Here is a 56,597-nt window from a genome sequence, read left to right on the forward strand (position 1 = left end):
GTGGTCGCCCCCGCGGCCGGCGGCACGCTCGACCCCGACGCGCTCCTCGCAGCCCTGCGCAGCGCGCTGCCGGGCTTCATGGTCCCCGCCGAGATCGTCGTCCGCGACGCCGTGCCCCGGTCGCCGAACGGCAAGTACGACCGCCCCCGCGTCCGGGCGGAGTACGAGTCGTGACGGCCTCCACCACCGTGACCGCGTTCGGCGAGGTCGACGGCGTGCTGAGCGTGGGCGGGATCGGCGTCGACCGGCTGGCCCGGCGCGTCGGCTCGACGCCGTTCTTCGCCTACGACCGGCGCCTCGTCGAGGAGCGCGTGGCACTGCTGCGCTCGCTGCTCCCCGCGCGCCTCAGCCTGGGCTACGCCGTCAAGGCCAACCCCATGCCGGCCGTGGTGCACCTGCTCGCCTCGCTGGTCGACTCGCTCGACGTGGCCAGCGCGTACGAGATGCGGGTCGCCCTCGACACCGGGACGGACCCGACGCGCGTGAGCTTCGCAGGACCGGGCAAGACCGTGGCGGAGCTCGAGCAGGCCGTCGCGTCCGGCGTCACCATCGAGGTCGAGTCGAGCGGCGAGGGGCGGCGCGTGGTCGCGGCCGGCGAGGAGCTCGGCATCCGGCCGCGCGTCGCGGTGCGCGTCAACCCGGACTTCGCCGTCCGCGGGTCGGGCATGCGGATGGGCGGCGGCCCCCAGCAGTTCGGCGTCGACGCCGAGCAGGTGCCCGACCTGCTGCGCGAGCTGGACGCCGCGGGCGTCGACCTGCTCGGGTTCCACGTCTTCGCCGGCTCCCAGAACCTCTCGGCCGAGCTGCTGACCCAGGCCCAGGTGCGCACGGTCGACCTGGTGCTCGCACTGAGCGCCGACGCCCCGCAGCCGGTGCGGTACGTGAACCTGGGCGGGGGGTTCGGCGTCCCCTACTTCCCCCAGGACACGCCGCTCGACATCGCCGCGGTGGCCGCGAACCTCACGGAGCAGGTGGACGGCCGGCTCGCCCCGGCGCTCCCCGACGCCGACTTCGTCGTGGAGCTCGGCCGGTACCTCGTCGCCGAGGCGGGGGTCTACGTCACGCGCGTGGTCGACCGGAAGGTCTCCCGCGGGAGCACCTATCTGGTGGTCGACGGCGGGATGCACCACCAGCTCGCCGCGTCCGGCAACCTGGGCCAGGTGATCCGCCGCAACTACCCGCTCGCGATCGGGGAGCGGGTGTCCGCCGAGCCCGAGGAGACCGCGACCGTCGTCGGCTGCCTGTGCACCCCGCTCGACCTGCTGGGCGACCGCGTGGAGCTGCCGCGGGCCGACGTCGGCGACCTCGTCGTGGTCTTCCAGGCCGGGGCGTACGGCCTGACGGCCAGCCCCACGGCCTTCCTGGGGCACCCCGCCCCCGTCGAGATCCTCGTCTGACCCACCACCAAGGAGCCTCATGACCGACGCACTGATCGACGACGTCAAGGGCGTCGTCGTCACCACGCTGGGCATCCAGGACCGCGCGGACAGCCTGACGGCGTCCAGCGCGCTGTTCGGTGCCGTCCCGGAGCTCGACTCGCTGGGCGTGCTCGAGGTGGTCACCACCCTCGAGTCGCACTTCGGCATCACGATCGACGACGAGGAGTTCTCCGGCGAGATCTTCGAGACGCTCGGGTCGCTCACCCAGTTCGTCGAGGGCAAGCTCCCGCCGGCCTGATGCGTCCGCCCCGCGTCCTCATCATCGTCCAGAACCTGCCGGTCCCGCTGGACCGGCGGGTGTGGCTCGAGGCCCAGGCCCTGACGGCCGCGGGCTACGAGGTGAGTGTCATCTGCCCCAAGGGGCCAGGCGACCCCGCGCGGCAGGTGCTCGACGGCGTCGGGATCTACAAGTACCGGCCGGCCCCCGAGGCCAGCGGGCTGCTCGGGTTCGTCGTGGAGTTCGCGTACTCGTGGCTGCGGACGGCGGCGCTGTCGGTCGTCGTGCGGCGCGAGCGCGGGTTCGACGTGATCCAGGCGTGCAACCCGCCGGACACCTACTGGCTGCTCGCGCTGCTCTGGCGCGTGGCCGGGGTCCGCTTCGTGTTCGACCACCACGACCTCAACCCGGAGCTCTTCCGATCGAGGTTCGGCGAGCCGCGCACGGCCGGCGCTCGGGCGCAGTACGGCGGGCTGCTCTGGCTGGAGCGGCGCACGTTCCGGGCCGCGGACCGCGTGATCTCGACCAACGAGTCCTACCGACGTGTCGCGCTCGAGCGCGGCGGCGTGCCCCGCGAGCACACGGAGGTGGTGCGCAGCGGGCCCGACACCCGCCGGATGCGCCCCGTCGTGCCCGAGGGGGACCCGGCGCGCGGGGGGCACCTGCTGGTCTACCTGGGGATCATGGGCCCGCAGGACGACGTCCACGTGGTGCTCGAGGTCATGCACGAGCTGGTGCACGTGCGGGGGCGCACCGACGTCCGCGCGGCGCTGCTCGGGTTCGGCGACACGCTCGAGGACCTGCGCCGCCAGTGCACGTCGCTGCACCTGGACGACGTGGTCGAGTTCACCGGGCGGGTGGGTCCGCGGGAGATCGGCGAGTACCTCAGCGCCGCGAGCCTCGGGCTGGGGCCCGACCGCAACACCCCGCTGAACGACGCGTCCACCATGAACAAGACGATGGAGTACATGGCGTACGCGGTGCCCGCGGTGTCGTTCGACCTCACCGAGACGCGCTACTCGGCCGGCGACACCGGCGTGATCGTGCCGTCCGGGGACGTGGTGGCGTTCGCCGACGCCGTGGAGGCCCTGCTGGACGACGAGGACCGCCGGGTCGCCCTGTCGCTGGCCGCGCGCGAGCGGGTCGTCGCGGAGCTCGACTGGCGTCCCCAGCGGCGCCGGTACCTCGGCGTCTTCGACGGCCTGCTCCGGTTCCGGTCGCACGACCCGGCGGACGACCCCGCGCCCGACGCGGCGGACCCCTGGGGACGGCAGTACGTCGACCTGGACCGGCCGGGCGCGCTCGAGGCGTTCGTCCGGACGCGCGGCCCGGCCCGCTGAGCTGCGGGGCTACAACCATGCCCCGGCGAGTGGTCCCCGCAGCGCGAGCACCGGGGTGCCTGGTCCTCAGCTCAACAGCGCGCGCAGCATCAGCGCCCGTCGTGCCCCGACCGCTTCGTAGACGAACTCCGCCGCACCGGATCGTGCGGCTGCGGCCCATCGCCGGCGCCCCAGCGGATCGCCCGCGACGCGCATGATCGACGCTGCGAGCTGGTCGGAGGATCCGGGGTCGACGATGAACCCGTTCACGTCGTCGACGATCAGCCGGGCTGCCCCCATCGGTGTCGTGATGACAGGCAGACCACACCCGGCGGCCTCGTACGTCACCTGCGGACCGCCCTCCTCATGCGTGGGGAACACGAAGACGTCGGAGGCGGCGAAGGCCGCAGCCGGTCTCTCGACGTAGCCGGCCAGGCGGACCGTTCCCGATCGCGTGGCAGCCTGAACGAGCGAGGCGATCTCGGGGTCGACCTCGCCCACAAGGAGCAGCTCACCGTCGACGGCGGCGTCTGCCCACGCGTCAAGCAGCTCTGGTACGCCTTTGCGGACGCCGATACGCCCGACGAAGACTGCGCGGAACGGCACGTCGCGCACGACCGGCCCGGGATCGGCGAACCGATCGGGGGACCACCCGAAAGTGGTGGTGAGTATCTGGGCGGACGGTATCCCCACGGCCTGGAGCGAGCGCTCGACCTCAGGGTTGGACGCGAACACGTAGTCGTACAGCGCCAGCTCGAGGGTCTCGTCGGCGATGCCCTGTGCGGTCACCGTATGTGTCGGGGGCAGCCCCAGGCGCGCGTACGCGGCATCGAGGATCGGCCCGGAGGTTGCGAGTGCGGAGTTGATCATCTCGCGAACCGTCACGAAGCCGCGGTCGTTTGCCTCGCGAACCAGGGTCGCTGGTGTGCCCGGCCATACGTGGACGACGGTGGTCCGTGGATCGGCCGAGCTCAGCTCGGCGCGCGCGGCAGCCTCCCACAGGCGCAGCGCGGCCGGCTCGACGCGTCCCCACGGCAGGCGGCGGACGACCGGCGCCCAGGGGGCCCGCGTCTCGACGCCCTGCCCGAGCGGTGAGCGAACGCGACCGGCGACGACGCGCGTGCGCAGACCGGCGGCCACCATCGCTTGCGCGATCTGGGCACACGATTGCGCGGGCCCACGGCCGGAGAAGGAGTACGGCGCGAGCGTGAGGCACGAGGGCGCACCAGCCGTCTCCGTTGCGTCGGGTGTCATCCTCGCCCCTCCGCTACCGGTGACTGTGCGACGCACCCGTCGACCGGTGCGACAACCACCGTGGCGAACGCGCAACACGCCGCGAGCTTCGCCACGACCGACGCAGATAGCGGACGTTGTAGGGCATCTCTCGGTCCTCGTGGTGACGCAGGGACTGGATGACACGATCTGGTCCAAGTCGGACGCGCCGACATCGTGACGCTACCTGCGGATCGAGCCGTCGCGAGTCCGCCGTCGGCGACTCCACCAGCGGATTCACCCGCCCGCTGCTCGAGCTGGGGGCCCGATGAGCGATGCGCACGGCAGCGGGGGCAACGATGCGCGGCGCAGGGGTGCCTCACTGTCGCTCCGGTTGCGCGGACTGCACGCGTGGGGTGGGCCGCTCATCCGCGCGATTCGTCCGCGGCTCGAAGCGCGACTTCAGCTCGAGGAAGGGCTTCTCCACGAACCGGAACGAGAGTGCCGGAACGACGAAGGTCAGGACGAGGATGATGGGCAGGAGCGGCGCGGAGTGCGGAACAACCGTCGCGACGATCGTCGCGAGCACCGGTCCCCAGAGGTAGATCCCGTACGACCGGCGTCCGATCCACACGAGAGGCCCGATCGCGAGCGTGCGCGCAACGCGTGACTCGGGTTGATGCACCACCGCGGAGATGGCGACCGCTGCCGCCAGCGCGACCAGCGTGGACCCCCCGTCCCGGTAGAAGCGCGGCCCGATCATGGCCTCGACGAGCACGAATGCGGTGATGAGTGCGATCGCGACGATCGCCATGAAGGGACGGGCGACAGCCCGCCCGCGCGCGACCAGGACGGCGAGCGAGCAGCCGACGAGGAGCTGCGCGGCGCGCGTGTCGGGCGCGTAGTACACGCGGTCGACCGGCCACGACGTGAAGGTCCCGATCGCTGCCTGGTACAAGACGGCTGCGGCGGTGATGCTCAAGGTTCCGGCCAGGAGGCGGTGTGGCCACCAACGAGCGACGGCCAAGAGGAGCAGCGGCCACACCAGGTAGAAGTACTCCTCGACCGAGAGCGACCACGCGTGACCCAGCGAGCTGAGGTTGACGCCGGCAGCCTGGAGCGGCGATGACGTGTAGGTCACCGCCGCAACGAGTCCTCGGAACTCGTCGGCGCGGTCGCCGACGGGAATGACGGCGAAGGCGACTGCAGCGACGGCGACAAGAAGGACCAGAGCGGGAAAGAGTCGGATCGCTCTCCGCGCGTAGAAAGCCTTGAAGGAGATCGATCCGGTCCGCTCCACCTCGCGCATCAGGATTCCTGTGATGAGGAAGCCGCTGAGAACGAAGAACACGTCGACGCCGACATGCCCGCCGGGGAACAGCTCACCGAGGCTGTGGTAGGCGAGCACGGCGAGCACGGCGAGCGCCCGTAGTCCGTCCAGGGCGGGCGAGTACCCCCGCGTCGGGGGTCGCGCAGTGCCCGGCGCCGAGGACGTCATCACCGCACCACCGCCGGTGACCACGCCCCGGGGATCAGCACCGCGGGCACCGAGTCGGCGGAGGTGTCGACCTCCCACACGTCGGTCGTGCCGGGCTCGGCCTCCCGCGGCAGGCCGTACAGCAGCGTGTCGTCGTCGAGCCACGCCGCCTGGTCGTCGACACCCTTCGTCGCCGGCAGCAGCGTCTCCGTCCCGGAGGCGAGGTCGAGCACGGCGAGCGCCCAGACGGGCTGGCCGGCGGCGTGGTCCACCACCTTCTTGTACGCGACCTGCGTGCCGTCCGGCGAGATCGACGGGCACTCGGCGTCCTCGCGCACGGAGGTCAGCGTGCGGTCGGACACCGAGCCGCGGACCAGCCACGTCTTCCCCGCCGACTGGGAGGCGGCGGTGGCGTAGAACTCGTCGTCGTCGACGAACGTCACGCCCCAGATGTTCCGGTCGGACGCCGCGAACGGCTGGCCGTCGACCGTGAGGGCGAAGTCCTCGACGTTGCCCAGGTCCGTCCCGTCGCTGCGGTGGATCTCCGTGAGGGTGGAGAAGCCGACGGTGGCGTACGAGTGGCCGGTGACGAACGAGGTGGTCGCGACGAGCGAGCCGTCGTCGGAGAGCCGCGTCCGGCTGGGGATGCCGGGCAGCCCCCAGGTCTCGACGGGCCGCCAGTCGGCGTCGAGCAGCTCGGCCTCCCAGCGGGTCGCGATGCCGGCGATCGTGCGCAGGCACGAGGCGAGCGGCCCGGAGACGTCGACGCGGTCGCACGCGACGTCGGTGAACGCGCGCGGGCCGGCCGGGTCGTCGAGGGGGACGGCTCCCACGAGCCCGTACTCATCACCGGGCAGCGTCGAGCGGAACACGATGTGCGGCCCGGCGAGCACGGCGTCCAGGGCGGTCGACGCGACGGGCGGAGCGGACGCGACCGCGGCCCGGTGCCCCCGCCACGCGGCGACGGCGTAGCCGCCCACGCCGAGCACGACCACGACCGTGATGGCGACCAGGACGGCGACGCGCGAGGGCACGCGCGTCATCGCTCGTCACCGGCGACGGCGAGCGCGGGCTCCTCCTCGTCCGGCGACGGGGCGTCGAGCCCGCGGACGAAGAACCAGGCGACCGGGACCGCGCAGGCCAGCAGCACGGCGACCGACAGGATCGCGGGGCCCCGGCCGACGGTGTACCAGAGCAGGCCGAACAGCGCGGACGACGCCATCCGGGCGACGGCGACGACGGTCTGCGCGGTGCCGATCGCGGAGGCCCGGACGTTCGGGGCGGCCCGGCGCCCGACGAGCGCGGCGAGCACGCCGTCGGTCGCGGCGTAGAAGAGGCCGAGCAGGAGCAGCGCCCCGATCGTCGAGGCGGCCGACACGGCGGCGACGCCCGCGCACACGTAGGCGGCCACGAGGGCCACGTGGCCCCAGACGAAGACGCGGGCCCGGCCCACCCGGTCCGCCAGGCGCCCGACGGGCAGCGCGAGCGACATGTAGGCGATGTTGGTGCCGACGTACAGCAGCGGGAACCACTGGGTGGCGAAGCCGTCGCGCGACTGCAGCGACAGGTAGATGAAGCCGTCGCCGACCGTCAGCAGGGCGAGGACGCCGGCCGTCACGAAGAGCCGGCGCAGGCCGGGCTCGGTGAGGAAGCGCCAGCTGAACGGGCGGCCCGCGGGCTCGAGGCCCGCGATGTCGCAGCTGCAGCCCTTGCACTTGGGCAGCTTGCGGGCCTCGCGCGTGCGGTGCTGCGTGAGCCAGGCCGCGCGGCGGGGGCGCAGGTCGGGCACCAGCAGCACCAGCGCCGCGAGCCCGAGGACCGCGGCGCCGAACGAGACGACGAAGACCGTCTGGTAGCCGTCGGGGATGGCCCACAGGATGACGAACGCCAGCAGCGGGCCCAGCGCCGCGCCGATCGTGTCCAGGGTGCGGTGGACGCCGAACGACCGCCCGAGCGTGCGCGGGTCGCTGGACGCGGTGATCATCGCGTCGCGCGGCGCGGTCCGGATGCCCTTGCCGATCCGGTCGACCGCGACGATGGCGGTCACGGCGCCGAAGCTGCTGGCCACGAGCAGCACGCCGCGCGTCACGGCCGACAGGCCGTACCCGACCACCGCGACCCACTTCGGGTGATCGCCCCGGTCGGCGGCCCAGCCACCCGCGATCCGGACCAGGGCGCTGGCGCCCTGCATGAGCCCGTCGACGAACCCGTAGGCCAGCGTCGACAGGCCCAGCGCCGTGGTCAGGTACAGCGGCAGGACCGCGGCGACCGACTCCGACGAGATGTCCGTGAGCATGCTGACGACGCCGAGGGTGACCACGACCGACGAGACGCGGGTCCGCCGCGCCGCTCTGGCGGCCCGGGCCTCGTCCGCGGAGCCCGCGTCGGCTCGGCCGGGCCGGTCACGCAGGGACAGGTACACGGCGTCACCCGGCCGTCGTGAGCGTGCCGGAGACGGAGAGCTCGGTGCCGCCGCCGGTGCGGTCGCGGACCGTGAGCACCAGCGCGTCCGGCCCGCGCGTGAAGGCCGTGGCGGTGGAGCCGGGCAGCGCGGGCGAGTCGCCGACGGTGAAGCCCGCCGCGCCGAGGGTCGCGACGTAGGCGGCCTGGACGTCGGCCGGTGCCGCGTCGCTGCTGGCCTGGAGCCCCACCTGGAGGCGGTTGCCGGAGGCGGACACCGAGGTCGACACGACCGTGAGCCCGGCGGGGATCGGCACCACGTCGCTGGGGAAGCCCTTGACCACCGCGCCGTTGGCGGCGCCCGTCGCCGGGAGCGGGCCGGTCAGCGACGGCCCGGCGGGTGCCGCCGCGACGTCGGACAGGCTGCCCGGCGCAGGGGCCTGGGACGGCAGGATCTCGCTGGCCAGCGCGCCCGCCGCGCCGCCGTCCGACGAGGAGCCGGTCGCCGCGGGTGCGGGTGCGTCCGTCGGCGCGGCCGAGGCGCCGGCCCGGGGAGCCCGGTGCGGTGCGGCGCTCGCGGACGACGACGGCCCGTCCTCGGTGGTCGGGCGCGGCGCGGTGCAGCCGGCCGTCGCGCCGAGCACGAGCACCGTGGCGAGCACCAGGGCGCGGCCGCGGGCAGCGGCTGCGACGGGTGCCCGGGACGGGCGGTGCGGCGGGAGCATCGACGACCTCGAGGGGGCGGGATCCGGCGGGTCGACGAACGACCAAAAGGCCAGAAAGCGGACATCAGGAACGTGCTCACGGTACCTACGGGAATACCCGTCGGGACGGTCGGCAGACGTTTTCACCCGTGCCCGGGCGGCGCCGTCACACGTTCGGTCCAGGCACAGCCGCTCAGGCGACCGGCAGCTGCCCCGCCACGTGGTCGGCGATCTCCAGCGCGCAGGTCGCCGCGGGCGACGGGGCGTTGAGCACGTGCACCTGGCGTGCGGTGCGCTGCAGGAGGAAGTCGTCGACCAGCCGCCCGTCCCTGGCCACCGCCTGGGCGCGCACGCCCGCCGGGGAGGGCACCAGGTCGTCGGGCACGATCGCGGGGACCAGCGCGGCCAGCGAGTGCGCGAACGCGCGCCGGGACAGCGACCGGCCCACCTCGCGCGCACCCGGCACGACGTTGCGGGCGCCCATGCGCCACAGCCCGGGCCACGTCAGCGCGTCGGCCGCGTCGCGCAGGTTCACGTCGCGCCACGTGTACCCCTCGCGCGCGAGGGCCAGCACGGCGTTGGGCCCGGCGTGCACCCCGCCGGCGAGCATCCGGGTGAGGTGGACCCCGAGGAACGGGAACCGCGGGTCGGGCACCGGGTAGACCAGGCCGTTGACCAGCTCGGCCGCCGTCGCGGAGAGCTCGTAGTACTCGCCCCGGAAGGGCACGATCCGCGCGGTCGGCTCGAGCCCGCACGCCCGTGCGACGCGGTCGGCGTGCAGCCCGGCGCACGCCACGACGGCGTCCGCCCGCAGCTCGGTCGTCGTCCCCCCGCTCTCGACCTGCAGGTGCACCCGGTCCTCGGTCTCGGTCGCCCCGACCACCGACGTGCCGAGCCGCACCTCACCGCCCCCGTCCGACACCTCGGCCGCCAGGGCTCGGCACACGCCGGTGTAGTCGACGATCCCGGTGCTCTCGACCCACAGCGCGTCCACGCACGCCACGTGCGGCTCGCGCTCCCGGGCACCCGACCGCCCGACCAGCTGGGCCGGCACCCCGTTGGCGACGGCGCGCTCGGCCAGCCGGTGCAGCCCGGGCACCTGCTCGGGAGTGCTGGCGACGACCAGCTTGCCGGTGATCTCGACGTCGACCCCGTGCTCGCGGGCGTAGGCCGTCATGCTCCGCTGGCCGGCCACCGCCATCGTCGCCTTGAGGCTGCCGGGGGCGTAGTACAGGCCGGAGTGCATCACGCCCGAGTTGCGGCCGGTCTGGTGCACCGCGACGGCCCGCTCCTTCTCCAGGACCGTCACGTGGTGGCCGTCGCGGGTCAGGCGCGCCGCCACCGCGAGCCCGACGATCCCGGCCCCGACCACCACGACGTGCACGGCGCCTCCCGATCCTCGCTCCGGAGCCCTGCGTCTCCGGGCCTGCGCGCAGGCTAGCGGTCGCGTGTGGGTGGCGGCTCGTAGACTTGCGACGCACCCCGGGTCCGACGGATCCGGGGCGGTCGTGCTGTGCGCACGCCCCCGACCATGTGAAGGACTCCATGGACCTGACCGGCCTCCTGCCCGCCCTGCTCGCCGACCCGGCCGCCGCCGCCGCGGTCGAGAACGTCCGCGCCCGCGGCGAGCTCGACGTCGTCGGTCCCGCGGGCGTCCGGCCCCCGCTGCTGGCCGCGCTCGCGAGCGGGCGGCCCCTGGTCGTCGTCACCGCGACCGGCCGCGACGCCGACGAGCTCGCCGCCGCTGTGCGCTGCTACCTGCCGGCCGACGACGTCGCGGTGCTGCCCTCCTGGGAGACGCTGCCGCACGAGCGCCTCTCGCCGCGCAGCGACACCGTGGCGCGCCGGCTGGCCGTGTTCCGCCGGCTGGCCCACCCCGAGACGGAGGGCCACGCCGGCCCGGTCCGCGTCCTGGTGCTCCCGGTGCGCGCGCTGCTGCAGCCGGTGGTCGACGGCCTGGGCGAGCTCGAGCCCGTCGCGATCAGCACGGGCGACCGCGTCGACCTCGCGGAGCTGGCCGAGCGCCTGGTCGCGGCCGCCTACACGCGGGTCGACATGGTGGAGAAGCGCGGCGAGTTCGCCGTGCGCGGCGGGATCGTCGACGTCTTCCCGCCCACCGAGGACCACCCGCTGCGCGTGGAGCTGTGGGGCGAGGACGTCGAGGAGATCCGCTGGTTCTCCGTCGCCGACCAGCGCAGCCTCGAGGTGGCCGACCACGGCGTGTGGGCCCCGCCGTGCCGGGAGATCCTGCTGACGGACGCCGTGCGGGCCCGGGCCACCGAGCTGATCCCGCAGCTGCCCGGCGCGGTCGACATGCTCGACAAGCTGGCGCAGGGCATCGCGGTCGAGGGCATGGAGTCGTTGGCGCCCGCGCTGGTCGACCACATGGTCCCGGTGCTCGACCTGGTGGGGGACGACAGCCTCCTGGTGATGGTCGACCCCGAGCGCGTGCGCCGGCGCGCGCACGACCTGGTGGCCACGACGCAGGAGTTCCTCGAGGCGGCGTGGACGTCCGCGGCGGCGGGCGCGGCGACGCCCCTGGACCTGTCGGCGGCGAGCTTCGCCTCGTTCGCCGAGATCCGGGCGCTCGCGGCCGTGCGCGGCCTCGGCTGGTGGACGCTGTCGCCGTTCTCGCTCGACGTCGACGCGACGGAGGCCGCCAAGCCGGAGGACTTCTACGAGGGGTCGACGGGCACGGGGCACACCGCCGCGCGCAACCTCGCCCCGCACCTGGCCGCCATGGCGGACGACCTCGCCGCGACCGCGCAGACCCTGGTGATCGGGGCGCGGGACGTCGAGCGCTACCGCGGGGAGGTCGCGCGGGCGGTCGCCGACGTGCGCGTGCTGCAGCAGGCCGGCTGGCGCCTGGTGCTGGCGACCGAGGGTCACGGCCCGGCGCAGCGCATGGTCGAGCAGCTCCGGGCCGCCGAGGTGCCGGCGCGGCTCGTCGCCACCGTCACCGAGGAGCCCGAGGGCGGCGTGGTGCTGGTGGTGCCCGCGCCCGTCGGGCCCGGGTTCGTCGCCGAGCCCCTGCACCTCGCGGTGTTCTCCGAGTCGGACCTCACGGGCCGCGCGGGGACGAGCACGCGCGACATGCGCCGGATGCCGAGCCGGCGGCGCAACGTGGTCGACCCCCTGCAGCTGCGGCCGCACGACTACGTGGTGCACGAGCAGCACGGCGTCGGGCGGTTCGTCGAGCTGGTGCAGCGGACCATCGGCACGGGCGCCAACGCGGCGACGCGCGAGTACCTGGTCATCGAGTACGCGTCGAGCAAGCGCGGCCAGCCGGGCGACCGGCTCTTCGTGCCCAGCGACCAGCTGGACCAGGTGACCAAGTACGTGGGCGGCGAGGCGCCGTCGCTGTCGAAGATGGGCGGCGGCGACTGGGCCAAGACCAAGGGCCGTGCCAAGAAGGCGGTCAAGGAGATCGCCGCGGAGCTCATCCGGCTCTACTCGGCGCGCATGGCGACCGCCGGGCACGCGTTCGGGCCGGACACGCCCTGGCAGCGCGAGCTCGAGGACGCGTTCGCGTACGTGGAGACGCCCGACCAGGCGGCGACCATCGACGAGGTCAAGGCCGACATGGAGAAGCCGATCCCGATGGACCGCCTGGTGTGCGGCGACGTGGGCTACGGCAAGACCGAGATCGCGGTGCGGGCGGCGTTCAAGGCGGTGCAGGACGGCAAGCAGGTGGCGATCCTGGTGCCGACGACGCTGCTGGTGCAGCAGCACCTGGACACCTTCAGCGAGCGGTACAGCGCGTTCCCCGTGACGGTGAAGGCGCTGAGCCGGTTCCAGACGCCCAAGGAGTCGAAGGAGGTCGTCGCCGGCCTGTCCGACGGGACGGTCGACGTGGTCATCGGCACGCACCGGCTGATCACGGGCGAGGTGCGGTTCAAGGATCTCGGCCTCGTGGTGATCGACGAGGAGCAGCGGTTCGGCGTCGAGCACAAGGAGACGCTCAAGGCGCTGCGCACCAACGTCGACGTGCTGGCGATGAGCGCGACCCCGATCCCGCGCACGCTGGAGATGGCGGTGACGGGCATCCGCGAGATGTCGACGCTGGCCACCCCGCCCGAGGAGCGGCACCCCGTGCTCACGTTCGTCGGTGCGTACGACGAGAAGCAGATCAGCGCCGCGATCCGGCGCGAGCTGCTGCGCGAGGGCCAGGTGTTCTACGTGCACAACAAGGTGGACTCGATCGAGAAGACCGCGTCCCGCCTGATGGAGCTGGTGCCCGAGGCCCGGGTGGCGGTGGCGCACGGCAAGATGAACGAGCACCAGCTCGAGCAGGTGATCGTCGACTTCTGGGAGAAGCGGTTCGACGTCCTGGTCTGCACGACCATCGTGGAGACCGGCCTGGACATCTCCAACGCGAACACCCTGATCCTCGAGCGGGCGGACCTGCTGGGCCTGTCGCAGCTGCACCAGCTGCGCGGGCGCGTGGGCCGCGGGCGCGAGCGGGCGTACTCCTACTTCCTGTACCCGCCGGAGAAGCCCCTGACGGAGACCGCGCACGACCGGCTGCAGACGATCGCCGCGAACACCGACCTCGGCGCGGGCATGGCCGTGGCGATGAAGGACCTCGAGATCCGCGGCGCCGGCAACCTGCTGGGCGGCGAGCAGTCGGGGCACATCGAGGGCGTCGGCTTCGACCTCTACATCCGCATGGTGGGCGAGGCGGTGGCCAACTTCCGCGGGGAGGTCGAGGAGGAGGTCCCGGACGTCACCATCGAGCTGCCCGTCGACGCGCACATCCCGCACGACTACATCGCGCACGAGCGCCTGCGGCTCGAGGCCTACCGCAAGATCGCGGCCGCGCTGGACACGGCGACGCTGGGCGACGCGCGCGCCGAGCTGGTCGACCGGTACGGCGCCGTGCCCGCGGCTGTCGACAACCTGTTCGAGGTGGCCGAGTTCCGCCTGCACGTGCGCGCCGCGGGGCTGTCCGACGTCACGGCGCAGGGCAAGTTCATCCGCTTCGCACCCGTCGACCTGCCGGAGTCGGCGCAGCTGCGGCTCAAGCGGCTCTACCCGGGCTCGGTGCTCAAGCCGGCCGTGCGCACGGTGCTGGTGCCGTGGCCGATGACCGCGCGCATCGGCGGCAAGCCGGTCCAGGGCCGCGAGGTGATGCTCTGGGCGAGGCAGTTCATCGACGCGGTGGTCCGCGGGGATGTCGCCGTCGCGGCCGAGGTGGGCACCGCGCGCAGGTGAGGGCCCTACGATGACCCCGATCGACGAGCGAGGACGCGGGAGGTCCCTGGTGGCGGTGCGGTGGCATGCAGGTGTGCGGGCGACGGGTGCGCTGGTCGCGCTCGCGACGACGGCGGTGCTCGCGGGGTGCACCGGGCAGCCGGGTGCCGCCGCGGTGGTCGACGGCACGGCGATCCCGACGGCGGACGTGCGCGCCGCGCTCGAGGAGCTGGCCCCGTACTTCCAGGGCGTGACAACGACGAACGTGCTGGCCGTCCTGGTGCAGGAGCCCACAGTCGTCGAGCTGGCGGACGAGAAGGGTGTCGGGGTCTCCGACCAGGACGCCAAGGCCCTGCTCGACTCGGTGGTGCAGCAGAAGGTCAAGGGCTCGACGGCGACCTTCACCGCGCCGTCGCTGGCGGTGGCCAAGTACTCGATCGCGTACACCAACCTCCAGGGCCTGTCCGACGCCACGGCCGTGGGCAAGGAGATCGACAAGCGCCTGCGCGCGCTCGACGTGGACGTGAACCCGCGGTTCGGCTCGCTGGAGGACGGCAACCAGGTGGCGGACCCGACGCCGGCCCCGTGGCTGGTCAAGGCGAAGGCGGAGGCGCCGACCGACGGCGCGACCCCCGAGCCCACGCCCACCCCCTCACCCTCGGCGTCGTGACCGAGGCGGACCCCCTGCGCGCGCTCGTGCGCGCGATGGACCGCCTGCGCTCGCCCGGCGGCTGCCCGTGGGACGCGGAGCAGACCCACGAGTCGCTGGTGGGGTACGCGCTCGAGGAGGCCTACGAGCTGGCCGAGGCGATCGAGACCGGCGACCGCCCGGGCCTGCGCGAGGAGCTGGGCGACCTGCTGCTCCAGGTGGTGTTCCACGCGCGCATCGCGACGGAGCACCCGACCGACCCGTTCGACGTCGACGACGTGGCGGCGGACCTCGTCGCCAAGCTGGTCCGCCGGCACCCGCACGTGTTCGAGGACGCGGAGCTGGACGGGGACGCGCACGTGCAGTGGGACCGCCTGAAGAACGCCGAGAAGCAGCGCGGCTCGGCGCTCGACGGCATCCCGCTGGCGCTCGGCGCCCTCGCGCGCGGCCAGAAGGTGCTGGGCCGCGCGGAGCGGGCAGGCATCGATGCCCGTGGCCTCGCCTCGCGAGTCGATGCCGAGGACGATGTCGCGGCACGTCTGCTCGCGGTGCTCGTCGACGCCCACGGGCGCGGGATCGACGCCGAGGCGGCCCTGCGGGGGGCGATCCGTCAGCTCGAGGACGCGGTCAGGGCCGACGAGCAGGTCGCCCGGCGGGACCCCAGCTCGGACAGGTAGGTCTCCCACTCGCCGGCCGTGAGCTCGCGGCCCGCGAAGCGGCAGGCCGCGTCGAACAGGTGCCGGGCGTCCAGGTCCCAGACCAGGATCCCGTCCCGGCCGGTGGCCGCCAGCGCCGTCCCGTCAGGGCGCAGGGTCGCCGACACGAAGTTCGGCCCGTCCGTCGGCAGCGGGTCGGCCAGGCGGATGCGGCTGCGCACGTCGTAGACCGACACCGTGCCGTCGCGGGACGTCGCGGCCAGGACGTCGCCGTCGGTGCTGAGCTGGAGGGAGTCGACCTCGCCGATCGTGCTCGGCAACGCACCCCGCGCCTGGCCCCCGGCGGCCAGGTCGTGGACCTCGACCTCGACGCCGCTGCTGACGACCGTCGTCGACCTTCCGAGCTCCGTCAGCGACCAGCCGTCGACATGCGCTCCGACCTGTTCACCGGTCCGCCCGTCGAACAGGTACGTCGAGGCGGTGTTGAGCCCCCCGTAGACGGTGACGGCGACGCGCGAGAGGTCCGGGCTCGCCGAGAAGTCGAGCGGCCACCCCGGCGCCCGCATCGTCGGGCCCACGTGCTCACCGGTCGCGACGTCCACGCGGTCGACCGTCCCCTCGGACGTGACGACGAAGGTCGACTCCCCGTCGGGTGCCGGTCGGATGATCTGGACGTCGGCGCCGAGGTCGGGCACCTCGTGGCGTCCTCCGCTCGCGGCGTCGACCACGACGGAAGCGTCGGCGTCCGGGTCGAAGGCGAGGACCGAGCCGGCCGTGATCCAGGTGGGGTCGAGGAGTCCGGGCATCCGCTGCACGACCGTGTCGGTGTCGGGGTCCCAGATCTCGAACTGTCTGAAGTCGTCGCGCACGTACGCCGGACCGTCGGGGCGCACCGCCGTGAGCAGGAGACCGCCACCGGGCTGGTACCGGTCGACGAGCACGTGGCGGGGCGCCACCAGGCGGGTCACGGGCCCCGAGCCGTCGAGCCGCCAGCGCGTGATCGCCGGGGCGTCGACGCTGAACGTGACGAGCTCCCGCCCGTCCGCGGTGACCTCCATCCAGCCGACGTTGCCCAGGCCGCTCTCGCGGCTGATCCCGGTGCGCTCGCCGGTCGACAGGAGGCGCTCCTCGATCACGCCATGGAAGGTCCCGCACCACAGGCGGCCTGCGGCGACGGACACCGCGACCCACGGGCACGGCGACTCGCGGCGCCCGCTGATCGGCACATCCCACCGGATCGCGCCGGACGCCAGGTCGAGCGACACGATGCGGCGGTGGCCGACTCCGATGAGCGCCCCGTCGGCCACCGACAGGCTGACGTTCGTGGACAGCTCGGGGACGTCGTAGGTGCGCATCACGGCCGCCGTCGTCGGGTCGACGACGCGGACCGGGCCTGTGGTCGAGCCGACGTAGAGGCTTCCGTCCGGGCCGAACGCGAGGGCCGCGCTGCCCCAGTCGTGGCTCTCGATCGCCGGGGGCGCCGGGACCGTCCCGATCACGCGACCGTCCCGGGCGCCGAGCAGCAGGGTGGTGCCGTCCATGATCCGCGTGACCGCCGTGGTCGAGCCGTCCGGGCTCAGGGCCACCTCGCCGGACTGCCACGGCAGCACGACCGACCGGTCGACCGGGGAGCCCGACGCCACGTCGTAGGTGGTCACCACCGCGCAGGCGAGAGAGGTCTCGCCGTCGAGCAGGTCGCGCACCGCCGTCACCGGTCGGTCCTCGTCGCAGTGCTCGTCGTTCGAGCCGACGGCGAACCGGACCGCCACGGTGCCGTCGGCGCTGAGCCGCACGGCGGAGCCGGCCCGACCCAGCGTGGGCCCGACAGGGTCGAACGTGCGCTCGACGGCTCCGGTCGCGACGTCGACGATGGCGGGCGTGGCGCCGGCGAGCGCGACGAGCGCGGTGGTGCCTCCGGGCAGGAGCGCTCCGGGCGACGGGACGTCCGTGCCGTCCACCCAGGAGTACCCCAGGAAGCCGGGATCGGCCGTGAACGTGCCCAGCAGCGCCGAGCGGGCCTGGGCCGACGCCGGGCGGCGACGGTACGCCTCGGCGGCGAGGAGCGCGGCGACGGCACGGTCCGTCCTGCGCAGCGCGAGCGACCGGGAGACGAGGTCGACGAACTGGGCGTCGTCCCGGGCGGTGCGCGCCGAGTCCGCCTGCCGCTTCGCCGACCGCCCGTTCGCCAGCGCGAAGCCTGAGGCCACCAAGGAGACGACCAGGAGTCCGGCGGTCGCGCCGAGCAGCACCCGCAGCCGCCGGGCGCGCGCCGCATCACGGCGTGCCCGGGCCTCGGCGAGCGTGGCCTCTCGGTCGCTGCGGGCGACGGCGGCGTCGAGGAACGCTGCCTCGACGGTCGTGAGGTCGACGTCCGCGCGGGACCGCCACTCGAGCGTGGCCTCCAGGCGTGCCCCGCGGTAGAGCTCGCCCTCGGGCCGGCCGAGCGACTCCCACCCCTCGGCGGACGCGACGAGGTGCCGCATGATCCGCAGACCGGAGGCGTCCTCGTCGAGCCAGGCCTGCAGGCGGGGCCAGGCGTGGGCGAGCGACTCGTGCGCGATCTCCACGGAGCCCTCGTCGGCGGTGAGCAGCCGTGCGCCGATGAGGCCGGCGATCACGCGGTCGCGGCCGGCGTCGCCGCTCAGGTGGCTGCTGGCGAGGCGGTGGCGCGTCGGCGGGCCGTCGGGCGACGGCGCCACGAGCCGGAGCATCAGCGACCGGCAGAGGTCGCGCTCGTGGGGATCGAGGTGCTCGTAGAGCTGGTCCGCCGAGCGCGCGACGGCCCCCGAGATGCCGCCGGTGGCACGGTAGGCCTCAAGGGTGAGGACGCCTCCGTCGCGCCGCCGCCAGGTCTCGACCAGCGCGTGCGAGAGCAGCGGGAGGGCACCGGCGTCGCCCTCCACGTCACGGAGCAGCACGTCGACGAGGCCGGGCTCGAGGCGCAGACCGGCTCGCTCCGCCGGCCGCTCGACCGCATCGCGGAGCGCGTCGCCGACCAGCGGTGGGACCAGGTGCATGCCGAGGTCCGCGAGCGCCGCGAGGTCGGCGTCTCGCCCGAGACCCGTGATCTGGTCGGAGCGGATCGCCACGACGACCCCCGCCCCGGCCTGCGCCCGCTCGACCAGCGTCCGGCAGAACCGCTGGACCTGGCCGGGTTCCTGGCGGAGCACGAAGAGCTCCTCCAGCTGGTCGACCGCGAGGACCGCGTCCGCGCCGCAGGACGACAGCGCGGACTCGAGAGCGGTGACCGGGTCCGTGCCCGGCACGACGACGACGGTGTCGTGGCCGCGGCGGCGAAGCTCGGCGACGATCCCGGCGCGCAGCAGCGAGCTCTTGCCGCAGCCCGAGGCGCCCGCCAGAACCAGGAGCGGCGCCGCGCGCAGCCGCTCCAGGCACGCGACCACCTCGGCGTCCCGGCCGAAGAAGTCGTCCTGGTCGCGCTCGCCGTACGGAGCCAGACCCTTGTACGGGCAGGTGGGGCTGATCGGTGCCGGGCTGTGCGTCTGCAGCAGGGTCGGGTCCTGCCGCAGCATCCGCAGCTCGAGCTCGGACAGCTGCGGGCCCGGGTCGATCCCGAGCTCGTCGGACAGCGAGCGGCGCGCCCGCCGCAGCGTGGCCAGCGCGTCAGCCTGCCGGCCGCAGCGGTACTGCGCCAGCGCGAGGGCGGCCCACCTGCGCTCGCGCAGCGGCTCCGCGCGTACCCGCGACTCGCCGTCTCCTGCGACCGTGCGGTGGTCGCCCGCGGCGAGCTGCGCCTCGAGGAGGTCCTCCTCGGCGATCCGTCGGATCTCCTGCAGGCGCTCGGCCTCGGAGCGGCCCTCGTCCCAGTCGAGGACCTCGACGAAGGCGGGTCCGTTCCACAGCCCCAGCGCGCGCTCGAGCGTGGACGTGGCCCGCTCCGGCTCGCCGGTCGCCATGTGGGTCCTGGCGCGGGCGACGTGCTCCTCGAAGCGGTGGGCGTCGATCGACCCGGGGTCGACCACCAGCCGGTAGCCGGCCGACGTCGTCTCGATGGCCTCGGGTCCCAGAGCCCGGCGCAGCCGAGCGACCGCCGCCTGCAGCTGCTTGTTCCACGTCGTCGGCGGCCGCTGTCCCCAGACCGCGTCCGCCAGCGTGTCGACGTCCACGGGGCTGCCCAGGTGCACGACCAGCGCGGCGAGCACGACGCGCTCCCGAGGGCCGAGCGCGCCGGCGTCGTCGAGACGCAGTGGGCCGAGCACCGAGATGCTCATGGCCGTGATTGTCCGAGCGCGCGGACCTGCAGGTCAATGCCGTGGATACCGGACGGATACCGGACCGGGGCGGGACGAGGGGCGCGCGGGCCGACGGTCGTCGCATGACCACCTCGCCGCACACCGAGCACCGCACCGCCGCGCCGGTCGCGACCCCTACCGGCCGCACCTCTCGTCCGTTCACCGAGTCCCTCCTCTCTCGTCTCGTCGCCTTCGCCGCCGGCGTCGTCGTCGCCGTCCTGCTCACGGCGGGCGCCCTGCAGTCGTCGACCCCGGACCCAGGCCCGGGCCCGAGCCCGGGTCCGTGGCCGTCAGCGCCGACGTGCGCGGAGCTGTACGCCGCGCGCTCGACCACGTCCCACTCGTGCGGGTGGTATCGCAGCCGGGCTCTCGAGCAGGCCGAACGCCTGCGGTCGTGCGCGCAGGCGCCCGAGTACGTGCCGGCCCTCTCGCGGGCCTGGTTCGAGCCGACGCCCGTCTGACCGCACCGCACGTCGAGACGCCACGAGGTGGAGGGCGCAGGTCGCCCTCCACCTCGTCGTCGTGCCTCGGGACGACCCGTGCGAGCGGCGGTGCCGGGACCTTCGGGCCCGGGAGGCGGCCGCCTGGCCCTGATAGGAGGTTCGGGCGATCCTCCGAAAGACGGAAGGAAAGCGCTTGCCGACGAGCGTCGGGCACCCGTAGCCTGCCCGTGGCCGACATGATGAGCCCGGACCGACCACGACCACCCGACCCCACGGAGGACCGCAGCGATGCGCATCGGCATCCCGACCGAGAGCCGGGCCGGCGAGCGGCTCGTCGCGGCGACCCCGACGACGGTGGCTCAGCTGGTGGGGCTCGGCTACGACGTGGTCGTCGAGCGCGGGGCCGGCGACGCCGCGACCTTCGGCGCCGGGGCCTACGAGGCGGCCGGTGCGACCGTCGGGGACGTGGCGGCGGTGTGGGGAAGCGACGTCGTCGCCAAGGTCAACGCGCCGACGGACGCCGAGGTCTCGTCGCTGACCCCCGGCGCCACCCTGGTCGCGATGCTCGCGCCGGCGTCCGCGCCGGCCCTCGTCGAGAGCCTGCACGCGCGGGGCGTCACCGCGCTCGCGCTCGACGCCGTGCCGCGCATCTCGCGGGCGCAGGCCCTGGACGTGCTCAGCACCCTGTCCAACGTCGCGGGCTACCGCGCGGTGGTCGAGGCCGCCGAGGCGTACGGCGGCATGTTCACCGGCCAGGTCACCGCCGCGGGCAAGACGCCGCCGGCGCGGGTGTTCGTGATCGGCGCGGGCGTGGCCGGGCTCGCGGCGATCGGCACGGCCGGCAGCATGGGCGCGCGCGTGCGCGCGTTCGACGTCCGGCCCGAGGTGGGCGAGCAGATCGAGTCGATGGGCGCCACGTTCGTGCAGGCGGCGGCCGCTCAGCAGGCGGTCAGCGCCGACGGGTACGCGAGCGCGCTGACCGCCGAGCAGGAGCAGCTCACCGCGCAGATGTACGCCGCGGAGACCGCCGACGCCGACATCGTCATCACCACCGCGCTGGTGCGGGGACAGGCGCCGACGACGATCACCGCGGCCATGGTCGCCGGGATGCGGCCGGGCAGCGTGATCGTCGACCTCGCGGCCTCGGGCGGCGGCAACTGCGAGCTGACGGTGCCCGGGCAGACGGTGGTCACCGACGGCGGCGTCACGATCGTCGGGTACACCGACCTGGCCAGCCGCATGCCGCAGCACACCTCGCAGCTGTTCGGCACCAACATCCTCCACCTGCTCCAGCTGCTCACCCCCGGCAAGGACGGCGAGCTGGTGCTGGACCTCGACGACCCCGTGCAGCGCGGCATGGCCGTGACCCACGACGGCGAGGTGCTCTGGCCGCCGCCCCCGGTCCAGGTGTCGGCGGCACCCGTCGCCCCCGCCGGTCCCTCCGAGGAGGAGCGGGCGGCGGCCGCGGTCGCGCTGCTGCAGGACAAGACCCGCCGGCGGCAGCGCCGGTCGGTCGTGCTGGCCCTCGTCGCGGTGCTCGTGCTGCTGGGCATCTCGTTCGCGCCGACCGCGTTCCTGGGCCACTTCACGGTGTTCGTGCTGGCGGTCATCGTCGGCTACTACGTCATCTCGAACGTCAGCCACTCGCTGCACACGCCGCTCATGGCGCAGACCAACGCCATCTCCGGGATCATCCTGGTCGGCGCGCTCCTGCAGATCGGCGACGACAGCTGGCTGGTGACCGTGCTCGCCGTGATCGCGGCGTCGGTCGCGAGCATCAACGTCTTCGGCGGGTTCCTCGTCGCCAACCGCATGATCCGCATGTTCCGGAAGGACGCCTGACCCCGTGCTGACCTCCGTGGCCCAGGCAGTCTACGTCGCCGCCGCCATCCTGTTCATCCTCAGCCTGGCGGGGCTGTCCAAGCAGGAGACCGCGCGCCGCGGGAACGTCGCGGGGATGGTGGGCATGGCGCTCGCCCTCGTTGCGACGATCGCGCTCGCCCTCCAGCGCTCCGAGCGGTCGGTCGCCGTCACCGGCTCGCTGATCCTCGTCGTGCTGCTCGTGGGGTCGACCGTCGGCACGTGGCAGGCGCGGCGCGTCGAGATGACGCAGATGCCCGAGCTCATCGCGGTCCTGCACTCGTTCGTCGGGCTCGCGGCCGTCCTGGTCGGCTACAACTCGTTCCTCACCGAGCCGGCGGACCCCGCGCACCTGGTCGAGGTCTTCCTCGGCGTGCTCATCGGCGCCGTGACGTTCACCGGGTCGATCGTCGCCTACCTCAAGCTGTCCACCCGGATCCGCTCGGCGCCCCTGATGCTGCCGGGCCGCAACGTGCTCAACCTCGCCATGCTCCTGGCGTCGGCGGGCCTCCTGGTCTGGTTCCTGAGCACCGCGAGCGTGCTGCCGCTGCTGCTCATGACCGTGGTGGCGCTCGCGCTCGGCTGGCACCTGGTCGCCTCGATCGGCGGCGGGGACATGCCGGTGGTCGTCTCGATGCTCAACTCGTACTCCGGGTGGGCGGCCGCCGCGGCCGGCTTCATGCTCAGCAACGACCTGCTCATCGTCACCGGCGCGCTGGTCGGCTCGTCCGGTGCGATCCTCAGCTACCTCATGTGCACGGCCATGAACCGGTCGTTCATCAGCGTGATCCTGGGCGGGTACGGGGCGGAGGGCGGCACGGTGGTGGCGTCCGACGTCGACCTCGGCGAGTACCACGAGGTCAAGGCGCCCGAGGTCGCGGAGCTGCTGGCCGACGCGCGCACCGTGGTGATCACCCCGGGGTACGGCATGGCGGTGGCCAAGGCGCAGTACCCGGTGGCCGAGCTCGTCGCCAAGCTGCGCGCCCGGGGCGTCGACGTCCGGTTCGGCGTCCACCCCGTCGCGGGCCGGCTGCCGGGCCACATGAACGTGCTGCTCGCCGAGGCCAAGGTGCCGTACGACATCGTGCTCGAGATGGACGAGATCAACGGCGACCTCGCGGAGACCGACGTCGTCCTCGTCATCGGCGCCAACGACACCGTGAACCCCGCGGCCCTGGACGATCCCTCGTCCCCGATCGCCGGCATGCCCGTGCTCGAGGTGTGGAAGGCCGCGCGCGTCGTCGTGTTCAAGCGGTCGATGGCCACCGGGTACGCCGGCGTGCAGAACCCGCTCTTCTTCCGCGACAACACGTCGATGCTGTTCGGCGACGCCAAGGACCAGGTCGAGCGCATCATGCTCGGCCTCTGAACCGGCGTCCCACCAGTCGAAGGGCCCACGGCACCCGTGCGACGACGCCAGTAGGGTGAGGTCGTAAACCCACCCGCTTCAGAAGGAGCACCCATGGCCAGCATCGAGGCCGTCGGCGCCCGCGAGATCCTGGACTCGCGCGGCAACCCCACTGTCGAGGTCGAGGTCGCTCTCGACGACGGCACCATCGCCCGTGCCGCCGTCCCCTCGGGTGCCTCGACCGGCGCCTTCGAGGCCGTCGAGCGCCGTGACGGCGACTCCGCCCGCTACCTGGGCAAGGGCGTCGAGGAGGCCGTCGCGGCCGTCATCGACGAGATCGCCCCTGAGCTCATCGGCTTCGAGGCCACCGAGCAGCGCCTGGTCGACGCCGCGCTGATCGACCTCGACGGCACCGCCAACAAGGGCAAGCTCGGCGCCAACGCGATCCTCGGCGTCTCGCTCGCGGTGGCCAAGGCCGCGGCCGACTCGGCCGACCTGCCGCTGTTCCGCTACCTCGGTGGCCCGAACGCCCACGTGCTGCCGGTCCCGATGATGAACATCCTCAACGGTGGGTCGCACGCCGACTCCAACGTCGACATCCAGGAGTTCATGGTCGCCCCCATCGGCGCGGCCACGTACCGCGAGGCGCTGCGCACCGGCGTCGAGGTCTACCACTCGCTGAAGTCCGTGCTCAAGGGCAAGGGCCTGTCGACGGGTCTCGGCGACGAGGGCGGCTTCGCCCCCAGCCTGGGCAGCAACCGCGAGGCGCTCGACCTCATCCTGATCGCCATCGAGAAGGCCGGCTTCACGCCGGGCGTCGACCTGGGCCTCGCGCTCGACGTCGCCGCCACCGAGTTCTTCAAGGACGGCGCCTACCAGTTCGAGGGCAAGGCCCTGTCGAACGAGGAGATGTCCGCCTACTACGAGCAGCTGGTGAAGGACTACCCGCTGGTCTCCATCGAGGACCCGCTGTCCGAGGACGAGTGGGAGGGCTGGTCCCACCTGGTCGCCACCATCGGCGACAAGGTCCAGATCGTCGGCGACGACCTGTTCGTCACCAACCCCGAGCGCCTGCGCAAGGGCATCGAGCTCAAGGCCGCCAACTCGCTGCTGGTCAAGCTCAACCAGATCGGCACGCTGACGGAGACGTTCGACGCCGTCGAGCTGGCCCAGCGCAGCGGCTTCACCACGATGACCTCGCACCGCTCCGGCGAGACCGAGGACACCACGATCGCCGACCTGTCGGTGGCCACGAACGCCGGCCAGATCAAGACCGGTGCGCCCGCCCGCGGCGAGCGCATCAACAAGTACAACCAGCTGCTCCGCATCGAGGAGGAGCTGGACGACGCCGCGCGCTACGCCGGTCGCTCCGCCTTCCCGCGGTTCACGGCCTGACGCACGACCCTCGGAGGCCGGTCACCCACGGGTGGCCGGCCTCCGGCGCGCCACGGATCCCCACGTCCGCCGAGGTCAGCCAGGTCCGGGGCAGAATCGACGGCATGTCTGCCCCCCGACGCCCGGCGTCCCCGAGCGCCCCGGGTCGGCGTCCGGCGTCCCCGCGGCCCGGGACGCCCACCGCCGGGGCGAACGTGCCGCGCGGGAACACGGGCAGCCGGTCGTCCGCCCCCCGGTCCGGGGCCACGCCGCGGGTCGGCCCGGCGCCGTCGTCGTCGGCACGGCCGTCCTCGTCGCGACCCGCCGCCTCCCGGCCGGCCTCCCGCGGCACGGCCCCCACGCCGCCCCGCGGCACACCGCGAGCCGAGCGGGTGCAGGTGCGCGTGCCGCGGCTGTTCACGGTCCGGGCGATGGTCTTCTCGTGCGTGCTGCTGCTCGCCTTCGTGCTGGTGTACCCCACGCTGCACTCCTACCTGCAGCAGCGCGTCGAGGTGGACCAGCTGCGGGGGCAGGTCGAGGCGGCCCGGCAGCGCAACGACGACCTCCAGGCGGACCTCAAGCGCTGGGACGACCCCGCGTACGTCGCCGCGCAGGCGCGCGAGCGGCTCTCGTTCGTGCTGCCGGGTGAGAAGGCGTTCCGCGTGGTCGATCCCGAGACGGTGCCCGACACCGCGCCCGCCGCCGACGGACCGGCCTCCGTGCTCGACGCGGGCTCGACCCTGCCCTGGTACGCGACCGTCTGGGAGTCGGTGCAGGTGGCCGGACAGACGCCGGCCACGGGCGACAATGGGACGCCCGCCACGTCTCCCACGGCCCCGGCGGGCGGCTGACCCTCACCCCCGCACGAAACGGACCGCCGCTGTGACCCCCTCCTTTGACGCCGTGAGCGACCAGGACCTCACGGTGCTCGCCGAGCAGCTGGGGCGCCCGCCGCGCGGCGTCGTCGGCATCGCCGCCCGGTGCGTCTGCGGCCGGCCGCTGGTGGTCCGCACCGCGCCGCGCCTCGACGACGGCACCCCGTTCCCCACCACCTACTACCTCACCTGCCCGCCCGCGGTCGCCGCGGTCAGCACGCTCGAGGCCGGGGGGCTCATGAAAGAGCTGACGGCCCGGCTCGCCGACGACGAGGAGCTGGCGGCCGCCTATCGCCGCGCACACGAGGCCTACCTGGTCGACCGCGAGGCGCTCGGGCACGTCGAGGAGATCGCCGGCATCTCGGCCGGCGGCATGCCCACCCGCGTGAAGTGCCTGCACGTGCTCGTCGGCCACGCTCTGGCGGCTGGCCCGGGCGTCAACCCGATCGGCGACGAGGCCCTCGCCCTCATCCGCGACGACTGGCGCCCGGACCGCTGCACCTGCTGACCCGCCCCTGACTCCGGGTCAGCGCCCCATCTCCGCGGACGTCCGCACGATCGAGCGTCGGGGCGACCGGATGTGCGGACGTCGCGCCGGCGACCACGCAACGTCCGCAGGATCGAGCGTCGGGGCGACCGGACGTGCGGACGGTCCGGTCCGGGGCGGGTGCGAGGATGGGCGCGTGACGCGTGTGGCTGCCATCGACTGCGGGACCAACTCGATCCGACTTCTCGTCGCCGACATCGATCCCGAGGCCGGGACCCTGGTGGACCTGGACCGCCGCATGGAGGTCGTCCGCCTGGGCCAGGGCGTCGACCGGACCGGCCGCATCGCCCCGGAGGCCCTCGCGCGCACGCTCGACGCGGCCCGGCGGTACAACGACGTGTGCACGGAGCTGGGCGTCGAGGCGATCCGGTTCGTGGCCACGTCGGCATCGCGCGACGCGGAGAACCGGGCCGACTTCGTCGACGGGGTGCACGCCGCGCTGGGCGTCGAGCCCGAGGTCGTCGCCGGGCAGGAGGAGGCCGAGCTGTCGTTCCGCGGGGCCACCGGCGTGCTGGCGGGCGAGCACCCCGGGCCGTTCCTCGTGGTCGACCTGGGCGGGGGCTCGACCGAGCTGGTGCTGGGCACGACGACGCCCGAGGCCGCCTTCTCGATGGACGTCGGCTGCGTGCGGATGACCGAGCGCCACCTGCGCAGCGACCCGCCGACCGCCGACGAGATCGCCGCGGCGCACGCCGACGTCGCCGCCGCGCTCGACACCGCGGCCGCCGTGGTGCCCCTGGGCAAGACGGTCACGCTGGTCGGCCTGGCCGGCAGCGTGACGACCGTGACCGCCCACGGGCTGGGCCTGCCCGCCTACGACCCCGCGATCATCGACCGGTCCGTGCTGCCGGTCGACGTCGTGCTCGCCGCCTGCGACGACCTCTTGGGCCGCACCCGCGAGTCCCGCGCCGCCCTCGGCTTCATGCACCCGGGCCGCGTCGACGTGATCGGCGCGGGCGCGCTGGTCTGGGGCGACGTCGTGCGACGCGTCCGCGACGAGGTCGCCGCTGCCGGCGGCCGGCTGGACCACGTGGTCACCTCGGAGCACGACATCCTCGACGGCATCGCGTGGAGCATCGCCACCCGCTGACACCCGCGGACCGAGAGATCCCCGGACGTCCGCACTCCGGTGGGTTCTGGCCCGCACGAGTGCGGACGTTGGTGGGGAACACTCGCGACACGCCGGGGCTGGCGCGTGGTGGACGGTAGTGCGCAATGTGTAATAGCGTCGCGCCTGCGGGAGCCGGAGGGGGCTTCCGCACCAGACTGCCGCCCCGGTGCCGTCGGTCGCCCAGCCGGGCGGACGGCCGCCCGGGACGTCGACCGGGAGGTCCCGTGGACACCACACAGCTGCTCAAGGGCGTGCTCGACCTGGCGGTGCTCGCCGTCGTCGCGGACGAGGACGGGTACGGGTACGACGTCGTCCGGCGGCTGCGGTCGGCGGGCATCGAGGAGGTCGGCGACGCGTCGGTGTACGGCACGCTGCGGCGGCTGTACTCGTCGGGAGCCCTGACCTCCTACGTGGTGCCCAGCGACGAGGGGCCGCACCGCAAGTACTACGGGATCAACGCCCAGGGCAGGGCGATGCTCGAGGCGCAGCGCAAGGACTGGCAGGAGTTCGCAGGCACGATGGGCCGCCTGCTCGGGACGGAGGGCGTGCGATGAGCGTGCTGGACACCACGGACGTGCTGGACGTCGCGGGCTACGCGGCGGCGGTGCGGCGCAGCCTGGCCGACCTCGGCCCGGAGGTGGTCGAGGACCTCACCGACGACCTCGAGGCGGACCTCGCGGAGGCGATGGCCGACGAGCGGCACACGGCCCACGGGCGCGGCCTGCTGGAGCAGTTCGGGTCGCCGGAGGAGTACGCAGCCGAGCTGCGCGCGGCGGCGGGGCTCGCGCCGGCGGTCTCGCGGGGTCCGCGGCAGGACCTCAGGTATGCGCTCGGAGCCCCCGCGCGCGGAGCGCGCCGCCTGGGTGCCTGGACCCTGCGGAGCCTGCGGGCGCAGCCATGGTGGGGGCCGGTCGAGTCGTTCCTCGTGGCGCTGCGGCCGGTCTGGTGGCTGGTCCGCGGCTGGATCGGTTACGAGCTCGTCGCGATGTACTTCGGCAGCGCTGCATCGATCGGAGTGCCGCGCTCGCTGCTGAGCAAGGCGGTGCTGCTGGCGGCGGTCGTCGTCAGCGTGCAGTACGGGCGCGGGGTGTGGCTGCGGGGGCCGCGGACGCACTGGCTCGCGGTGACGGCCAACGTCGTCGCGGTCGTCGCCCTGCTGCCCGTGGTCGGCTGGGTGCAGGGGCAGCTGCAGTGGCAGTACGCCCAGGCGGGCGCCTACGCCGGCGGCGCCCAGACGATCTACCAGGACAAGCCCGTCGACGGGGTCGTGGTCGACGGCATGCAGGTGAGCAACCTCTTCGCCTACGACGCCGAGGGCAACCCGCTCACCGACGTGCAGATCTACGACGATCGCGGACGGCCCGTGCGGACGACGTTCGACAACGGCCTCGACCCGTACTGGCTGCCTGAGGGCGACGAGCCGTGGTCGTTCGTCAGCAGTACGGACGCCGACGGCCGCTCCCGCTGGAACCTCTACCCGCTGCAGGGCGCGCCGACGTCCGCGTTCAGCTACGACGACGCCGGGATGCAGGTGCTCCCGGCGGGGACCAGCCCGTCCACGCCGCCGTGGCCGTTCGCCAAGGCACCGGCGCTCGACGCCCCGCAGACCTCGACGATCGGCGCCGAGGGGCCGTCCGCCACGCCCAGCCCGTCCGCCACGCCGGGCCCGACCCCCACCCCCTGACGGCCGGCGGCGCCCCGCAGGAACGGGGCGCCGCCGCAGGTCGCGGCGGTACGATGGGCGTTGGGAGCGCTTCCAGCGCCCATGTCAGCCCGCCGTCGCTCGAGGAGGAGCGGATGCCCGGTCCCGTGCTCGACCGCCGCCTGCTGCTCCAGCTCGGCGGGGCCGCCGGGCTGCTGGCCGCCTGCACGCCCGCGGCGCCGGGGCCGGCGCCGTCCGCGACCGCTGCACCGTCCTGGAGCCCGCCCGCGCAGCCGATGGCCTTCCCCGCCGGGTTCGTCTGGGGCGCGGCAACGTCGGCGTTCCAGGTCGAGGGGTCGACGACGGCCGACGGGCGGGGGCCGTCGATCTGGGACACGTTCGCGGCCCGACCGGGGACCATCCGGGACGGCTCCACGGGCGACCCGGCGGCCGACCACTACCGGCTGTGGGAGTCGGACCTCGACCTGATCAAGGACCTCGGGCTGCCCGCGTACCGGTTCTCGGTCGCGTGGCCCCGGATCCAGCCGACCGGGTCCGGCCGGGTCAACCAGGCCGGCGTCGACTTCTACCGCCGGCTGGTCGACGGGCTGCTGACCCGCGGCATCCACCCCGCGATCACGCTCTACCACTGGGACCTGCCGCAGCCGCTGCAGGACGCGGGCGGCTGGGCGGTGCGGGACACCGCCGAGCGCTTCGGCGAGTACGCGGCGATCGTGTTCGACGCCCTGCGCGACGTCGACGCCACCTGGCTCACGATCAACGAGCCGAAGACCACGGCATTCGTCGGCTACCGCTGGGGGTCGCACGCGCCGGGGATCTCCGACGTCGACCAGGCGGCGGCCGCGGTGCACCACCAGCTGCTGGGGCACGGCCGGGCCGTGAGCGCGTTCCGGGCCGGCGGGGGCGCCGGGGGCATCGGCATCGCCCTCAACCTCATCCCCGTCTACCCGGTGGACCGCGGCGCGGACCCGGCCTCGGTGCGCGTCGACGCCGTCGAGAACCGGCTGTTCCTCGACCCCGTGCTGCTGGGCACCTACCCGGACGACGCGATCGGGCGGGAGGCCGGCCAGCTGCCGGCGGACCGGGACGCGTTCGAGGCGCTCGTGCAGGACGGCGACCTCGACGCCATCAGCGCCCCGCTCGACCACCTCGCGATCCAGTACTACGGGGTCACGGGGGTCGACGACGCCGGCAACCAGGTGCCGATCTACCCCACCTCGGCCGCGACCTGGCAGCAGGTGCACCCCGAGGGCCTGTACGACCTGCTCATGGACCTGCTCATCGACTACCCGGACGCGCCGCCGCTGGTGATCACCGAGAACGGGATCCCCGACCCCACGCCCGAGGGCTCCACGGACGACCCCGAGCGGCGCGAGTTCCTGCGCGCGCACCTGCAGCAGGCGGCGCGCGCGATCGGCGACGGGGTGCAGCTCACCGGCTACTACGCCTGGTCCCTGCTGGACAACTTCGAGTGGGCCGAGGGGATGACGCAGCGCTGGGGGCTGGTGCGCGTCGACTTCGACACCCAGGAGCGGACGCCGAAGGCGAGCGCGCAGTGGTACTCGTCGGTGGTCCGCGCGAACGCCGTCGCCCCGTCCTGAGTGCCCACTGTGCGCAGTATCACCGGCTTGGGCAGGGCGCAAGGGACCTGACGCCGCTACCGTTGAAGGCATGCCTCAGTCTGCCTCCGACGTCGCACCCACGAAGGCCACCGCGGACGCGGCGGCCCGCCCGAGCAAGCCTCGCAAGGTGCCCCGCGTCGTGATCCTCGGCGGCGGCACCGTGGGCCTGTACACGGCCCGCCGGCTGCGCAAGCGTCTCGGCAAGCGCGAGGCGGCCATCGTCGTCGTCGACCCGCGCCCGTACATGACTTACGCGCCGTTCCTCCCCGAGGCCGCGGCCGGCTCGATCGACCCCCGCAACGTCGTCGCGCCGCACCGCCGCGCGCTCAAGGGCGTCGACGTGCTGCAGGGCAAGGTCACCGAGATCAACCACGCCGACCGCACGGTCGAGATCACGCCCGAGGAGGGCGACGCGTACTGGATCACGTACGACCACCTGGTGGTCGGCCTGGGCGCTGTCGCCCGCACGCTGCCCATCCCGGGCCTGGCGGACTTCGGCATCGGCTTCAAGAACGTCGAAGAGGCCATCTCGCTGCGCAACCACGTGCTCAACCGCATCGACGTCGCGGCGAGCACCTGGGACCCCGAGCTGCGCCGCCGCATGCTCACGTTCGTGTTCGTGGGCGGCGGGTTCGCCGGCATCGAGGCGCTCGGTGAGGTCGAGGACATGGCCCGCGCGGCGGTCAAGTACTACAAGGCCGTCGAGCAGGACGAGCTGCGGTTCGTGCTGGTCGAGGGCTCGCCGCGGATCCTGCCCGAGGTGAGCGAGGAGCTGGGCGGCTACACGCTGGAGCAGCTGCGCAAGCGCAACATCGAGATCCACCTGTCGACCTTCCTCAGCAGCTGCGTCGACGGCCACATCGTCCTGTCCAACAAGGTCGAGTTCGACGCCGAGACGCTCGTGTGGACCGCCGGCGTGAAGGCGAACCCGGTGCTGCAGAACTCCGACCTGCCGCTCGACGCCATGGGCCGGGTCACGTGCAACGCGTACCTCCAGGTGGTCGACGCCGACGGCACCGTGGTGCCCGACGCCTACGCCGCGGGTGACTGCGCCGCCGTGCCGGACCTGTACAACCCCGGCAAGTTCTGCCCGCCCAACGCCCAGCACGCGCTGCGCGAGGGCAACCACCTGGGCGACAACCTCTCCCGGGTGCTCCGCTCCGCCGAGCCGACCGAGTACAAGCACAAGAACATCGGCGCCGTCGCGTCGCTCGGCATGTACAAGGGCGTCGCCCAGATGTTCGGCCGGATCAAGGTCCGCGGCTTCCTCGCGTGGGTGCTGCACCGCTCGTACCACGTGGCCGCCATGCCGACCTTCAACCGCAAGATCAAGATCGCCGCGGGCTGGACCGGCTCGCTGCTGCTGCGCCGCGAGGTCGTCGCGCTGGGCAGCCTGCACGACCCGCGCGCGGAGTTCCGCTCCGCCTCGGTGCCGGCCAAGCCCCGCGCCGTCGAGCCGGGCGAGGCCGACCCGTCGATGGCGTCCGCCGCCGCGCCGAAGGCCGCCAAGGGCACCAAGAGCGCCTGAGCTCCTCGCGCACGAGCCCCCGACGTCGGTCGGGGGCTCGTGCGCGCCCTGGCAGGATGTGGCGCGGCCCCCGTAGCCCAACTGGCAGAGGCAGCCGGCTTAAACCCGGCACAGTCCCGGTTCGAACCCGGGCGGGGGCACCCGCACCCGCCCGCCGGTCAGTCGAGCCCCTGCTCCGACTCCTCGATCGTGGCCAGCCAGTCGCGCTTGGTCGCGCGCCAGCCCTCGTCGTCGGCGCCCAGCCGCCAGTAGCCGGAGACCGACAGCTGGTCGCGCGTGATCCCGCGGTCGACGCGCACGTGCCTGCGCAGCTCGCGGACCACGCCGGCCTCGCCGTGCACGAACGCGCTGACCGGGCGGGGCAGCTCCGGCAGGGCGGTGACGGCGTCGACGAGCGCCAGCCCGGCGACGGCGATGCCCTGGTGCACCCAGCTCACGTGGACGCCCGGCGGGAACGCGAGCGGGATCTGGTCCTCGAGTCCGTGCACCTCGATGACGGCGTGGCCGACCGCGTCGTCGGCCAACCGCTCGAGCGCGACGGCGATGGCGGGCAGCGCGCTGGCGTCGCCGGCGAACAGGTGCGACGCCGCGGCGGGGTCGGGTGACCAGGCCCCGCCGGGACCCACCAGCAGCACCTCGTCGCCGGGCTGCGCCGACGCCGACCACGGGCCCGCGATGCCCTCGTCGCCGTGGACGACGAAGTCGAGGGTGAGCTCGTCCGCGGCGGCGTCCCAGGCGCGGACGGTGTACGAGCGCTGGCGGGGCTGCTGGTCGGGCGGCAGGGCCGCGCGCACGGCGTCGAGGTCGAGGCGGCCGTCCTCCCGCAGCGGGCGCGGTGACCCGGCCGGGAGGAACACGACCTTGACGTACGAGTCGGCGTGCGGGGACGGCTCGAAGCCCGGCGCCCGGACGACCACCCGGACCATGGTCGCGGCGATCAACTCCGTCCGGACGACCACCCCCACGAGCGGGGCGGGGCGCGGGCGGGCCGGTGCGTCGGTCATCGAGGTCCTTCGTCGGGGCGGTCGGTCGTGCGGCGGCCCACGCTAGCCGAGCCCGCTGTCAGGTGCGGGTCGCGTGCGCGTCGAGGTCGGCGTTGAGGCGGGTCAGCAGCTCGGCCAGGTGCTGGCGGTCGTCCGGGGACCACTCCGCGAGGATGTCGGCGTACACGTCGGCGCGGGCGGTCCGGGTCTGGGCCAGGGCAGCGGTGCCCGCGGGCGTCATGGTGACCACCGCGCGGCGGCCGTCGTGCACGTCGCGCTCGCGGGTCACGTAGCCCGCGGCCTCCATGGCGAGCACCTGGCGGGTCACCGTCGACGCGTCGAGGCGCAGGTGGTCCGCGATCTCGTTGATGCCGGCCGGGCCCGTGGTGTCGAGGAGCCGGAGCGCCAGGTACGCCGAGCGCTCGAGCGTGCTGGCCAGGCGCGTGGTGCGGCGGTTGCGGTCCGCCAGGCGCAGCAGCAGCGCCACCTGGGCCTCGACCGCGGTCACGGCGTCGTCGCTCATGGGGTTCTCCTCCTCGATCACCTAGGTGTAGCATACATGGAGTTACCTGCCCCATACAGATATCGCACGAAGGACCGGCACCCGTGGCGTCACCCCGCATCGAACCGAACAAGACCGCGATCTACTCGACGGCCCTCACGGCGTTCTTCGCCATCGCGGGCATCGCGATCGTGGACCCGATCCTGCCGGCCATCGGCGCCGCCATCGGCGCGACCACCTGGCAGATCGAGCTGCTGTTCACCGCGTACATCGCGGTCATGGCCGTCGGCATGATCCCCGCGGTCATGGCCACCGGGAAGCTCGGCTACAAGAAGGTCCTCGCCGCGGGCGTCAGCACGGTCGCGGTCGCCGCGATCCTCGCGTCGCTGTCCAGCGGCATCGTCCCGCTCGCGCTGCTGCGCGGGCTGTGGGGCCTGGGCAACGCGATGTTCTTCGCCACCGCCATGGTGCTGCTGGTCTCGCTGGCCAACGACAAGAAGTGGGTCGTCGAGCTGTTCGAGACCTGCGTCGGGCTCGGGTTCGCCATCGGCCCGCTGATCGGCGGCCTGCTGGGGCAGATCAGCTGGCGCGTGCCGTTCTTCCTGTGCGGCCTGTTCATGATCGCGGCGCTGATCATCTCGCTGACGCGGCTCAAGGACCCCGAGGAGATGCCGGCCCCGCTGCGGCTCGGCCAGGTGTTCCAGCCGTTCCGCCGTCCCGCCTTCGTCGCGCTCTGCGTCATCACCGCGACCTACAACTTCGTGTTCTTCATCGTGCTCGGCTTCACGCCGATCTTCCTGGGCCTCGACGTGGTGCCGCTGGGCCTCGTGTTCACCGCGTGGGGCGTCGGCCTCGCCGTCGGCATCCTGGTGGTCGGCCACCGGCTCGCGCACCGGTTCGGCGCGGTGCAGACCGTCGGGTTCGCCCTCGTGGTCCTGCTGCTCACCCTGATCGGGCTTGCCACCTCGCACAGCACCGCGCAGTCGGTGGTCGTGCTGGTCGTCGCCGGCGTCTGCATGGGCATCTGCAACGCGAACCTCACCGACTTGGCGCTGGCGACCGGCTCGCCGGACCGTCGGGTGACCACCGGCGCGTTCAACCTGGTCCGCTGGGGCTTCGCGGCTCCGGCGCCGGTCGTGGCCGGGCTGCTGGCCGAGCACGTCGGGATGCGCTCGCCGTTCTGGGTGGCCGTCGCCGTGCTCGCCGTCGGGATCGTCACGTTCCTCGCGTTCGGCCACATGATGGCCCGCAACGTCGGCGAGCGCGTGCTCTGGTCCCGCTGGAACCGGGGGGCCGAGGCGCTCGAGGGCGTGCCGGAGGAGGCGCTGGGCGAGGTCGTCTGACCCCATGACGAAGGGGGCGGTCCTGTGCAGGACCGCCCCCTTCGCCGCGCGCCCGGGGTCAGGCGTCGCGCTTCTTGAGCAGGACGGCCGAGATCACCAGGACCACGACCACCCACGCCGCGAGGACGCCGTAGCCCTCCCACGCGCTCAGGGTGACACCGACCGTGGTCGCCGCGTCCTGGGCCTGGATGGCCGCGTCGGTCTGCGTGATCTGCTGCCCGGCGGCGCCCGGCAGGAACGGGGCGATGTACTTCAGCGGGTTCCACGGCACCAGCTGGAACACGATCGGCAGCACCAGCAGGAGGCCCAGCACCGTGGCCACGGCCGCGGCGGAGTGACGCAGGAGCGCCCCGAACGCGAACGAGAGCAGGCTGATCGTGGCCAGGTAGAGCCCGGTGCCGAACAGCACCCGGAGGGTGTCGTCGGCGCCCAGGTCGACGGCCATGTCCCGGCCACCGAAGAACAGCGCCTGCAGCGCGGCGGCGAGCGCGACCGCCAGGACGGCGGCGACGAGCGTGACGACACCGAGGACGACGGCCTTCGACCAGAGCACCGGCAGGCGCTTGGGCGCGGCGGTCAGGCTGGACCGGATCATCCCCGTCGTGTACTCGCCGGTGATGGTCAGCGCGCCGAGGACCGCGAGCGCGAACTGCCCGAGGTAGACCGCCGGGGTGTACGCGTCCAGGGGGTTCAGCGGCGTTCCCGCCGGCGGGCCGCCCTGGTCCGGCGACGGGGCGTTGAGCACCGCGAGGGTGAACAGCAGCGCCAGGCCGACGATCGCGACGAGGAAGATCGACATGGTCCACGCCGTGGACCGGACCGACCAGAACTTGATCCACTCGCCGCGCAGCAGGTGCGCGAACGTGAGCTTGGCGGGCTTCGCGGCCGTGGCGTGACGGTGCGGCTCGGTGGCGACGGCGGCGCTCATCGGGCGTCCTCTCCGGTGGCGGTGGCGGTGGCGGTGGTGGCGGCGTGGGCCCCGGTGGAGCTGGACTCCTCGCCGGGCAGCGCGGCGGAGTGGTACTCCACCGACTCGGAGGTCAGCGACATGTACGCCTCCTCCAGCGATCCGGTCAGCGGCGTGAGCTCGTGCAGGACGAGTCCCGCGCGGGCGGCCGCCTCGCCGACCTCGGCCGCGGTGGCGCCCCGCACCTCGAGCAGCCCGTCGGACGACGGGGTGACCGTCACGCCGGGCCCCGCGAGCACGCCCGCGAGGTCGGTGGACTGGGGCGAGCGGACGCGGACCGTGGCGGTGGTGGCCTGCGCGATGACGGTGTCGACCGGCCCGTCGGCGATGATCTTGCCGCGGCCGATGACGATCAGGTGGTCGGCCGTCACGGCCATCTCGCTCATCAGGTGCGACGAGAGGAAGACGGTCCGGCCCTCGGACGCGGCCAGGTACTTGACCAGGTTGCGCACCCAGAGGACACCCTCGGGGTCGAGCCCGTTGACCGGCTCGTCGAGGATGAGCGTCTGCGGGTCGCCGACGAGAGCCGCGGCGATGCCCAGCCGCTGCCCCATGCCGAGCGAGAACCCGCCGACCCGCCGCTTGGCGACGGTGTCGAGGCCGGTCATGGAGATGACCTCGTTGACGCGCTTGTCACCGATGCCGTGCGTGGCGGCGATCGCGCGCAGGTGGTTGCGGGCGCTGCGGCCGGTGTGGACGGCCTTGGCCTCGAGCAGCGCGCCCACCTCGGTGAGCGGGGAGTGGTGCTCGGCGTAGGGCCGGCCGTTGACCGTCACCGTGCCGTGCGTGGGCTTGTCGAGGCCCATGATCATGCGCATCGTGGTGGACTTGCCGGCGCCGTTGGGCCCCAGGAATCCGGTGACCCTTCCGGGCTGGACGGTGAACGAGATGCCGTCCACCGCCACCTTCGTGCCGTATCTCTTCGTCAGGTCGTGGGCCTCGATCATCAGCCGTTCCTCGTCGTCGGGAGCAGAACCGTTGACGACCCTAGGGGTGGGGCGCCAGGCCGTGCATCGGACCATGGGGGGAGCGCTGACCAGCCGAATGGCCGAGGCGCCGGGACGGTGGGAACGAACGCGCCCCTGTCCACGTTCGCTACGGTGACAGCCTTGTCTGACAGCGCCCGATCCGTCCAGGAGGACGCCATGGCCAATCCCGTGTTCAACAACAGTCCGGTCTTCCAGGACCCCGTGCAGCGCCGGGGCCAGAAGTCGCCTGCGTCGACGGTGTCCTACGGCACGGCCGGCGCTCAGGTGGCCGACGCCGCGACGCTCGACACCCTGTACAACGCCCCGTCCGCGACCACGCGCGAGACCGGCCGGCTGACCTACGACGACGTGATCATGAAGACCGCCGGTCTGCTGGCGATCCTCGTGGTCACCGGCGCGGCGACCTGGGTGCTCGCACCGGGCCTCTGGATCTTCGGCGCCATCGTCGGCCTGGTGCTCGGCCTGGTCAACGCGTTCCGCCGGAGCCCCAGCCCGCTGCTCATCACGCTGTACGCGGCGGCGCAGGGCGTGTTCCTGGGCGGCATCAGCGCGTTCTACGAGTCGGCGTACGACGGCATCGTGGGCCAGGCGGTCCTCGCCACCCTCTCGGTGTTCGCCGTGTCGCTGTTCCTCTTCCGCTCGGGCAAGGTCCGGGTCACGCCCAAGTTCACGCGCGGGCTCATCCTCGCGATGGTCGGCTACCTGGTGTTCTCGCTGATCAACGTCGTGCTCATGCTCTTCGGCGTGGGCGGCGGCGACTACGGCCCGCTGCGCTCGGGCTGGCTCGGCGTCGCGGTCGGGCTCATCGCGGTCGGCCTGGCCGCCGCGAGCCTCATCGTCGACTTCGACTCCATCAAGCGCGGGGTCGACGCCGGCGTGCCGGCCAAGCTCGCGTGGACGGCCGCGTTCGGCCTCGTCGTGACGCTGGTCTGGCTCTACCTGGAGCTGCTGCGGATCTTCGCCATCCTGCGCAACTGACCCCAGCGTCAGGCCAACCCGTCGGCCCGGGTGCGATGATCGATCGCACCCGGGCCGACGTGCGTCCGCCCGCCCCGCCACCCATGGGAGCAGACCGCAGTGAAGTACGCGAAGCACATCACCGAGCTCGTCGGCGGCACCCCGCTCGTCCAGCTCACGGCAGTGACGGCAGGCCTGACGGCGACGATCCTCGCCAAGGTCGAGTACATGAACCCCGGCGGCTCCGTGAAGGACCGCATCGCGCTGAAGATGATCGAGGCCGCGGAGGCGAGCGGCGAGCTGCAGCCCGGCGGCACCATCGTCGAGCCCACCAGCGGCAACACCGGGGTCGGCCTGGCCCTGGTCGCCCAGCGCAAGGGCTACCGCTGCGTGTTCGTCTGCCCGGACAAGGTCAGCCAGGACAAGCGCGACGTGCTGCGGGCGTACGGCGCCGAGGTCGTCGTGACCCCGACGGCCGTCTCGCCGGACCACCCGAACTCGTACTACTCGGTGTCCGACCGCCTGGCGCGCGAGATCCCGGGCGGCTGGAAGCCCAACCAGTACGCCAACCCGAACGGGCCGGCCAGCCACTACGAGACCACCGGCCCGGAGATCTGGGCCGACACCGACGGGCGCGTGACGCACCTGGTCGCGGGCGTCGGCACGGGCGGCACCATCACGGGCACCGGTCGCTACCTGCACGACGTCTCCGACGGGCGGGTGGTCGTCATCGGCGCCGACCCCGCCGGCTCGGTGTACTCCGGGGGCGACGGGCGTCCCTACCTGGTCGAGGGTGTGGGCGAGGACTTCTGGCCGACCGCGTACGACCCGACGGTGCCCGACGAGATCATCGCCGTGTCGGACGCGGACTCGTTCGCGATGACGCGCCGGCTCGCGCGTGAGGAGGGCCTGCTGGTCGGCGGCTCGTGCGGCATGGCGGTCGAGGCGACGCTGCGGTACGCCCGGCGCCTGCAGGAGGAGGACCCCGCGGCCGCGGCCGAGGCCGTGATCGTGGTGCTCCTGCCGGACAGCGGGCGCGGCTACCTGTCGAAGATCTTCAACGACTCCTGGATGCGTTCGTACGGGTTCCTGGCCGCCGACGAGGGCGCGACCGTGGCCGACGTGCTGCGCACCAAGACCGGCACGCTGCCCGACCTGGTGCACACGCACCCGAACGAGACCGTGCGCGACGCCATCGAGATCCTGCACGAGTACGGCGTCTCGCAGATGCCCGTCGTCGGGGCCGAGCCGCCGGTCAAGTTCGGCGAGGTGGCCGGCGCCGTGAGCGAGCGCGAGCTGCTCGACGCCGTGTTCTCCGGCGAGGCCGAGCTGTCCGACCGGGTGGACCGTCACATGTCCGCCGCGCTGCCGCTCATCGGCTCGGGGGAGTCCGTGGAGTCCGCGCGGTCGGCGCTGCAGAAGGCGGACGCGCTCATGGTGGTCGACGACGGTTCGCCCGTCGGGGTGCTGACGCGGCACGATCTGCTCGGGTTCCTCGCGCGCTGACGCGCGACCCGCCACCCCTCATCCGAAGGAGCACGATGGCCCTGTTCGACCTGCCCCTGCCCGAGCTCGAGCGCTACCTGCCCGAGCTGGACGAGCCGGAGGACTTCGACTCGTTCTGGGCCGACACCCTCGCCGAGGCGCGGACGTTCGACCTCGGGCTGTCCGTGGTGCCGGTGGAGACCGGGCTGACGGTGATCGACGCGTTCGACGTGACGTTCTCCGGGTTCGGCGGGCACCCGATCAAGGCGTGGGTGACGCGGCCCGCGGGTGCGGTCGGGGACCTGCCGGCCGTCGTCGAGCTCCTCGGGTACGGGGGCGGCCGGGGTTTCGCGCACGAGCGGCTCGCCTGGGCCGCCGCCGGGTACGTGCACCTGGTGATGGACACGCGCGGGCAGGGCTCGGTCTGGGGCGGCGGGGGGCACACCCCGGACCCGGCGGGCTCCGGGCCGGCGTCGCCGGGCGTCATGACGCGCGGGGTGCTCGACCCGCACGACCACTACTACCGGCGGCTCATCACGGACGCCGTGCGGGCGGTCGACGCCGCGCGGGCGCTGCCCGGCGTGGACGCCTCCCGCGTCGCCGTCACCGGCGGCAGCCAGGGCGGCGGGCTCGCGCTCGCGGTCGGCGGTCTTGCCGACGACCTGGTCGCGGTGATGCCGGACGTCCCGTTCCTGTGCCACTACCCGCGCGCGCTGGCCATCACCGACGCGTTCCCGTACGGCGAGCTCGTGCAGTACCTCGCGGTGCACCGCGACCAGGGGGCGACCGTGCTCCGGACCATGTCCTACCTGGACGGCGTGCACTTCGCCCGGCGGGCGTCGGCTCCCGCGCTGTTCTCGGTCGCGCTGCGGGACGAGACCTGCCCGCCGTCGACCGTCTTCGCGGCCTACAACCACTACGCGGGCCTGGCGCCCGTGCGGCCCGCGACCGAGATCGAGGTCTACACCTACAACCAGCACGAGGGCGGCCAGGCGTTCCAGGTGGCCCGCCAGCTGCACTGGCTCCGGGACGTGCTCGCGGGGCTGCCCGCGTCGGAGAGCGCGGGAGCCCGTCGGTGACCTCGGCGGTCTCCTTCGAGGTGGGTGACTTCGAGGGCCGGGCCGCCGTCCGGCTGACGCCCGTCGTGGACGGGGTCAGCCTCGTCGAGCTGGTCGGGGCGTTCGAGGCCGCGGCGGGGTACGAGGTGGCCGGCGGGTACGACGGGCTGGTGCTCGACCAGTTCCGCTTCGGCGACCTGGACAGCTACCTGCTCGGGGGCGAGGACTGGCCCGGCCGGGGCACCGCGTCGCTGCTCGGCTGCGACTGCGGCGACGTCGGGTGCTGGCCCCTCGACGCGCGCGTCACGGTCGCCGGCGGGCGCGTCGTGTGGGACGAGTTCCGGCAGCCGCACCGGCCGCAGCGCGACTATGCGGGCTTCGGGCCGTTCGTCTTCGAGGAGGCGGCCTACCGCGCCGCGATCGACGCGGCGGCAGCCGCCGTCACGCCCCGGAGCTGACCGCCAGGCGCTCCAGGCCGCCCACCAGCCCGGCGACGAGGAAGTCGAAGCTCGCGTCGACGTCGTCGGGCATGCCGAAGCCGCCATCGAGCTCGAGGACGACGAACCCGTGCACCGCGGCCCGGACGGCGCGGACGGCGTCGATCCGCCGGTCGTGCGGGACGCCGAGGGCCGCGACCGCGTCCGACAGCTCCGCGACGACGCGCTCGCCGGTGGCGCGGACCGCTGCGGCGTCGGGGTCGTGCATCCAGCTGGAGCCCTGGACGGCCTGGTAGCGGCCGGGGGAGCGCAGGGCGAGGCCGCGGATGGCGCGCGCGTAGGCGGGCAGCAGGTCGGCGCCGGTGCACCGGGCGCGGACCGCCGCGAGGGTCGTCTCGAACTCGTCGACGCAGACCAGCGCCACCTCGCGGCGCAGCGCGGGCAGCCCAGCGACGTGCTTGTACAGGCTCGGCACCGCGACGCCGGCCCGGGCCGCGACGGCCGAGAGCGTGAGGTCCGCGAAGCCGCTCGGGCCGCCGTCGTCGACCACCGCGAGCGCCAGGTCGACGACGGCGGCGCGGTCGAGGCCGGCCCTAGGCACGGGCGCTCTCGCGGACCTGGAAGCGGCCGGCCGCGTCGCGCGGGAGGTCCGCCAGGAACTCGAGCGTGCGGGGCACGACGACCTCGGGCGCCTGGTTCTGCGGGTAGTGGCCCACGTCCGGGATGAGGGTGACGTCGGCGTCGATCGCGCCGCGGAGCCACTCGGCCTCGGCCGCGGGGTCCACGAAGTCGGGGTCGATCGCGCCGACGAAGGCGACGGCCGGCGCCACGATCTCGGGCACGCGCGCCTCGACCGGGGCGTGCGTCAGCTGGACCGTGAGGTGCCGGAAGGACCGCAGGTGGGCGGGGTCCTTCATCGCGGCGCGCAGGTCCGCGACGTGCTCGTCGAGCCACGGCGCCTTGACGCCGCGGTTGAGGTAGCCGCGGTAGTACGACGCCCAGACGCCGGCGCCCCACGGGCGGGCGAACAGCGCCCGCATGACGCCGTGCATGGCGGCGACGGCGATCGCGGGCATCGGGCGCTCGCGCAGGAACGGTCCGGTGAGGACGAGCCCCGCGACGAGGTCGGGGCGCTCGGCGGCAGCCCAGCCGGCGGCGCCCGCGCCCATCGAGTTGCCGACGAGGACCGCCGGGCCGCCCAGGTGCTCGACGAGCGCGAGCGCGTCCTGGCCGGTGACGACGTCGCCGTGGGTGCTGAACGTGGTGTCCGAGTCGCCGTGGCCGCGCAGGTCCATGACCGCGACGCGGTGGCCGGCGTCGGCGAGCGGGCCGGTGAGCTCGCGCCACGTGCTGCGCAGGTCGCCCATGCCGGGGATGAGGACGACCAGCGGCCCCGCGGTCGGGCCGTCGAGCGTGTAGGCGATCCGCCCCTCGGGGCGCTGCAGGTGCTGGATGGAGGTCATGGCAAGAAAGCTAATGGCATTAGCCAGCGGGGTCAACCCCCTCGGTGCGACGGGTGTCGGTCGGAGTTGGCAAGATGGTTCGCGCACTGTCATCCACTGAAGGAGTACGTCATGTCCGCAGCGCTGCCCGAGGTCTCGGGTTCCTTCGGCCAGAAGCCGACCCTGACCTTCCCGGACGCGGCCGCGTCGCAGGAGCTCGAGGTGCTCGTCCTGTCCCGGGGCGACGGCGCCCTCGTCGAGGCCGGCGACGACCTCGAGGTCCACTACCTCGGCCAGTCGTGGAACGGTGGCGTGTTCGACAACTCGTACGACCGCGGCTCCTCGATCAGCTTCCCGATCGGCGTCGGTGCCGTCATCGGCGGCTGGGACCAGGGGCTCGTCGGCCAGCAGGTCGGCTCGCGCGTGCTGCTGTCGATCCCGTCGCACCTGGGCTACGGCGACCGCGGCGTCCCGCAGGCCGGGATCAAGGGCGGGGACACGCTGGTCTTCGTCGTCGACATCGTCGGCACCAGCAACTGATCCACCCGCGACGAGCCCCCTCTCGATCACGGGGAGGGGGCCCGTCGCTCGGGCACACTGGCGGGATGAGCGACGAGGTCGTGGAGATCGAGCTGCTGGTGGTGCCCGACTGCGCGAACCAGGCGGCCGCGGCCGAGCTGATCGCGACCGCGCTGGCGGACAGCGGCGTGGTGGCCACCGTCGCCGTCACGACCGTCGCCAGCCAGGACGACGCCGAGCGACGCGGCTTCACCGGCTCCCCGACGATCCTGGTGAACGGCGCCGACCCGTTCGCCCGCGCGTCCGCGCCCGCCGCGCTCGCGTGCCGGCTCTACCGCACCCCGGACGGCCTCCGAGGAGTTCCGGGGCTGCACGACCTGCGGGCCGCCCTCGAGCGCGCGGCCGCGGTCTGACGGGGAGGCCCGGCACCCCGTCGTCGCCCGTCGCTATCCTCGGGCCGTGGCGGACGGCGTGGTGACGATCGGCGAGTTCGCGCGCCGGTCCGGGCTCTCGCTCAAGGCGCTGCGGCTCTACGACGCCCGCGGGCTGCTGGAGCCGGTGCGCGTGGACCCGGCCAGCGGGTACCGCTACTACGACCTCGCGCAGCTCGAGCGCGCGCACACGATCTCGCTGCTGCGGCGGCTCGACATGCCGCTCGGGTCGATCGCCGACGTGCTCGCCGCGCGCAACGGGCAGGCGGCCGCGATCCGGTCCTGGTGGGACGGGCGGCAGCGGGAGCTCGCCGAGCGCGGACCCGAGCTGGACCTGGTGCTGCACGCGCTCGGCGAGCCGGACGGGCCTGCCCGCACGGGCCGGTTCGGGGTGGACGACGTGGTGGTCGAGCCCGTCCGCGCGCGGACGGTGGCGTCGGTCCGTCACCACGTGCTGCAGGAGGACCTGGTCGCGTCGCTGGCGTCGGACGTGCTCGAGCTCCGCGCGTTCCTCGACGCCGGCGGCGCCACCTACGGTCCGGAGTTCTGGGTGCTGTTCCACGGCGCCGTGGGCTTCGACGGCGACGGGCCCATCGAGACGTGCGTGCCGTACGAGGGTGCGATCACCCCCGCCGGCGCCGTCACGCTGCGGGAGGAGCCCGCGCAGACCCTGGCGTACGTCCCGGTGACCGCCGCCGACTGCCGGTACCCGGAGATCATCGGCGCGTACGTGGCGCTGGAGACCTGGTTCGTCTCCGGCGGCCGCGCGCAGGGCGGTCCCGAGCGCGAGATCTACCCGGTCCCGTGGTCCGACGAGGGCGTCGTCGTGCACGTCGCCCGGCCGGTCGCTTGACCCTGCCCCTGGGGCAGGCCTCAGGCTGACCGCATGCCAGAGCTCGCCGACTACGCCACCCACAGCCGCTACTCCGACCCCGGCCCGCACGCGCCGCTGCTCGCGGCCGTCGACACCGACCCCGGGTCGTTGCACCAGGCCGCGTGCTCCCTGGTCATCCACTACCGGGGCGCCGCGGACCAGCTGGTGCCGGGGCAGGACGCGGACATCGACCTGCGGTGGCTGGCCGACCTGCTCGACGAGGCGCAGCGGCGCTCGTCCGGACCGCTGACCGGCCCGCGGGAGCCGGCGCAGCAGATCGCCGGGTGCTGCCGCGACCACACGCTGGTCGCCGTGGCGGTGCTGCGCGAGCACGGGATCCCGGCGCGCAGCCGCGTCGGGTTCTCCGGCTACTTCCGGCCCGGGTTCCACCACGACCACGTGGTGGGCGAGTACTGGGACGGGGCGCGCTGGGTGCGGTTCGACCCCGAGCTGAACATGGCCGAGAACTGGTTCGGGTTCGACTCGCACGACATGGCGACCGGGCTCGGTGCGCCGTTCGAGACCGCGGCCGAGGTCTGGCTGGCCCACCGGCGCGACGGCCTCGACGTGTCGACCTACGGCGTGGACCCGTCGCTCCCGTTCCTCTGCGGGCCCGAGTTCGTGCGCGGGTACGTGGTGACCGAGCTGGCCCACCGGCAGCGCGACGAGCTCCTGCTGTGGGACGTGTGGGGCGACACCGTGCCAGAGACGCCGACGCCCGCCGCCGAGCTGGACCGGCTCGCCGACGAGGTCGCCGCGCTGCTGGTCGCCGCCGACGCGGGCGACGCCGCGGCCGAGCAGGAGCTGGCGGAGCGGTACGCGACCGACCCGCGGCTGCAGCCCGGCACCGGCGTCGTGACCCTCTCGCCGACGGGACGCGTCGGCGACGCCGACCTCGTGGCCAAGGTCAACCACTGGCGCCCGTAGGCGGCCCTGACGTACGAAGCGCCAGGGCGCCCGGATCCGCGGACGCTACCGAGCAGGCTGCGCAACGTCCGAGGAAGTGAGCGCTAGAGGGCTCCGATGCTCGGACGTTAGGGAGGGGATGGCGCAACGTCCGAAGAGGAGAGCTCGGATCCTCGGACGTTGCGGGGCCTAGGGCTAGAGGACGTGGCGGTCCAGGTAGGCGTTGCGGAAGACGCCGTCGGGGTCGGTGCGGGCGACCAAGGACCGGAAGTCGTCCCAGCGGGGGTAGAGGCGGGCCAGATCCCGGTCGGCGTCCGCGAAGAGCTTGCCCCAGTGCGGGCGGGCGTCGAACTGGGCCAGGGCGGCCTCGATCGTCGGCAGCAGGGCCGCGACCTCGGGCTGCCGCGGCAGCCACGTGAAGTGCAGCCCGACGCGGTCGCCGCCGGACGCCGTGGACAGCCAGAGGTCGTCGCCGGCGATCGTGCGGACCTCGGTGACCTGCAGCAGCGGCGCGATCCGGTCGGCCAGGGCGCGAACTGCCTCGAGCGCGGCGACGGCGTGCGCGCGGGGGACCAGGTACTCCGACTGGAGCTCGTCGCCGTTGCTCGGCGTGAAGTCCATGCGGAAGTGCGGGAGGCGGTCGTGCCACGGTCCGGGCTCGCCCAGCTGCGCGGTGCAGTTGACGGGGTCGATGCCGGGCAGAGGGTGGCGCGGACCGTCGGCGGGCGTGGTGCCGAAGAAGTCCGTCCGCAGCGCGTACGAGTCGGTGACGCGGGTCTTGCGCCAGACCTGCTGGATGCTGTCGCCGGTCCAGTCGGTGAAGAGGCTGACCGAGTCGGCGCTGCCGGTGATCTCGTCCAGGTGCGCCAGCGCCTCGCGCCACGGGAGGTCGAGGTGGACCTCCTGGGCGACGTCGTAGGTGGGCTCGATGTCGAGGGTGACGCGGGCTGCGACGCCGAGGGCGCCGAGCGCGACGACCGAGCCGTCGAAGTCGGCGTCACCGCGCCGGACGGTCCGCAGGGACCCGTCGGGCCCGACCAGCTCGAGGCCCGCGACGGCGGCCGCAAGGTTCCGCGAGCGGTCGCCCGAACCGTGCGTGGCCGTGGCGACCGCGCCGGCGACCGAGATGTGCGGCAGCGAGGCCAGGTTGTGCACCGCCCAGCCCGCCGGGTGCAGGGCCTGCGCGAGCGTGCCGTACCGGGTGCCGCCCGTGACGGTGACCGTGCGCGCGGCCTCGTCGATCTCCGGCGCGGCTTCCAGGCCGTCGAGCGCGACCAGCGCGGCGGGGTCGTCGGCCAGGTCGTTGAAGCAGTGCCGGGTGCCCAGGGCGCGGATCCGCGGAGACCGGGCGACGAGCTCGCGCAGCTCCTCGACGGAGCGCGGGCGGTGGACCTCCGTCGCGCCGTAGGTGTAGTTGCCGGCCCAGTTCGTCAGCGTCACCAGGTCAACCTACGGCCCGCCGGTGACGAAGATGTCGAACAGGTGGGGGTCGTGGGCGTGCACCAGGACGAGGAACACGACCAGGTCGAAGGTCAGGTGGATGGCCACGACGTAGCTCAGCGACGAGGTGCGCCGGAAGATCCAGCCCTGGATGAGCGCGAACGGGATGGTGAGCAGCGGGCCCCACGACCGGTACCCGAGCTCCCAGAGGAACGACACGAACACCGCGGCCTGCAGCAGGTTGGCCAGCCAGAACGGGAAGTGCGCCCGCAGCAGCGCGAGCACCACGCAGATGAAGAACAGCTCGTCCCAGATGCCCACCGCGTTGACGCCGACGAACAGCCGGACGATGTCGTGCGTGCCGTCCAGGTCCGGCCAGTTGCGCCACACCCCCGAGCCCAGGAAGTACGCGGGCAGGATGAGGTACGCGGCCACCGCGACGGCGCCCAGGTACGCCCACTGCCAGCGCTCCCAGCGGCGCCCGGTGCGCACGGGGAAGTGGATCGTGTCGTCCCGGAACACCCGTCGGCTCAGCAGGGTCGGCACGACGACGGCCAGGCCGAGCGCGATCGTGAACCGCGCCATGCCCGCGTTCGAGAGGTCCGCCTTGAGCGAGATCGTGCTGATGATCGCCTGGCCGAGCGCGACGAGGGCCAGGTCCTTGCCCAGGCCCTTGTCGACGAGGAGCCCGAGGCCCACGCCCAGCACGAGCGGGAGGTAGCCGAGCGGGCGGACGTGGACCGCGAAGATCAGGATCGCCGCGCCGCACACGAGCGCGGCGGCGACGACGCGGGCGGCGGACCGGGCGGCCGGGGCGAGGGCCGCCCCGTCGCTGCGCGTCTCGTGCGTGCTCGCCACGTCGCTCACGTGACGTCGAGGGCGCGTGCAGGGGGCTCGGGGGTCACGGGGTGCAGTCTGTCCGCTCGCGGCGCGCGGGGCGAGACGTGGACCGCTGCGAGGCTCCGACCTGGACGTTCGTGCAGGTGGACCGGGGTCCAGCGCCACGTGGACGGCTGTGGACGAGCCGCGCCGGGCGTCGATACGTTCGCGTCGGACCGGCACCCGGGACGACCCGGCCGGTCCACCACGGACGACGCCGAAGGCGGCCGGCACGGGTGACGGGGGACCCCGGGCCGGCCGCGCGGCGGGCGGGTGACCGACGTCGGGGGCGCCTCGGTCACCCGCCCGTACGTCTCCGGGCGCGCAGACGCCCCGCCCGCCGGGACGGCGAGCGGGGCGTGGGGTGTGCGGTCAGGCGCCGGTCGGGCGCGGGCAGGAGACGCCCGTGCCGCCGAGGCCGCAGTAGCCGTTCGGGTTCTTGTCGAGGTACTGCTGGTGGTAGCCCTCGGCGTAGTAGAACGTGCCCGCCTCGTCGGCGGACCGGATCTCCGTGGTGATCGGGCCGAAGCCGACCCGGGTCAGCCGCGGCTGGTACTCGTCGCGCGTGGTGCGGGCGGCCAGCTCCTGCTCGGGCGTGGTGGTGTAGACCGCGGACCGGTACTGGGTGCCGACGTCGTTGCCCTGCCGGTAGCCCTGCGTCGGGTCGTGCGACTCCCAGAACGTGCGGAGCAGGTCGGCGGCCGAGACGACCGACGGGTCGTAGGCGACCATGACCATCTCGGTGTGCCCGGTCTGGCCGGTGCAGGTCTCCTCGTAGGTGGGGAAGGGCGTGAACCCGCCCTGGTAGCCGACGGCCGTCGTCACGACGCCGGGGATCTTCCAGAAGGTGCGCTCGGCACCCCAGAAACAGCCCATCGCGACGTAGAGCACCTCGGTGCCCTCGGGCCAGGGGCCCTGCAGCGGGGTGCCGAGGACGGTGTGCGTCGACGGGATCGTGTACGCGTAGCGGTCGCGACCGGCGAGGGCGCGCTCCGGCTCGACCATCGTGGACTTGAGTGCGGATCCGAACAGCCAGCTCATGACTCTGATTCCTCTCCGGGAGCCCGGTTGGTCACCTGGGTCCTCCCGGCGATCTCAACGGCATCCATCCTGCCCCTGTTCCCGCGGGATGGCCCGGATCCTGGGAATCTCTTGACCGAACGAATACCAGACCAAGACCGCACCCTTCCATGACCTGGAGCGCACCGAGAGCGCACCGAGAGCGCCCCGGCGGGGCTCGTCAGGGACTCGGCGTCCCGAGCGCCTAGCCTGGGACGCGTGACGAACCACGCGCACCCCCACGACGACGACTGGTCCTCCGCAGGCTTCTCGACCCGCGCCATCCATGCAGGTCAGGACCCGGACCCCACCACCGGGGCGGTGGTCCCGCCCATCTACGCCACCTCGACCTACAAGCAGGACGGCGTCGGCGGCCTGCGCGGCGGGTACGAGTACTCGCGCTCGGCCAACCCGACCCGTACCGCGCTCGAGTCGGCGCTGGCCGCCGCCGAGGGCGGCGCGGCCGGCTTCGCCTTCTCGTCGGGCCTCGCCGCCGAGGACACCCTGCTGCGCGCGACCCTGCGCCCGGGCGACCACGTCGTCATCCCGAACGACGCCTACGGCGGCACGTACCGGCTGATCGCGCGCGTGTTCGGCCCGTGGGGCATCGAGCACACGCCGGTGGACCTGTCCGACGCCGACGCCGTCCTGGCCGCCATCCAGCCCGGCCGCACGAAGGTCGTCTGGGTCGAGACCCCGACCAACCCCCTGCTCGGCATCGCGGACATCGCCGTGCTCGCGGCGCACGCGCGGGCGGCGGGGGCGCTGCTCGTCGTCGACAACACCTTCGCCACCCCGTACCTGCAGCAGCCGCTCGCGCTGGGCGCCGACGTCGTCGTCCACTCGACGACCAAGTACATCGGCGGGCACTCGGACGTGGTCGGCGGCGCGCTCGTGGTGGCCGACGGGGCCCAGGTGCCGGTCGGGCTGGCGGCGCCCACCGGGACGACGAGCCTCGCCGACGCCGTCCGGTTCCACCAGAACGCCTCGGGCGCGGTGGCGGGGCCGTTCGACGCCTGGCTGACGCTGCGCGGGCTCAAGACGCTCGCCGTGCGCATGGACCGGCACGTCCGCAACGCCACCGCGGTCGCGGAGTTCCTCGCCGGGCACGATGCCGTGACCTCGGTGATCTACCCCGGGCTCCCGAGCCACCCCGGGCACGAGGTCGCCGCGCGGCAGATGAGCGGGTTCGGCGGCATGGTGTCCTTCCGCACGGGCAGCGAGGCGTCGGCGCTCGCGTTCTGCGCCGCGACGCACGTGTTCACGCTCGCGGAGTCGCTGGGCGGCGTGGAGTCGCTGGTCGAGCACCCGCACAAGATGACGCACGGGTCGGTGGCCGGCACCGAGCTCGAGGTCCCCGACGACCTCGTGCGCCTGTCGGTCGGCATCGAGGACGTCGCCGACCTGATCGCCGACCTCGAGGCCGCGCTGGCCGCTGGGCGCGACGCGTGAGCAGCTCCGGCCTGGCGGTGGGGGACGGGTCCGCGACGTCGGACGACGCGGACCGCGTCGCGGGCAGGCGAGGGGCGCCCGGTCCGGGTGCACCGGCGACGACCGGGGTCGTCCCGGCGGCGGACGGTCAGCCGGTCCCGCCCTCGGTGCGCAACGCCGCGGCGTGGTCGTGGCGGCTGCTGCTCATCGGCGCGGCCCTCGCCGTGCTGCTCTGGCTGCTGAACGAGCTCAAGGTCGTCGTGGTCCCCATCGCGGTCGCCCTGCTGCTCACCGTGCTGCTCACCCCGTTCGTCGGCTGGCTCCAGCGCACGCTGCGCGTGCCCCGGGTGGCGGCCGTGGCGATCTCGGTCGCCGGGCTGGTCCTGGTCGTCGCGGGGCTGCTCACGCTGGCGGGGCGGTCGATCGTCAAGGGGTTCGGCCAGCTGTGGGACCAGGCGGCGCAGGGCATCGACAAGCTGACCGCGTGGCTGGCCCAGGGCCCGCTGCAGCTGACCACCACCGACATCTCGGGGTGGCTCGACAAGATCCAGGGGTCGCTCAGCGGCGGCAGCTCGGAGCTCGTCTCGGGCGCGCTGCACGCGACCACCACGGTCGCCCACGTGGCGGCCGGCGCCCTGATCGCGCTGTTCTGCACGTTCTTCTTCCTGCTCGACGGCCGCTCGATCTGGGCGTGGGTGGTCGGCCTGCTCCCGCGCGGCTCCCGCGAGCACGTGCACCAGGCGGGCCGGCGCGGGCTGGTGACGCTCGGCGCCTACACGCGCACGCAGATCCTGGTCGCGGCCGTCGACGCCCTCGGCATCGGGCTGGGCGCCGCGATCCTGCAGGTCCCGCTGGCCCTGCCGCTCGCCGTGCTGGTGTTCCTCGGCTCGTTCATCCCGATCGTCGGCGCCGTGGTCACGGGCTCGGTCGCGATCCTCGTCGCCCTCGTCTCCAACGGTCCGGCGTCGGCCATCTGGATGCTGGTCGTGGTCATCCTCGTCCAGCAGCTCGAGGGGCACGTGCTGCAGCCGTTCCTCATGGGCCACGCCGTGTCGCTGCACCCGGTCGCCGTGCTGCTCTCGGTGGCCGCGGGGTCGTTCGTCGCGGGGATCGTGGGCGCGCTGTTCGCCGTGCCGCTCGTGGCCACCGTCAACACGGTGCTCCTCTACCTGCACGGGCACGACAAGTTCCCGCAGCTCGGCACCGACGACCACGTGCCCGTCCGCGGCCGGGGCCACCCGGTGCTCGACCGCGCGATCGCGCAGGTGGCCGAGGCGACGTCCGAGCGGGTGGCGACGCAGGCCGAGGCCGAGGACCGCGACGAGCCCGACGCCCCCACCGCGGGGACGGAGACGAGGGACGCGGGCGAGCCCGGCGGCGCCGACGACGACGCGAGCCGGCGATGAGCCGGCTCGACGACGTCCGCGCGGCCGCCCAGCTGCTCGAGGGCGTCGCGGACCGGACCCCGGTCCAGCTGAGCCGAGCGCTGTCGCACCTGGTGGGCGCCGACGTCTGGCTCAAGTGCGAGAACCTGCAGCGCGCGGGGTCGTTCAAGCTGCGCGGCGCGTACGTGCGCATGGCCCGGCTCTCGCCCGAGGAGCAGGCGCGCGGGGTCGTCGCCGCGAGCGCCGGGAACCACGCCCAGGGCGTCGCGCTCGCGGCCCGGATCCTCGGCATCACCGCCGTCGTGTACATGCCGGCCGACGCGGCGCTGCCCAAGATCGCGGCGACCCGGGACTACGGCGCGCACGTCGAGCTCGTCGGGGCGTCGGTGGACGAGGCGCTCATCCACGCCCGGCAGTACGCCGAGCGGACCGGGGCCATCCTCATCCACCCCTTCGACCACGAGGACGTCGTCGCCGGGCAGGGCACGATCGCGCTCGAGATCGTCGAGCAGGTGCCCGACGTGGCGACCGTGGTGGTGCAGATCGGCGGCGGGGGGCTGGCGGCCGGCGTCGTCGCGACGCTGGCGGAGCTGCGGCCGGAGGTGCGCGTCATCGGCGTGCAGGCGGCGCGGGCCGCCAGCTACCCCGGCTCGCTGGCCGCGGGACACCCGATCCCGGCGCCCGAGCTGCGGACCATGGCCGACGGCATGGCGGTCGGCACGCCCGGCGTCGTGCCCTTCGGCATCCTCGCGGAGCACCACATCGAGGTCCGCACGGTCTCCGAGGAGGACCTGTCGCAGGCCCTGCTGCTGGTGGCCGAGCGCGCGAAGATGCTGGTCGAGCCGTCCGGCGCCGCGTCCGTCGCCGCGCTGATGGCGGGCGTGGGCGAGGTGAAGGGGCCGGTCGTCGCGATCCTGTCGGGCGGCAACATCGACCCGCTGGTGCTCATGCGCGTCGTGCGGCACGGCCTCGCGTCCGCCGGCCGGTACCTGCAGCTGCGGGTCCGGCTGGACGACACCCCGGGAGCCCTCGCGGCGCTGCTCAAGGACCTGGCCGACACGGGCGGGAACGTCATGCACGTCTCGCACGCCCGGACGGTCGGGGACCTGCAGCTGTACGAGGTCGCGATCGAGGTGCAGGTCGAGACCAAGGGCCCCGACCACTGCCGCTACGTGGTGCAGCAGCTCAAGGCGGCGGGCTACCGGCTCACGGACAGCTGACGCGCGAACGAGGCGCCACCCCCGCGGGGATGGCGCCTCGTCCGACGTGCGGCGGGGTCAGCCCGCGAAGGGCTTCGCGTCCGTGATCTCGACCGGGATCTCGCGCCCGTTGGGGGCGGTGTAGCTGGTCGAGTCGCCGATCTTGCAGCCGTTGATCGCCTCGCCGAGCGGGGACGTCGGGGAGAAGACCTCGATGTCCGAGGTCCCGGCGATCTCGCGCGAGCCGAGCAGGAAGACCATCTCGTCGCCGGCGACGACCGCCGTGACGACCATGCCGGGCTCGACGACCCCGTCGTCCGGGGGCGTGCCGATCTGCACGTTGCGCAGCTTCTCCTTGAGCTCGCGGATGCGAGCCTCCTGCTTCGCCTGCTCCTCGCGCGCGGCGTGGTAGCCGCCGTTCTCCTTGAGGTCGCCCTCGTCGCGGGCAGCGGCGATGCGCGAGGTGACCTCCGCGCGGCCCTCTCCTTCGAGGCGTGCGAGCTCAGCCGTGAGGCGGTCGTAGGCCTCCTGGGTCAGCCAGGTGGCCGCCGTCGTATCGGTCACGATCGCTCCTTTCCTTGCGTGTGTGCCGGAGATGCAGGGCGGTACGCCGCGGGGGCGTGCGCTCGGCAGTCCGGTCGGCCGGAGGCATCCAAGGACACGTCCGGTGATCGGGTACTGAAGGGGTGCTCCGCCGTTCCCTCTCGGTCGCGTCGACCGCTGCTGGTGCCGGACCGGGGCGGCGTCGAAACGACAAGGATAGCAAGGTGGCGCGGCGGGAGGCCCAGAATCACCCGTCCGAGGGGTCCGCTCAGGGCGTTCCGGCCGGGTCGTCCACCAGGTCGCAGCGTTCGACCGTGCCGCTCACCGCGAGCTCCGTGGTCTGTACGGTCGCGGTGACGCGCCGGGTCGCGGTGTCGGCGGGGCCGACGTCCACCGTGCGCACGCCGACCTCGCCGTACGACTCCGAGAGGGCGGTGACGGTGCAGGTCACCGTCGCCTCCTTGGGCTTGGTCACCTCGAACGTGACGTCGATGGAGCGCGACCCGTCCACCGCGAAGCCGACGTCCTTCCACGACACCGGCTGCCCCGCCATGTTGAGGCCGATCCAGATCACCACGGCGACGCCGACCACGGCGGCGACCACGAGGCCGAGGCGGCCGCGGCGGGCCGACCGCTCCGTGGGTTCCGGCCCGTAGCGCCCGGCCGGTGGTCGGGTGGCGGGCGTGTCGGTCACGGGGCTCCTCGAGCGGCCCTGCAGGGCGCGCGGTGCGATGGCGCGGCGGGGGTGCCGCGTAGGCGATCATTGTCTCTCGTCCAACCACCCGCCTGAGCCGAGAAGCCGGGCGACCGACGGGAGGCCCCGAGGTGACCGGAGAGCGGCTGCGCCTGATGGCAGTGCACGCCCACCCCGACGACGAGTCGAGCAAGGGCGCCGCGACCACGGCGAAGTACGTGGCGGAGGGCGTCGAGGTCCTCGTCGTCTCGTGCACCGGCGGCGAGCGCGGGGACGTGCTCAACCCGCAGCACCCGCCGGTCGAGGGCGGACTGGACGGCATGCGGGAGTACCGGCGCCACGAGATGGCCGCCGCGGCGGCCGCGCTCGGCGTGCAGCACCGGTGGCTCGGCTTCGTCGACTCCGGGCTGCCCGAGGGCGACCCGCTGCCCCCGCTGCCCGAGGGGTGCTTCGCGCTGGTCCCGCTCGAGGACGCGTCGGCCCCCCTGGTCGAGCTGGTCCGTGAGTTCCGTCCGCACGTGATCACCACGTACGACCCGTCGGGCGGCTACCCGCACCCCGACCACATCATGTGCCACCGCGTGTCGGTCGAGGCGTTCGAGGCGGCGGGCGACCCGGAGCGGTACGTCGGCCGGGGCGAGCCGTGGACGCCGTCGAAGCTGTACTACAACCACGGCTTCTCGCTCGCGCGCATGCGGGCCGTGCACGACGCGATCGTCGCCGCCGGCCGGGAGTCCCCGTTCGGCGACTGGCTGGACTCCCGCCAGGCCCGCGAGGTGCCCGAGCGCGAGATCACCACGCGGATCGAGTGCTCGGCGTACTTCGACCAGCGCGACGACGCCCTGCGCGCGCACGCGACGCAGATCGACCCGGACGGCTTCTTCTTCGCCGTCCCCCGCGAGCTCGAGATCGCGCAGTGGCCCACGGAGGAGTACGAGCTGGCGACGTCCCGCGTGCCCGTCTCGCTGCCCGAGGACGACCTGTTCGCGGGACTGCGCTCGTGATCGCCGCGCTGCTGCTGGCCGCGCCGGCGCCCAGCCCCTCGCCGACGGACGTGAACATCGACGGCACGCCCGTCGGGTCCCCGGGGTTCCTCGGGTTCGTGTTCACGTTCCTGCTCGCGGTGGCGCTCGTCTTCCTGTTCCTCTCGCTGACCAAGCAGCTGCGCGTGGTCGACCGGCGGGCCAAGAAGCTGGGCCTCGACGACGACGCGGACGACCAGGCCGACGACCCCCACGCGGACCGGGGGCTGGTCGACGCCGGTGCCGCGGGCCCCGACTCCGAGGTGGACGCGGACGTCGAGGTGGCGCTGCGGGACTACCTCGCCGACGAGCCGCCGGCCGACCCGACGGCGCCCGACCGGCCCGGTCCCGAGACCCCGCGCGACCCCCGGTGAGCACCGCGCCCGAGCCCCCGCGGCGGCCGTCCGTCCGGGTCACCGTGGCGCAGCTGCGGGTCAGCGACGACCACGGCGCCAACCGGCAGGTGGTCGAGGACGCATTCGACATCGCCGCGCGCGCCCGGGCCGACCTGCTCGTGGTGCCCGAGTACGCGTCGGGGTTCGACCCGCGTGGGGTGGGCGTCGAGCACGCCGAGCCGCTGGACGGCCCGTTCGTGCACATGCTCCGCGCGCGGGCCGCCGCGACCGGCGTGGCGGTGCTGGCCGGCGTCACGATGCCGGCCGACGGCGACGACCCGCGCGCCGTCAACGCGGTCGTGGCGGTCGACGGCAGCGGTGCGCTGGTCGGCGTCTACCGCAAGGTGCACCTGTACGACGCCTTCGGGCAGCGGGAGTCCGACCGCCTGGCGCCCGGGCCCGCGGACGCGCCGCCGCTCGTGCTCGAGGTGGGTGGCCTGACGTTCGGCGTGCTGACCTGCTACGACCTGCGGTTCCCCGAGTCGGCGCGCCGGGTGGTCGACGCCGGGGCGCAGGTGCTGGTCGTGCCCGCCGCGTGGGCGGCCGGGGAGCTCAAGGCGATGCACTGGCGGACGCTCGCGATCGCCCGGGCCATCGAGAACACCGCGGCCGTGGTCGCCGTCGGCCAGGCCGGCAAGGGGGTCACGGGTCGCTCGATCGTCGTGGCGCCCGACGGCGTGGTCGGGCTGGAGATGGACGAGGAGCCGCAGGTGCGCACCGTGGACGTCGACGGCGCGGCGCTGCTCGGTGTGCGGGAGCAGAACCCGTCGCTGGCCAACCGGCGCTACACCGTCGTGCCGATCGCCTGACGGCTCAGGCCGAGCCGTACGCCGCGATCGACACCGCGATGTAGTGGCACGTGAACCCGACGACGGTCAGCGCGTGGAAGATCTCGTGGAACCCGAACCAGCGCGGGCTCGGGTTGGGCCACTTGGTGCCGTAGACCACGGCGCCGAGGGTGTACGCGAGCCCGCCGACCGCGATGAGCGCGACGATCGCGGTGCCACCGGCCCGGTAGAACGCGGGGAAGAACCAGACGGCCACCCAGCCGAGCGCCACGTACACGGGCACGTAGACCCAGCGGGGGGCGCCGAGCCAGAAGATGCGCGCCAGCAGCCCGATCAGGGCCCCCGACCACACGACGATGAGCAGCACGCGGGCGGTGGTCGCCGGCAGCAGCAGCACGGCCAGCGGCGTGTACGTGCCGGCGATGATGAGGAAGATGTTGGTGTGATCGAGCCGCCGCAGCACGGCCGCGGTGGTGGGCGACCAGTGCCCCCGGTGGTAGAACGCGCTGGTGCCGAAGAGCATCACGGCGGTCACTCCGAAGACCGCGGTGGACCACTTGGCCTCGGGCGTCGGCGAGAGCACCACGAGCACGATCGACGCGACCAGCACGAACGGGGAGACGCCCGCGTGGATCCAGCCCCGCAGGTGCGGCTTGACCGACTCGGTGACGCGTTCGACGATCCCGGCCTGCTCCTCGGTCGCGGTGGGCGACGGGGCCGCGGGCTGCGCACCGGAGGGTCCCGGGGCGGGCGCGGGGGAGGGGCTCATGGGACCGGGCTCGATTCGTCAGCGGGAACCTACGAGACCGTAGGTTACGACACCGTAGGTAAGGGTGTCGACCACGGCGCACGCGATGTGACGCGGTCGTCCCGACCCCACCGAACGTACCCCGCGAGATGGCCGCGGGCACGACCGAAGGTCCCTCCGCGGGCCCCCGCGGCGAGTACGGTGAGCGAGTCCCGTCGCCCGGTCGAAGGA

General features: G+C 73.7%; 52 protein-coding genes and 1 tRNA gene (1 of these 53 only partly in view). 34 read left to right on the forward strand and 19 right to left on the reverse strand.

Translation table 11 applies throughout. The features are described 5' to 3' along the window. The 4 genes in view from AB5970_RS08580 to AB5970_RS08595 are tightly spaced (at most 19 nt apart) and all read left to right on the forward strand, a layout consistent with a single transcriptional unit that may run on beyond the window. Positions 1-174, forward strand: partial view of an acyl-CoA ligase (AMP-forming), exosortase A system-associated gene (locus AB5970_RS08580; RefSeq protein WP_370503511.1) — the 3' portion only. The gene continues 1,392 nt to the left of window position 1, outside the view; the window shows 174 of its 1,566 coding nt (coding positions 1,393-1,566); its start codon lies off the left edge, out of view; it ends in the stop codon at positions 172-174. Next, positions 171-1,397: a pyridoxal-dependent decarboxylase, exosortase A system-associated gene (locus AB5970_RS08585; protein WP_370503512.1), complete on the forward strand. Its 1,227-nt coding sequence runs from the start codon at positions 171-173 to the stop codon at positions 1,395-1,397. Before AB5970_RS08580 ends, AB5970_RS08585 begins: the two co-directional genes overlap by 4 nt. Positions 1,398-1,416: 19 nt before the next feature. After that, on the forward strand, positions 1,417-1,677 hold the full coding sequence (locus tag AB5970_RS08590; RefSeq protein WP_370503513.1) for an acyl carrier protein: 261 nt from the start codon (positions 1,417-1,419) through the stop codon (positions 1,675-1,677). Further along, a complete protein-coding gene (locus AB5970_RS08595; protein WP_370503514.1) occupies positions 1,677-2,996 on the forward strand; it encodes a glycosyltransferase family 4 protein in 1,320 nt (439 codons plus the stop codon). The genes AB5970_RS08590 and AB5970_RS08595 overlap by 1 nt, the downstream gene beginning before the upstream one ends. Positions 2,997-3,062: 66 nt before the next feature. Here the strand turns inward: AB5970_RS08595 and AB5970_RS08600 are convergent, their stop codons facing one another. The 6 genes from AB5970_RS08600 to lhgO all read right to left on the reverse strand — a co-directional run bounded on the left by AB5970_RS08600 (position 3,063) and on the right by lhgO (position 10,152). Continuing rightward, positions 3,063-4,229 carry a glycosyltransferase gene (locus tag AB5970_RS08600; RefSeq protein ID WP_370503515.1) on the reverse strand — a complete coding sequence of 389 codons (1,167 nt, stop codon included), beginning with the start codon at positions 4,227-4,229 and terminating at the stop codon, positions 3,063-3,065. A gap of 337 nt (positions 4,230-4,566) precedes the next feature. Next, positions 4,567-5,685, reverse strand: a complete 1,119-nt coding sequence (locus tag AB5970_RS08605) for an acyltransferase family protein (protein ID WP_370503569.1) — start codon at positions 5,683-5,685, stop codon at positions 4,567-4,569. Continuing rightward, positions 5,685-6,707: a hypothetical protein gene (locus AB5970_RS08610; protein ID WP_370503516.1), complete on the reverse strand. Its 1,023-nt coding sequence runs from the start codon at positions 6,705-6,707 to the stop codon at positions 5,685-5,687. Before AB5970_RS08610 ends, AB5970_RS08605 begins: the two co-directional genes overlap by 1 nt. Next, the gene (locus AB5970_RS08615) at positions 6,704-8,086 is read right to left on the reverse strand and encodes an MFS transporter (RefSeq protein WP_370503517.1); all 1,383 of its coding nucleotides are present in this window, start codon (positions 8,084-8,086) and stop codon (positions 6,704-6,706) included. The genes AB5970_RS08610 and AB5970_RS08615 overlap by 4 nt, the downstream gene beginning before the upstream one ends. Positions 8,087-8,090: 4 nt before the next feature. Next, on the reverse strand, positions 8,091-8,789 hold the full coding sequence (locus AB5970_RS08620; protein ID WP_370503518.1) for a hypothetical protein: 699 nt from the start codon (positions 8,787-8,789) through the stop codon (positions 8,091-8,093). Between the two features lie 172 nt (positions 8,790-8,961). Further along, a complete protein-coding gene (gene lhgO, locus AB5970_RS08625) occupies positions 8,962-10,152 on the reverse strand; it encodes an L-2-hydroxyglutarate oxidase (RefSeq protein ID WP_370503519.1) in 1,191 nt (396 codons plus the stop codon). Between the two features lie 161 nt (positions 10,153-10,313). Here lhgO and mfd point away from each other — a divergent pair, with 161 nt between their 5' ends. Genes mfd through AB5970_RS08640 form a run of 3 tightly spaced genes read left to right on the forward strand, consistent with a single transcriptional unit; the run spans position 10,314 to position 15,287 of the window. Then, entirely contained in the window at positions 10,314-13,982 is a 3,669-nt protein-coding gene (gene mfd, locus AB5970_RS08630; RefSeq protein ID WP_370503520.1) for a transcription-repair coupling factor, read from the forward strand. A 10-nt stretch (positions 13,983-13,992) separates the two neighbouring features. Then, positions 13,993-14,631, forward strand: a complete 639-nt coding sequence (locus AB5970_RS08635) for a hypothetical protein (protein ID WP_370503521.1) — start codon at positions 13,993-13,995, stop codon at positions 14,629-14,631. Beyond that, on the forward strand, positions 14,628-15,287 hold the full coding sequence (locus AB5970_RS08640; RefSeq protein WP_370503522.1) for a MazG family protein: 660 nt from the start codon (positions 14,628-14,630) through the stop codon (positions 15,285-15,287). The genes AB5970_RS08635 and AB5970_RS08640 overlap by 4 nt, the downstream gene beginning before the upstream one ends. On the opposite strand, the gene AB5970_RS08645 is transcribed toward AB5970_RS08640, so the two are convergent. Further along, on the reverse strand, positions 15,221-19,498 hold the full coding sequence (locus tag AB5970_RS08645; RefSeq protein WP_370503523.1) for a BTAD domain-containing putative transcriptional regulator: 4,278 nt from the start codon (positions 19,496-19,498) through the stop codon (positions 15,221-15,223). The genes AB5970_RS08640 and AB5970_RS08645 overlap by 67 nt on opposite strands. Positions 19,499-19,602: 104 nt before the next feature. Here AB5970_RS08645 and AB5970_RS08650 point away from each other — a divergent pair, with 104 nt between their 5' ends. The 12 genes from AB5970_RS08650 to AB5970_RS08705 all read left to right on the forward strand — a co-directional run bounded on the left by AB5970_RS08650 (position 19,603) and on the right by AB5970_RS08705 (position 32,030). Further along, positions 19,603-19,980, forward strand: a complete 378-nt coding sequence (locus AB5970_RS08650) for a hypothetical protein (RefSeq protein ID WP_370503524.1) — start codon at positions 19,603-19,605, stop codon at positions 19,978-19,980. Positions 19,981-20,250: 270 nt separating this feature from the next. Next, on the forward strand, positions 20,251-21,804 hold the full coding sequence (locus AB5970_RS08655) for a Re/Si-specific NAD(P)(+) transhydrogenase subunit alpha (RefSeq protein WP_370503525.1): 1,554 nt from the start codon (positions 20,251-20,253) through the stop codon (positions 21,802-21,804). A gap of 4 nt (positions 21,805-21,808) precedes the next feature. After that, the gene (gene pntB, locus AB5970_RS08660) at positions 21,809-23,191 is read left to right on the forward strand and encodes a Re/Si-specific NAD(P)(+) transhydrogenase subunit beta (protein WP_370503526.1); all 1,383 of its coding nucleotides are present in this window, start codon (positions 21,809-21,811) and stop codon (positions 23,189-23,191) included. A gap of 93 nt (positions 23,192-23,284) precedes the next feature. After that, a complete protein-coding gene (gene eno, locus AB5970_RS08665) occupies positions 23,285-24,565 on the forward strand; it encodes a phosphopyruvate hydratase (protein WP_370503527.1) in 1,281 nt (426 codons plus the stop codon). Positions 24,566-24,948: 383 nt separating this feature from the next. Beyond that, positions 24,949-25,395, forward strand: coding sequence for an FtsB family cell division protein (locus tag AB5970_RS08670; RefSeq protein ID WP_370503528.1), 447 nt, complete (start codon positions 24,949-24,951; stop codon positions 25,393-25,395). A 31-nt stretch (positions 25,396-25,426) separates the two neighbouring features. Continuing rightward, positions 25,427-25,927, forward strand: a complete 501-nt coding sequence (locus AB5970_RS08675) for a DUF501 domain-containing protein (RefSeq protein WP_370503529.1) — start codon at positions 25,427-25,429, stop codon at positions 25,925-25,927. Positions 25,928-26,102: 175 nt separating this feature from the next. After that, complete coding sequence (locus AB5970_RS08680; RefSeq protein WP_370503530.1) at positions 26,103-27,056, forward strand: exopolyphosphatase; 954 nt, start codon at positions 26,103-26,105, stop codon at positions 27,054-27,056. A gap of 245 nt (positions 27,057-27,301) precedes the next feature. Continuing rightward, a complete protein-coding gene (locus AB5970_RS08685; RefSeq protein ID WP_370503531.1) occupies positions 27,302-27,631 on the forward strand; it encodes a PadR family transcriptional regulator in 330 nt (109 codons plus the stop codon). Next, positions 27,628-28,761, forward strand: a complete 1,134-nt coding sequence (locus AB5970_RS08690; RefSeq protein WP_370503532.1) for an HAAS signaling domain-containing protein — start codon at positions 27,628-27,630, stop codon at positions 28,759-28,761. The genes AB5970_RS08685 and AB5970_RS08690 overlap by 4 nt, the downstream gene beginning before the upstream one ends. A gap of 113 nt (positions 28,762-28,874) precedes the next feature. Further along, positions 28,875-30,341, forward strand: a complete 1,467-nt coding sequence (locus AB5970_RS08695; RefSeq protein WP_370503533.1) for a GH1 family beta-glucosidase — start codon at positions 28,875-28,877, stop codon at positions 30,339-30,341. A gap of 70 nt (positions 30,342-30,411) precedes the next feature. Beyond that, positions 30,412-31,890, forward strand: coding sequence for an NAD(P)/FAD-dependent oxidoreductase (locus AB5970_RS08700; RefSeq protein ID WP_370503534.1), 1,479 nt, complete (start codon positions 30,412-30,414; stop codon positions 31,888-31,890). A 66-nt stretch (positions 31,891-31,956) separates the two neighbouring features. Next, positions 31,957-32,030, forward strand: a tRNA-Leu gene (locus tag AB5970_RS08705). Between the two features lie 18 nt (positions 32,031-32,048). On the opposite strand, the gene AB5970_RS08710 is transcribed toward AB5970_RS08705, so the two are convergent. Further along, positions 32,049-32,894, reverse strand: a complete 846-nt coding sequence (locus AB5970_RS08710; RefSeq protein WP_370503535.1) for a siderophore-interacting protein — start codon at positions 32,892-32,894, stop codon at positions 32,049-32,051. A gap of 58 nt (positions 32,895-32,952) precedes the next feature. After that, positions 32,953-33,396 (reverse strand): MarR family winged helix-turn-helix transcriptional regulator, encoded by a 444-nt coding sequence (locus AB5970_RS08715; protein WP_370503536.1) that lies wholly within the window; start codon positions 33,394-33,396, stop codon positions 32,953-32,955. 83 nt (positions 33,397-33,479) lie between these two features. On the opposite strand from AB5970_RS08715, the gene AB5970_RS08720 reads away from it, so the two are divergent. Continuing rightward, positions 33,480-34,718: an MFS transporter gene (locus AB5970_RS08720; protein WP_370503537.1), complete on the forward strand. Its 1,239-nt coding sequence runs from the start codon at positions 33,480-33,482 to the stop codon at positions 34,716-34,718. Positions 34,719-34,776: 58 nt separating this feature from the next. Here the strand turns inward: AB5970_RS08720 and AB5970_RS08725 are convergent, their stop codons facing one another. Both AB5970_RS08725 and AB5970_RS08730 read right to left on the reverse strand, forming a co-directional pair. Then, positions 34,777-35,646, reverse strand: coding sequence for an ABC transporter permease subunit (locus AB5970_RS08725; RefSeq protein WP_370503538.1), 870 nt, complete (start codon positions 35,644-35,646; stop codon positions 34,777-34,779). Beyond that, positions 35,643-36,632 (reverse strand): ABC transporter ATP-binding protein, encoded by a 990-nt coding sequence (locus tag AB5970_RS08730; RefSeq protein ID WP_370503539.1) that lies wholly within the window; start codon positions 36,630-36,632, stop codon positions 35,643-35,645. Before AB5970_RS08730 ends, AB5970_RS08725 begins: the two co-directional genes overlap by 4 nt. 198 nt (positions 36,633-36,830) lie before the next feature. On the opposite strand from AB5970_RS08730, the gene AB5970_RS08735 reads away from it, so the two are divergent. The 4 genes from AB5970_RS08735 to AB5970_RS08750 all read left to right on the forward strand — a co-directional run bounded on the left by AB5970_RS08735 (position 36,831) and on the right by AB5970_RS08750 (position 40,632). Then, positions 36,831-37,652, forward strand: a complete 822-nt coding sequence (locus tag AB5970_RS08735) for a Bax inhibitor-1/YccA family protein (RefSeq protein WP_370503540.1) — start codon at positions 36,831-36,833, stop codon at positions 37,650-37,652. Positions 37,653-37,751: 99 nt separating this feature from the next. Next, positions 37,752-39,137 (forward strand): cystathionine beta-synthase, encoded by a 1,386-nt coding sequence (locus AB5970_RS08740; protein ID WP_370503541.1) that lies wholly within the window; start codon positions 37,752-37,754, stop codon positions 39,135-39,137. A 35-nt stretch (positions 39,138-39,172) separates the two neighbouring features. Continuing rightward, positions 39,173-40,195 carry an acetylxylan esterase gene (locus AB5970_RS08745; RefSeq protein WP_370503542.1) on the forward strand — a complete coding sequence of 341 codons (1,023 nt, stop codon included), beginning with the start codon at positions 39,173-39,175 and terminating at the stop codon, positions 40,193-40,195. Beyond that, positions 40,192-40,632: a hypothetical protein gene (locus AB5970_RS08750; protein ID WP_370503543.1), complete on the forward strand. Its 441-nt coding sequence runs from the start codon at positions 40,192-40,194 to the stop codon at positions 40,630-40,632. Before AB5970_RS08745 ends, AB5970_RS08750 begins: the two co-directional genes overlap by 4 nt. On the opposite strand, the gene AB5970_RS08755 is transcribed toward AB5970_RS08750, so the two are convergent. Further along, a complete protein-coding gene (locus AB5970_RS08755) occupies positions 40,616-41,212 on the reverse strand; it encodes a TetR/AcrR family transcriptional regulator (protein WP_370503544.1) in 597 nt (198 codons plus the stop codon). The genes AB5970_RS08750 and AB5970_RS08755 overlap by 17 nt on opposite strands. Then, positions 41,205-42,074, reverse strand: a complete 870-nt coding sequence (locus AB5970_RS08760) for an alpha/beta fold hydrolase (protein WP_370503545.1) — start codon at positions 42,072-42,074, stop codon at positions 41,205-41,207. The genes AB5970_RS08755 and AB5970_RS08760 overlap by 8 nt, the downstream gene beginning before the upstream one ends. 111 nt (positions 42,075-42,185) lie before the next feature. On the opposite strand from AB5970_RS08760, the gene AB5970_RS08765 reads away from it, so the two are divergent. The 4 genes from AB5970_RS08765 to AB5970_RS08780 all read left to right on the forward strand — a co-directional run bounded on the left by AB5970_RS08765 (position 42,186) and on the right by AB5970_RS08780 (position 44,804). Beyond that, positions 42,186-42,593 (forward strand): FKBP-type peptidyl-prolyl cis-trans isomerase, encoded by a 408-nt coding sequence (locus tag AB5970_RS08765; RefSeq protein WP_370503546.1) that lies wholly within the window; start codon positions 42,186-42,188, stop codon positions 42,591-42,593. Positions 42,594-42,658: 65 nt separating this feature from the next. Further along, a complete protein-coding gene (locus tag AB5970_RS08770; protein WP_370503547.1) occupies positions 42,659-42,985 on the forward strand; it encodes a DF family (seleno)protein in 327 nt (108 codons plus the stop codon). 46 nt (positions 42,986-43,031) lie between these two features. After that, a complete protein-coding gene (locus tag AB5970_RS08775; protein ID WP_370503548.1) occupies positions 43,032-43,856 on the forward strand; it encodes a MerR family transcriptional regulator in 825 nt (274 codons plus the stop codon). 33 nt (positions 43,857-43,889) lie between these two features. Next, positions 43,890-44,804, forward strand: coding sequence for a transglutaminase-like domain-containing protein (locus AB5970_RS08780; protein ID WP_370503549.1), 915 nt, complete (start codon positions 43,890-43,892; stop codon positions 44,802-44,804). 174 nt (positions 44,805-44,978) lie between these two features. On the opposite strand, the gene AB5970_RS08785 is transcribed toward AB5970_RS08780, so the two are convergent. The 3 genes from AB5970_RS08785 to msrA all read right to left on the reverse strand — a co-directional run bounded on the left by AB5970_RS08785 (position 44,979) and on the right by msrA (position 48,143). Continuing rightward, positions 44,979-46,223: a D-arabinono-1,4-lactone oxidase gene (locus AB5970_RS08785; protein ID WP_370503550.1), complete on the reverse strand. Its 1,245-nt coding sequence runs from the start codon at positions 46,221-46,223 to the stop codon at positions 44,979-44,981. 9 nt (positions 46,224-46,232) lie between these two features. Further along, a complete protein-coding gene (locus tag AB5970_RS08790) occupies positions 46,233-47,081 on the reverse strand; it encodes a CPBP family intramembrane glutamic endopeptidase (RefSeq protein ID WP_370503551.1) in 849 nt (282 codons plus the stop codon). Between the two features lie 393 nt (positions 47,082-47,474). Beyond that, the gene (gene msrA, locus AB5970_RS08795) at positions 47,475-48,143 is read right to left on the reverse strand and encodes a peptide-methionine (S)-S-oxide reductase MsrA (RefSeq protein WP_370503552.1); all 669 of its coding nucleotides are present in this window, start codon (positions 48,141-48,143) and stop codon (positions 47,475-47,477) included. Between the two features lie 237 nt (positions 48,144-48,380). On the opposite strand from msrA, the gene AB5970_RS08800 reads away from it, so the two are divergent. The 3 genes from AB5970_RS08800 (at position 48,381) to ilvA (ending at position 52,197) form a co-directional block, all read left to right on the forward strand. Then, complete coding sequence (locus tag AB5970_RS08800) at positions 48,381-49,613, forward strand: cystathionine gamma-synthase (protein WP_370503553.1); 1,233 nt, start codon at positions 48,381-48,383, stop codon at positions 49,611-49,613. A gap of 146 nt (positions 49,614-49,759) precedes the next feature. After that, a complete protein-coding gene (locus AB5970_RS08805; RefSeq protein ID WP_370503570.1) occupies positions 49,760-50,998 on the forward strand; it encodes an AI-2E family transporter in 1,239 nt (412 codons plus the stop codon). Next, entirely contained in the window at positions 50,995-52,197 is a 1,203-nt protein-coding gene (gene ilvA, locus AB5970_RS08810; RefSeq protein WP_370503554.1) for a threonine ammonia-lyase, read from the forward strand. Before AB5970_RS08805 ends, ilvA begins: the two co-directional genes overlap by 4 nt. A gap of 57 nt (positions 52,198-52,254) precedes the next feature. Here the strand turns inward: ilvA and greA are convergent, their stop codons facing one another. Further along, positions 52,255-52,740 carry a transcription elongation factor GreA gene (gene greA / locus AB5970_RS08815; protein WP_370503555.1) on the reverse strand — a complete coding sequence of 162 codons (486 nt, stop codon included), beginning with the start codon at positions 52,738-52,740 and terminating at the stop codon, positions 52,255-52,257. 247 nt (positions 52,741-52,987) lie between these two features. Continuing rightward, complete coding sequence (locus tag AB5970_RS08820) at positions 52,988-53,413, reverse strand: DUF4307 domain-containing protein (protein WP_370503556.1); 426 nt, start codon at positions 53,411-53,413, stop codon at positions 52,988-52,990. Positions 53,414-53,568: 155 nt separating this feature from the next. On the opposite strand from AB5970_RS08820, the gene mca reads away from it, so the two are divergent. Genes mca through AB5970_RS08835 form a run of 3 tightly spaced genes read left to right on the forward strand, consistent with a single transcriptional unit; the run spans position 53,569 to position 55,639 of the window. Then, complete coding sequence (gene mca, locus AB5970_RS08825; RefSeq protein WP_370503557.1) at positions 53,569-54,417, forward strand: mycothiol conjugate amidase Mca; 849 nt, start codon at positions 53,569-53,571, stop codon at positions 54,415-54,417. Continuing rightward, on the forward strand, positions 54,414-54,809 hold the full coding sequence (locus AB5970_RS08830) for a hypothetical protein (RefSeq protein ID WP_370503558.1): 396 nt from the start codon (positions 54,414-54,416) through the stop codon (positions 54,807-54,809). Before mca ends, AB5970_RS08830 begins: the two co-directional genes overlap by 4 nt. Beyond that, the gene (locus tag AB5970_RS08835) at positions 54,806-55,639 is read left to right on the forward strand and encodes a carbon-nitrogen hydrolase family protein (protein WP_370503559.1); all 834 of its coding nucleotides are present in this window, start codon (positions 54,806-54,808) and stop codon (positions 55,637-55,639) included. The genes AB5970_RS08830 and AB5970_RS08835 overlap by 4 nt, the downstream gene beginning before the upstream one ends. Before the next feature lie 4 nt (positions 55,640-55,643). Here the strand turns inward: AB5970_RS08835 and trhA are convergent, their stop codons facing one another. After that, positions 55,644-56,387, reverse strand: coding sequence for a PAQR family membrane homeostasis protein TrhA (trhA, locus tag AB5970_RS08840; protein WP_370503560.1), 744 nt, complete (start codon positions 56,385-56,387; stop codon positions 55,644-55,646). Positions 56,388-56,597: the final 210 nt, after the last annotated feature.

The sequence above is a fragment of the Cellulomonas sp. ICMP 17802 genome (genome assembly GCF_041295535.1).
In the GTDB taxonomy this organism is placed as follows: Bacteria; Actinomycetota; Actinomycetes; order Actinomycetales; family Cellulomonadaceae; genus Cellulomonas.

Excerpts from the sequence above, each read along its gene's own strand:
- AB5970_RS08590 (WP_370503513.1), top strand. The coding sequence starts at position 1,417 with ATGACCGACGCACTGATCGACGACGTCAAGGGCGTCGTCGTCACCACG.
- AB5970_RS08595 (WP_370503514.1), top strand. The coding sequence starts at position 1,677 with ATGCGTCCGCCCCGCGTCCTCATCATCGTCCAGAACCTGCCGGTCCCG.
- AB5970_RS08600 (WP_370503515.1), bottom strand. The coding sequence starts at position 4,229 with ATGACACCCGACGCAACGGAGACGGCTGGTGCGCCCTCGTGCCTCACG.
- AB5970_RS08605 (WP_370503569.1), bottom strand. The coding sequence starts at position 5,685 with ATGACGTCCTCGGCGCCGGGCACTGCGCGACCCCCGACGCGGGGGTAC.
- AB5970_RS08610 (WP_370503516.1), bottom strand. The coding sequence starts at position 6,707 with ATGACGCGCGTGCCCTCGCGCGTCGCCGTCCTGGTCGCCATCACGGTC.
- AB5970_RS08620 (WP_370503518.1), bottom strand. The coding sequence starts at position 8,789 with ATGCTCCCGCCGCACCGCCCGTCCCGGGCACCCGTCGCAGCCGCTGCC.
- mfd (WP_370503520.1), top strand. The coding sequence starts at position 10,314 with ATGGACCTGACCGGCCTCCTGCCCGCCCTGCTCGCCGACCCGGCCGCC.
- AB5970_RS08635 (WP_370503521.1), top strand. The coding sequence starts at position 13,993 with ATGACCCCGATCGACGAGCGAGGACGCGGGAGGTCCCTGGTGGCGGTG.
- AB5970_RS08645 (WP_370503523.1), bottom strand. The coding sequence starts at position 19,498 with ATGAGCATCTCGGTGCTCGGCCCACTGCGTCTCGACGACGCCGGCGCG.
- AB5970_RS08650 (WP_370503524.1), top strand. The coding sequence starts at position 19,603 with ATGACCACCTCGCCGCACACCGAGCACCGCACCGCCGCGCCGGTCGCG.
- AB5970_RS08655 (WP_370503525.1), top strand. The coding sequence starts at position 20,251 with ATGCGCATCGGCATCCCGACCGAGAGCCGGGCCGGCGAGCGGCTCGTC.
- eno (WP_370503527.1), top strand. The coding sequence starts at position 23,285 with ATGGCCAGCATCGAGGCCGTCGGCGCCCGCGAGATCCTGGACTCGCGC.
- AB5970_RS08690 (WP_370503532.1), top strand. The coding sequence starts at position 27,628 with ATGAGCGTGCTGGACACCACGGACGTGCTGGACGTCGCGGGCTACGCG.
- AB5970_RS08695 (WP_370503533.1), top strand. The coding sequence starts at position 28,875 with ATGCCCGGTCCCGTGCTCGACCGCCGCCTGCTGCTCCAGCTCGGCGGG.
- AB5970_RS08700 (WP_370503534.1), top strand. The coding sequence starts at position 30,412 with ATGCCTCAGTCTGCCTCCGACGTCGCACCCACGAAGGCCACCGCGGAC.
- AB5970_RS08710 (WP_370503535.1), bottom strand. The coding sequence starts at position 32,894 with ATGACCGACGCACCGGCCCGCCCGCGCCCCGCCCCGCTCGTGGGGGTG.
- AB5970_RS08715 (WP_370503536.1), bottom strand. The coding sequence starts at position 33,396 with ATGAGCGACGACGCCGTGACCGCGGTCGAGGCCCAGGTGGCGCTGCTG.
- AB5970_RS08725 (WP_370503538.1), bottom strand. The coding sequence starts at position 35,646 with ATGAGCGCCGCCGTCGCCACCGAGCCGCACCGTCACGCCACGGCCGCG.
- AB5970_RS08730 (WP_370503539.1), bottom strand. The coding sequence starts at position 36,632 with ATGATCGAGGCCCACGACCTGACGAAGAGATACGGCACGAAGGTGGCG.
- AB5970_RS08735 (WP_370503540.1), top strand. The coding sequence starts at position 36,831 with ATGGCCAATCCCGTGTTCAACAACAGTCCGGTCTTCCAGGACCCCGTG.
- AB5970_RS08745 (WP_370503542.1), top strand. The coding sequence starts at position 39,173 with ATGGCCCTGTTCGACCTGCCCCTGCCCGAGCTCGAGCGCTACCTGCCC.
- AB5970_RS08760 (WP_370503545.1), bottom strand. The coding sequence starts at position 42,074 with ATGACCTCCATCCAGCACCTGCAGCGCCCCGAGGGGCGGATCGCCTAC.
- AB5970_RS08765 (WP_370503546.1), top strand. The coding sequence starts at position 42,186 with ATGTCCGCAGCGCTGCCCGAGGTCTCGGGTTCCTTCGGCCAGAAGCCG.
- AB5970_RS08770 (WP_370503547.1), top strand. The coding sequence starts at position 42,659 with ATGAGCGACGAGGTCGTGGAGATCGAGCTGCTGGTGGTGCCCGACTGC.
- AB5970_RS08780 (WP_370503549.1), top strand. The coding sequence starts at position 43,890 with ATGCCAGAGCTCGCCGACTACGCCACCCACAGCCGCTACTCCGACCCC.
- msrA (WP_370503552.1), bottom strand. The coding sequence starts at position 48,143 with ATGAGCTGGCTGTTCGGATCCGCACTCAAGTCCACGATGGTCGAGCCG.
- ilvA (WP_370503554.1), top strand. The coding sequence starts at position 50,995 with ATGAGCCGGCTCGACGACGTCCGCGCGGCCGCCCAGCTGCTCGAGGGC.
- mca (WP_370503557.1), top strand. The coding sequence starts at position 53,569 with ATGGCAGTGCACGCCCACCCCGACGACGAGTCGAGCAAGGGCGCCGCG.
- trhA (WP_370503560.1), bottom strand. The coding sequence starts at position 56,387 with ATGAGCCCCTCCCCCGCGCCCGCCCCGGGACCCTCCGGTGCGCAGCCC.